This is a genomic window from Mesorhizobium tianshanense (assembly GCF_007830515.1).
In the GTDB taxonomy this organism is placed as follows: Bacteria; Pseudomonadota; Alphaproteobacteria; order Rhizobiales; family Rhizobiaceae; genus Mesorhizobium; species Mesorhizobium tianshanense.
In genome coordinates, this window is record NZ_VLKT01000002.1 from 173,043 (window position 1) to 228,580 (window position 55,538).

Annotated in this window: 58 protein-coding genes and 1 tRNA gene (2 of these 59 cut by a window edge); 47 read left to right on the forward strand and 12 right to left on the reverse strand. The window is 62.3% G+C overall.

Features of this window, described 5'->3' with window-relative positions:
• From IQ26_RS02270 to IQ26_RS02330, 13 genes are all read left to right on the forward strand, one after another.
• On the forward strand, positions 1-192 hold the final stretch of the coding sequence (locus IQ26_RS02270) for a transglutaminase family protein (RefSeq protein WP_145712599.1). The gene continues 603 nt to the left of window position 1, outside the view; the window shows 192 of its 795 coding nt (coding positions 604-795); its start codon lies beyond the left edge, outside the window; its stop codon occupies positions 190-192.
• 31 nt (positions 193-223) lie between these two features.
• Entirely contained in the window at positions 224-955 is a 732-nt protein-coding gene (locus IQ26_RS02275; RefSeq protein WP_145712604.1) for a proteasome-type protease, read from the forward strand.
• A 55-nt stretch (positions 956-1,010) separates the two neighbouring features.
• Positions 1,011-2,423, forward strand: a complete 1,413-nt coding sequence (locus IQ26_RS02280; RefSeq protein ID WP_145712607.1) for a pyridoxal phosphate-dependent decarboxylase family protein — start codon at positions 1,011-1,013, stop codon at positions 2,421-2,423.
• A 126-nt stretch (positions 2,424-2,549) separates the two neighbouring features.
• Positions 2,550-3,317, forward strand: a complete 768-nt coding sequence (locus tag IQ26_RS02285; RefSeq protein WP_145713006.1) for a DeoR/GlpR family DNA-binding transcription regulator — start codon at positions 2,550-2,552, stop codon at positions 3,315-3,317.
• Positions 3,318-3,443: 126 nt separating this feature from the next.
• Positions 3,444-4,973: a glycerol-3-phosphate dehydrogenase gene (glpD, locus tag IQ26_RS02290; RefSeq protein WP_145712610.1), complete on the forward strand. Its 1,530-nt coding sequence runs from the start codon at positions 3,444-3,446 to the stop codon at positions 4,971-4,973.
• A gap of 39 nt (positions 4,974-5,012) precedes the next feature.
• The gene (locus tag IQ26_RS02295) at positions 5,013-6,095 is read left to right on the forward strand and encodes an ABC transporter ATP-binding protein (protein ID WP_145712613.1); all 1,083 of its coding nucleotides are present in this window, start codon (positions 5,013-5,015) and stop codon (positions 6,093-6,095) included.
• A gap of 13 nt (positions 6,096-6,108) precedes the next feature.
• Positions 6,109-7,179, forward strand: coding sequence for an ABC transporter ATP-binding protein (locus IQ26_RS02300; protein WP_145712616.1), 1,071 nt, complete (start codon positions 6,109-6,111; stop codon positions 7,177-7,179).
• A 2-nt stretch (positions 7,180-7,181) separates the two neighbouring features.
• Positions 7,182-8,048 (forward strand): carbohydrate ABC transporter permease, encoded by an 867-nt coding sequence (locus IQ26_RS02305; protein WP_145712619.1) that lies wholly within the window; start codon positions 7,182-7,184, stop codon positions 8,046-8,048.
• A gap of 40 nt (positions 8,049-8,088) precedes the next feature.
• Entirely contained in the window at positions 8,089-8,970 is an 882-nt protein-coding gene (locus IQ26_RS02310; protein ID WP_240546972.1) for a carbohydrate ABC transporter permease, read from the forward strand.
• Positions 8,971-8,973: 3 nt separating this feature from the next.
• The gene (locus IQ26_RS02315; protein ID WP_145712625.1) at positions 8,974-9,255 is read left to right on the forward strand and encodes a DUF2160 domain-containing protein; all 282 of its coding nucleotides are present in this window, start codon (positions 8,974-8,976) and stop codon (positions 9,253-9,255) included.
• Positions 9,256-9,331: 76 nt separating this feature from the next.
• A complete protein-coding gene (locus IQ26_RS02320) occupies positions 9,332-11,056 on the forward strand; it encodes an ABC transporter substrate-binding protein (RefSeq protein ID WP_145712627.1) in 1,725 nt (574 codons plus the stop codon).
• 101 nt (positions 11,057-11,157) lie between these two features.
• Positions 11,158-12,651, forward strand: a complete 1,494-nt coding sequence (glpK, locus tag IQ26_RS02325) for a glycerol kinase GlpK (protein ID WP_145712630.1) — start codon at positions 11,158-11,160, stop codon at positions 12,649-12,651.
• Between the two features lie 18 nt (positions 12,652-12,669).
• Complete coding sequence (locus IQ26_RS02330) at positions 12,670-13,164, forward strand: DUF6882 domain-containing protein (protein ID WP_240546967.1); 495 nt, start codon at positions 12,670-12,672, stop codon at positions 13,162-13,164.
• A 125-nt stretch (positions 13,165-13,289) separates the two neighbouring features.
• On the opposite strand, the gene IQ26_RS02335 is transcribed toward IQ26_RS02330, so the two are convergent.
• Entirely contained in the window at positions 13,290-13,766 is a 477-nt protein-coding gene (locus IQ26_RS02335; protein WP_145712638.1) for a BA14K family protein, read from the reverse strand.
• Between the two features lie 307 nt (positions 13,767-14,073).
• On the opposite strand from IQ26_RS02335, the gene IQ26_RS02340 reads away from it, so the two are divergent.
• Positions 14,074-14,149: transfer RNA gene (locus IQ26_RS02340), tRNA-Lys, on the forward strand.
• A gap of 6 nt (positions 14,150-14,155) precedes the next feature.
• Here IQ26_RS02340 and IQ26_RS02345 read toward each other — a convergent pair.
• From IQ26_RS02345 to IQ26_RS02360, 4 genes are all read right to left on the reverse strand, one after another.
• Complete coding sequence (locus IQ26_RS02345; RefSeq protein WP_145712646.1) at positions 14,156-15,289, reverse strand: DNA-processing protein DprA; 1,134 nt, start codon at positions 15,287-15,289, stop codon at positions 14,156-14,158.
• The gene (gene plsY / locus IQ26_RS02350) at positions 15,286-15,873 is read right to left on the reverse strand and encodes a glycerol-3-phosphate 1-O-acyltransferase PlsY (RefSeq protein ID WP_145712654.1); all 588 of its coding nucleotides are present in this window, start codon (positions 15,871-15,873) and stop codon (positions 15,286-15,288) included. The genes IQ26_RS02345 and plsY overlap by 4 nt, the downstream gene beginning before the upstream one ends.
• Before the next feature lie 122 nt (positions 15,874-15,995).
• Positions 15,996-17,282 carry a dihydroorotase gene (locus IQ26_RS02355; protein ID WP_145712657.1) on the reverse strand — a complete coding sequence of 429 codons (1,287 nt, stop codon included), beginning with the start codon at positions 17,280-17,282 and terminating at the stop codon, positions 15,996-15,998.
• Positions 17,279-18,244, reverse strand: a complete 966-nt coding sequence (locus IQ26_RS02360) for an aspartate carbamoyltransferase catalytic subunit (RefSeq protein WP_145712660.1) — start codon at positions 18,242-18,244, stop codon at positions 17,279-17,281. The genes IQ26_RS02355 and IQ26_RS02360 overlap by 4 nt, the downstream gene beginning before the upstream one ends.
• 158 nt (positions 18,245-18,402) lie before the next feature.
• On the opposite strand from IQ26_RS02360, the gene IQ26_RS02365 reads away from it, so the two are divergent.
• The 3 genes from IQ26_RS02365 (at position 18,403) to IQ26_RS02375 (ending at position 21,027) form a co-directional block, all read left to right on the forward strand.
• Entirely contained in the window at positions 18,403-20,031 is a 1,629-nt protein-coding gene (locus IQ26_RS02365; RefSeq protein WP_145712665.1) for a DNA alkylation response protein, read from the forward strand.
• A gap of 130 nt (positions 20,032-20,161) precedes the next feature.
• A complete protein-coding gene (locus IQ26_RS02370; RefSeq protein ID WP_145712670.1) occupies positions 20,162-20,716 on the forward strand; it encodes a hypothetical protein in 555 nt (184 codons plus the stop codon).
• Positions 20,716-21,027: a DUF6105 family protein gene (locus IQ26_RS02375; RefSeq protein WP_145712675.1), complete on the forward strand. Its 312-nt coding sequence runs from the start codon at positions 20,716-20,718 to the stop codon at positions 21,025-21,027. The genes IQ26_RS02370 and IQ26_RS02375 overlap by 1 nt, the downstream gene beginning before the upstream one ends.
• Here the strand turns inward: IQ26_RS02375 and ruvX are convergent.
• Positions 20,994-21,479, reverse strand: coding sequence for a Holliday junction resolvase RuvX (ruvX, locus tag IQ26_RS02380; protein ID WP_145712679.1), 486 nt, complete (start codon positions 21,477-21,479; stop codon positions 20,994-20,996). The two genes, IQ26_RS02375 and ruvX, sit on opposite strands and share 34 nt — an antisense overlap.
• Positions 21,480-21,579: 100 nt before the next feature.
• Here ruvX and IQ26_RS02385 point away from each other — a divergent pair, with 100 nt between their 5' ends.
• The 6 genes from IQ26_RS02385 to IQ26_RS02410 all read left to right on the forward strand — a co-directional run bounded on the left by IQ26_RS02385 (position 21,580) and on the right by IQ26_RS02410 (position 25,986).
• On the forward strand, positions 21,580-22,287 hold the full coding sequence (locus tag IQ26_RS02385) for a metal-dependent hydrolase (protein WP_145712684.1): 708 nt from the start codon (positions 21,580-21,582) through the stop codon (positions 22,285-22,287).
• Positions 22,288-22,321: 34 nt separating this feature from the next.
• Positions 22,322-22,738: a hypothetical protein gene (locus IQ26_RS02390; RefSeq protein WP_145712689.1), complete on the forward strand. Its 417-nt coding sequence runs from the start codon at positions 22,322-22,324 to the stop codon at positions 22,736-22,738.
• A gap of 90 nt (positions 22,739-22,828) precedes the next feature.
• On the forward strand, positions 22,829-23,116 hold the full coding sequence (gene gatC / locus IQ26_RS02395; RefSeq protein ID WP_145712696.1) for an Asp-tRNA(Asn)/Glu-tRNA(Gln) amidotransferase subunit GatC: 288 nt from the start codon (positions 22,829-22,831) through the stop codon (positions 23,114-23,116).
• A 7-nt stretch (positions 23,117-23,123) separates the two neighbouring features.
• A complete protein-coding gene (locus IQ26_RS02400) occupies positions 23,124-23,582 on the forward strand; it encodes a GNAT family N-acetyltransferase (RefSeq protein ID WP_145712708.1) in 459 nt (152 codons plus the stop codon).
• The gene (locus IQ26_RS02405) at positions 23,582-25,147 is read left to right on the forward strand and encodes an amidase (protein WP_145712715.1); all 1,566 of its coding nucleotides are present in this window, start codon (positions 23,582-23,584) and stop codon (positions 25,145-25,147) included. Before IQ26_RS02400 ends, IQ26_RS02405 begins: the two co-directional genes overlap by 1 nt.
• A 29-nt stretch (positions 25,148-25,176) precedes the next feature.
• Positions 25,177-25,986: a YdcF family protein gene (locus IQ26_RS02410; RefSeq protein ID WP_145712718.1), complete on the forward strand. Its 810-nt coding sequence runs from the start codon at positions 25,177-25,179 to the stop codon at positions 25,984-25,986.
• Here IQ26_RS02410 and IQ26_RS02415 read toward each other — a convergent pair.
• A complete protein-coding gene (locus tag IQ26_RS02415; RefSeq protein WP_145712720.1) occupies positions 25,923-26,678 on the reverse strand; it encodes a DUF599 domain-containing protein in 756 nt (251 codons plus the stop codon). The genes IQ26_RS02410 and IQ26_RS02415 overlap by 64 nt on opposite strands.
• Positions 26,679-26,839: 161 nt before the next feature.
• Here IQ26_RS02415 and IQ26_RS02420 point away from each other — a divergent pair, with 161 nt between their 5' ends.
• From IQ26_RS02420 to IQ26_RS02435, 4 genes are all read left to right on the forward strand, one after another.
• Positions 26,840-28,243: an L-serine ammonia-lyase gene (locus IQ26_RS02420; protein ID WP_145712723.1), complete on the forward strand. Its 1,404-nt coding sequence runs from the start codon at positions 26,840-26,842 to the stop codon at positions 28,241-28,243.
• Positions 28,244-28,360: 117 nt separating this feature from the next.
• On the forward strand, positions 28,361-28,798 hold the full coding sequence (locus IQ26_RS02425; RefSeq protein WP_145712726.1) for a DUF1489 family protein: 438 nt from the start codon (positions 28,361-28,363) through the stop codon (positions 28,796-28,798).
• Positions 28,799-28,890: 92 nt separating this feature from the next.
• Positions 28,891-29,622, forward strand: a complete 732-nt coding sequence (locus IQ26_RS02430; RefSeq protein WP_162457845.1) for a VWA domain-containing protein — start codon at positions 28,891-28,893, stop codon at positions 29,620-29,622.
• Positions 29,622-30,320, forward strand: coding sequence for a DnaJ domain-containing protein (locus IQ26_RS02435; protein ID WP_145712732.1), 699 nt, complete (start codon positions 29,622-29,624; stop codon positions 30,318-30,320). Before IQ26_RS02430 ends, IQ26_RS02435 begins: the two co-directional genes overlap by 1 nt.
• A gap of 45 nt (positions 30,321-30,365) precedes the next feature.
• Here IQ26_RS02435 and IQ26_RS02440 read toward each other — a convergent pair whose 3' ends face one another.
• Positions 30,366-31,691 (reverse strand): D-alanyl-D-alanine carboxypeptidase, encoded by a 1,326-nt coding sequence (locus IQ26_RS02440; RefSeq protein WP_407660280.1) that lies wholly within the window; start codon positions 31,689-31,691, stop codon positions 30,366-30,368.
• Positions 31,692-32,079: 388 nt separating this feature from the next.
• On the opposite strand from IQ26_RS02440, the gene IQ26_RS02445 reads away from it, so the two are divergent.
• From IQ26_RS02445 to clpA, 3 genes are all read left to right on the forward strand, one after another.
• Entirely contained in the window at positions 32,080-32,409 is a 330-nt protein-coding gene (locus tag IQ26_RS02445) for a phasin family protein (RefSeq protein WP_126041985.1), read from the forward strand.
• Between the two features lie 277 nt (positions 32,410-32,686).
• The gene (gene clpS / locus IQ26_RS02450; RefSeq protein ID WP_036241697.1) at positions 32,687-33,013 is read left to right on the forward strand and encodes an ATP-dependent Clp protease adapter ClpS; all 327 of its coding nucleotides are present in this window, start codon (positions 32,687-32,689) and stop codon (positions 33,011-33,013) included.
• A 6-nt stretch (positions 33,014-33,019) separates the two neighbouring features.
• On the forward strand, positions 33,020-35,491 hold the full coding sequence (gene clpA, locus IQ26_RS02455) for an ATP-dependent Clp protease ATP-binding subunit ClpA (RefSeq protein WP_145712744.1): 2,472 nt from the start codon (positions 33,020-33,022) through the stop codon (positions 35,489-35,491).
• 87 nt (positions 35,492-35,578) lie between these two features.
• Here clpA and IQ26_RS02460 read toward each other — a convergent pair whose 3' ends face one another.
• The 4 genes from IQ26_RS02460 to IQ26_RS02475 form a co-directional block, all read right to left on the reverse strand.
• Positions 35,579-36,010 (reverse strand): HIT family protein, encoded by a 432-nt coding sequence (locus IQ26_RS02460; RefSeq protein WP_145712750.1) that lies wholly within the window; start codon positions 36,008-36,010, stop codon positions 35,579-35,581.
• Between the two features lie 129 nt (positions 36,011-36,139).
• The gene (locus IQ26_RS02465; RefSeq protein WP_145712758.1) at positions 36,140-37,357 is read right to left on the reverse strand and encodes a GNAT family N-acetyltransferase; all 1,218 of its coding nucleotides are present in this window, start codon (positions 37,355-37,357) and stop codon (positions 36,140-36,142) included.
• Positions 37,358-37,400: 43 nt separating this feature from the next.
• Positions 37,401-38,129 carry a glycerophosphodiester phosphodiesterase gene (locus IQ26_RS02470; protein WP_145712763.1) on the reverse strand — a complete coding sequence of 243 codons (729 nt, stop codon included), beginning with the start codon at positions 38,127-38,129 and terminating at the stop codon, positions 37,401-37,403.
• A 7-nt stretch (positions 38,130-38,136) separates the two neighbouring features.
• The gene (locus IQ26_RS02475; protein WP_145712770.1) at positions 38,137-38,601 is read right to left on the reverse strand and encodes a RidA family protein; all 465 of its coding nucleotides are present in this window, start codon (positions 38,599-38,601) and stop codon (positions 38,137-38,139) included.
• A gap of 138 nt (positions 38,602-38,739) precedes the next feature.
• Here IQ26_RS02475 and IQ26_RS02480 point away from each other — a divergent pair, with 138 nt between their 5' ends.
• The 17 genes from IQ26_RS02480 to lpxB form a co-directional block, all read left to right on the forward strand.
• Positions 38,740-39,567, forward strand: coding sequence for a cell envelope integrity EipB family protein (locus IQ26_RS02480; RefSeq protein WP_145712773.1), 828 nt, complete (start codon positions 38,740-38,742; stop codon positions 39,565-39,567).
• 121 nt (positions 39,568-39,688) lie between these two features.
• Entirely contained in the window at positions 39,689-40,993 is a 1,305-nt protein-coding gene (locus IQ26_RS02485; RefSeq protein ID WP_145712776.1) for a hypothetical protein, read from the forward strand.
• A gap of 60 nt (positions 40,994-41,053) precedes the next feature.
• Positions 41,054-41,332, forward strand: coding sequence for a DUF4031 domain-containing protein (locus tag IQ26_RS02490; RefSeq protein WP_145712779.1), 279 nt, complete (start codon positions 41,054-41,056; stop codon positions 41,330-41,332).
• Positions 41,329-41,940 carry a LysE family translocator gene (locus IQ26_RS02495; protein WP_145712781.1) on the forward strand — a complete coding sequence of 204 codons (612 nt, stop codon included), beginning with the start codon at positions 41,329-41,331 and terminating at the stop codon, positions 41,938-41,940. The genes IQ26_RS02490 and IQ26_RS02495 overlap by 4 nt, the downstream gene beginning before the upstream one ends.
• A gap of 178 nt (positions 41,941-42,118) precedes the next feature.
• Positions 42,119-42,916: a 30S ribosomal protein S2 gene (gene rpsB, locus IQ26_RS02500; RefSeq protein ID WP_145712784.1), complete on the forward strand. Its 798-nt coding sequence runs from the start codon at positions 42,119-42,121 to the stop codon at positions 42,914-42,916.
• Between the two features lie 117 nt (positions 42,917-43,033).
• A complete protein-coding gene (gene tsf, locus IQ26_RS02505; protein ID WP_145712787.1) occupies positions 43,034-43,957 on the forward strand; it encodes a translation elongation factor Ts in 924 nt (307 codons plus the stop codon).
• Positions 43,958-44,272: 315 nt separating this feature from the next.
• Positions 44,273-44,995 (forward strand): UMP kinase, encoded by a 723-nt coding sequence (gene pyrH / locus IQ26_RS02510; RefSeq protein ID WP_145712790.1) that lies wholly within the window; start codon positions 44,273-44,275, stop codon positions 44,993-44,995.
• Positions 44,996-45,104: 109 nt separating this feature from the next.
• Complete coding sequence (gene frr, locus IQ26_RS02515; RefSeq protein WP_145712794.1) at positions 45,105-45,659, forward strand: ribosome recycling factor; 555 nt, start codon at positions 45,105-45,107, stop codon at positions 45,657-45,659.
• Positions 45,640-46,419, forward strand: coding sequence for an isoprenyl transferase (locus IQ26_RS02520; protein WP_276316399.1), 780 nt, complete (start codon positions 45,640-45,642; stop codon positions 46,417-46,419). The genes frr and IQ26_RS02520 overlap by 20 nt, the downstream gene beginning before the upstream one ends.
• Positions 46,416-47,261, forward strand: coding sequence for a phosphatidate cytidylyltransferase (locus tag IQ26_RS02525; protein ID WP_145712799.1), 846 nt, complete (start codon positions 46,416-46,418; stop codon positions 47,259-47,261). Before IQ26_RS02520 ends, IQ26_RS02525 begins: the two co-directional genes overlap by 4 nt.
• Before the next feature lie 133 nt (positions 47,262-47,394).
• Positions 47,395-48,537 (forward strand): RIP metalloprotease RseP, encoded by a 1,143-nt coding sequence (gene rseP / locus IQ26_RS02530; RefSeq protein ID WP_145712802.1) that lies wholly within the window; start codon positions 47,395-47,397, stop codon positions 48,535-48,537.
• Between the two features lie 217 nt (positions 48,538-48,754).
• Positions 48,755-51,127 (forward strand): outer membrane protein assembly factor BamA, encoded by a 2,373-nt coding sequence (gene bamA, locus IQ26_RS02535; protein ID WP_145712805.1) that lies wholly within the window; start codon positions 48,755-48,757, stop codon positions 51,125-51,127.
• A 76-nt stretch (positions 51,128-51,203) separates the two neighbouring features.
• On the forward strand, positions 51,204-52,262 hold the full coding sequence (gene lpxD, locus IQ26_RS02540) for a UDP-3-O-(3-hydroxymyristoyl)glucosamine N-acyltransferase (protein ID WP_145712808.1): 1,059 nt from the start codon (positions 51,204-51,206) through the stop codon (positions 52,260-52,262).
• On the forward strand, positions 52,255-52,719 hold the full coding sequence (gene fabZ, locus IQ26_RS02545) for a 3-hydroxyacyl-ACP dehydratase FabZ (protein ID WP_145713012.1): 465 nt from the start codon (positions 52,255-52,257) through the stop codon (positions 52,717-52,719). Before lpxD ends, fabZ begins: the two co-directional genes overlap by 8 nt.
• A gap of 13 nt (positions 52,720-52,732) precedes the next feature.
• Complete coding sequence (gene lpxA, locus IQ26_RS02550; RefSeq protein WP_145712811.1) at positions 52,733-53,566, forward strand: acyl-ACP--UDP-N-acetylglucosamine O-acyltransferase; 834 nt, start codon at positions 52,733-52,735, stop codon at positions 53,564-53,566.
• A complete protein-coding gene (locus IQ26_RS02555) occupies positions 53,553-54,455 on the forward strand; it encodes an LpxI family protein (protein WP_145712814.1) in 903 nt (300 codons plus the stop codon). The genes lpxA and IQ26_RS02555 overlap by 14 nt, the downstream gene beginning before the upstream one ends.
• On the forward strand, positions 54,445-55,538 hold the 5' portion of the coding sequence (lpxB, locus tag IQ26_RS02560; RefSeq protein WP_145712817.1) for a lipid-A-disaccharide synthase. Its footprint extends 94 nt past the window's final position; 1,094 of the gene's 1,188 nt are visible here — the first part of the coding sequence; the start codon lies at positions 54,445-54,447; its stop codon lies off the right edge, out of view. The genes IQ26_RS02555 and lpxB overlap by 11 nt, the downstream gene beginning before the upstream one ends.

Sequence of the window (55,538 nt, forward strand, 5' to 3'; positions counted from 1 at the left end):
CATGCCTGGGCCGAGGCGCATGTTGCGGGCCTCGGCTGGGTCGCGTTCGACGTCGCCAACGGCATTTCGCCCGACGAACGCTATGTAAAGGTGGCAACCGGCCGTGATTACCGCGACGCCACGCCGGTGTCGGGAATTCGGCTGGGACAAGCGGAAGAACAGCTTGCGGTCACCGTCACGGTGGAGCAGTAATCCCCGGCAAGATTGCTGGCAAAGAGATTCGATGACCTATTGCGTCGGCCTGAAGATCGATCGCGGGCTCGTGTTCATGTCGGACACGCGCACCAATGCCGGTATGGATTCGATCTCGACCTTCAAGAAGATGCATGTCTGGGAGGAACCGGGCGAGCGCGTCATCGTGCTGATGTCGGCCGGCAATCTGGCGACGACGCAGGCCGTCGTCAGCTTGCTCGACGAGCGCACCAAGGCAATTGGCGATCGCCACGCGACACTGCTCGAAACGCCCTCGATGTACCAGACGGTGCGGATGGTCGGCGACACCGTCAAGGAAGTCATCGCCAGTTCGTCGCCGTCGGGCGACAAGGCGGATTCCTATTTCAATGCCTCCTTCATCCTTGGTGGACAGATCAAGGGCAGCGCGCCGCGGCTGTTCATGATCTATCCGGAAGGCAATTTCATCGAGTCGACCGACGACACGCCGTTTTTCCAGATTGGCGAGACCAAATACGGCAAGCCGATCATCATCCGCGCCTATGAAAAGACGATGAGTTTCGCCGAGACGGTGAAACTGCTGCTGGTGTCGTTCGATTCGACGCTGAAGTCGAACCTGTCGGTCGGCCTGCCACTCGACCTGCTGTTCTACGAAAAGGACGCCTTCAAGGTCAGCCTGAAGAAGCGGATAGCCCAGGACGATCAATACTACCGCACCATTTCGGACGGCTGGTCGAGCGCACTGAAGGCTGCCTTTGCGAGCCTGCCGGATTTTCCCGAATGAAAGTCTCCGTTTTTCGTGCTCTTTGATCGCTGGGCTCGATGCTACGGAGAGGAAGATGAATAGCAACGAATTCCGAGAATGGTCGCTGTACGCGGCCGAATGGGGTGCCGACTACAGGAGCACACTTCGCGAAAGGCTGGTGCGGCCGCTCGTCGAACCGGGCGAAATCTTCAAGAGCATCGATGTCTCGCCGCCGGAAGATGGCGAAACGATGCAAGCGATCTTCGCCGACTTCGAGCAAAGGATCCTGCCGGGCATGACGCACTGGCAACATCCGCGCTTCTTCGCCTATTTCCCGGCCAATGCCGCACCGGTCTCGGTGGTGGCCGAATATCTGGTCTCGGCGATGGCCGCGCAATGCATGCTCTGGCAGACCTCACCGGCAGCGACCGAACTCGAGACGCGGGTGGTCGACTGGATGCGGCAGGCGCTTGGTCTGCCGGAAGGGTTTTCCGGCGTCATGCAGGATTCGGCATCGTCGGCGACGCTTGCCGCCGTGCTGACCATGCGCGAGCGCGCGCTCGACTGGGAGGGGAACAAGAAGGGCCTGCAAGGCCAGCCGATATTGCGCGTCTATTCTTCCGATCAGGTCCATACCTCGATCGACCGGGCGATCTGGGTGTCGGGTATCGGCGAGGAGAATCTCGTGCGCATTCCGGTTGCCGGCCGCTTTCGCGCCATGGATGTCGCAGCCCTCGAAGCAGCAATCGCCGCCGACCGGGAAGCGGGCATGCTGCCGGCCGGCATCATCGCCTGTGTCGGCGGCACCAGCACCGGCGGCACGGATGATATAGCCGAAGTCGCCGCGGTGGCGAAACGGTACGGGCTCTATCTGCATGTCGACGCCGCATGGGCCGGGTCGGCGATGATCTGCCCGGAGTACCGGCATTTCTGGGCGGGCGTAGAGCACGCGGATTCCATCGTCTTCAACCCGCACAAATGGCTGGGCGCACAGTTCGACTGCTCGATGCAGTTCATCCGCCGGCCGGAAGATCTGGTGCGGACGCTCGCCGTCAAGCCAGATTACCTGAAGACGCATGGGCGCGACGGCATCATCAACTATTCCGAATGGTCGGTGCCGCTCGGGCGGCGCTTTCGCGCACTGAAACTGTGGTTCCTGCTGCGCGCCCACGGGCTGGAAAATCTGCGAACCATGATCCGCAACCATGTCGCCTGGAGCGAAGGCCTTGCCGCGCGTCTGGCCAGGGAACCGGATTTCGAGATCGTCACGGAACCGATGCTGTCGCTGTTTTCGTTCCGGCATCTGGCTTCGGTCGGCATCGATTCGGACGAACACAATCTAAGGCTGGTCAACGCGATCAATGACGATGGCCGCATCTACCTGACACAGACACGGGTGGACGGGCAGGTCGCGATCCGCTTTCAGGTCGGCCAGTTCGAGACGACGGCGGCGGATGTCGACACCGCTTTCGAGGTCGTCATCGAAATTGCCCGCGGCCTGGCTTGAATTGGTCAGCCAAGTTGCGCCGAGGTTTGTCTTTGCAGTCGCCCAAGTTTCATTAGCCGGCTTATGCCTTTTCATCGCTTTCGTTTTCCGATATAGACAAGAAAAGCGAAAATGGGAGCTTCCCTGATGTATCTGTCGCCGCGTCATTCCGAAATCATCCAGATGGCCAAAGACCATGGCCGCGTGCTGGTCGACGATCTGGCAACGCATTTCAACGTGACGCCGCAGACCATCCGCAAGGATCTCAACGATCTGTGCGACCAGCGACTGCTCTCCCGTATCCATGGCGGGGCGCTGTTTCCGTCCGGCATCGAGAACATGGAGTATGAGGCGCGGCGCAAGATCGCCGCCGAGGAGAAGGAGGCGATCGGTCGCGCAGCAGCCAGGCTGATCCCGGACAACGCGTCGCTGTTCATCAACATCGGCACCACGACGGAGTCGGTCAGCAAGGCACTTCTTGATCACGCCGGATTGATGGTCATCACCAATAACATCAATGTTGCCAACAGGATGCGCATATATCCTTCCATTGAGGTTGTTATTGCCGGCGGTGTCGTGCGCGGCTCGGACGGCGGCGTGGTCGGCGAAGCCGCGGTCGACTTCATCAGGCAGTTCAAGGTCGACTACGCGGTGATCGGCGCCTCGGCGATCGATCATGATGGCGCGTTGCTCGATTTCGATTTTCGCGAAGTGAAGGTAGCGCAGGCGATCATCGCCAATGCCCGGCATGTCATTCTCGTTTCCGACCAGACCAAGTTCGAGAGGACGGCGCCGGTTCGCATCGGCCATCTGTCGCAGGTCAACACCTTCATCACCGACCGCTGCGGCATTCCGTCGGTGCGCAAGATCTGCCAGGAGGCAGAGGTTCAACTGATTGAGACGTCGCTCTCCTAGGGGGTGCCCTAGCGGCACTTTTCGCCGTTTATATTTCGTTTGACATTCGTTCTGATTTCGAAATAATCCCGCCACGGTTTCGAAAAACCCTGAAAATGCTGCAATGCGAAATCGCGGGAGAATTTTGTGGGCGTATCATCCCCGATCCATGACATCTTCGTCATTGGTGGCGGAATCAACGGCTGCGGCATCGCCCGCGATGCGGTTGGGCGCGGCTTCTCGGTTTTCCTTGCCGAAATGAACGATCTGGCCAGCGGAACCTCTTCCGGCTCGACCAAATTGATCCATGGCGGCTTGCGCTATCTCGAGTTCTACGAATTTCGGCTGGTGCGCGAGGCGCTGATGGAGCGCGAGGTCCTCTGGAAGAACGCGCCGCACATCATCTGGCCGATGCGCTTCGTGCTGCCTTACGCCAAGGGCTTGCGACCGGCTTGGCTGATCAGGCTCGGGCTTTTCCTTTATGACCACATTGGCGGGCGCAAATTGCTGCCGGCGACCAAGACGCTGGACATGGCAAAGGACCCAGCCGGTAAACCGTTGAAGCCGTTGTTTCGAAAGGCTTTCGAATATTCCGATGGCTGGGTCAACGATGCGCGGCTGGTGGCGTTGAACGCCCGCGACGCCGCCGATCGCGGCGCAACGATCCGAACCCGAACGAAGGTCATCGGCGCACGCCGTGAGGGCGAGCTTTGGACGGTCAGGCTCGAAGACGCGCAGACCGGCGACACCGAGGAGGTCAAGGCGCGGCTTTTGGTCAACGCCGCCGGTCCGTGGGTCGACCGCGTGCTGTCCGCCTCGGTCGGCCTGAACGACGTGCACAATGTCCGGCTGGTACAGGGCAGCCATATCGTTATCAGCAAGAAGTTCGACGATCCGCGCGCCTATTTCTTCCAGAACAAGGATGGCCGCATCATCTTTGCCATCCCCTACGAGGAAGAGTTCACGCTGATCGGCACCACCGACCAGGACTATCCGGGCGATCCGCAGGACGTGAAGATCAGCGACGCCGAGATCGATTACCTGTGCGCGGCAGCGAGCGAATATTTCGCGCAAGCTGTCAAGCGTTCGGACATCGTCTGGACCTATTCGGCCGTGCGCCCGCTCTACGATGACGGCGCTTCGAAGGCGCAGGAAGCGACCCGCGATTATGTGCTGAAGACCGACGGCGGGGAGGGCACGGCACCGATCGTCAACGCCTTTGGCGGCAAGATCACCACTTACCGCCGGCTGGCTGAATCGATGCTCGAAAAGATCGAAGAGTTTCTCGGCAAGCGCGGCAAGCCGTGGACAGCAAACGCGCCGCTTCCGGGCGGCGATTTCGCGGCGAACGGCTTCGACGCCGAAGTGGCGAAACTGAAAACGGCCTATCCGTTCCTCGATGCGCGTCTGGCGCGCCGACTGACCCGGCTTTACGGGACGCGCGCAAGGATGCTTCTGGGCCTCGCCAGATCGAATGCCGACCTTGGCCGCAACTTTGGCGCCGACCTCTATGAGGTCGAGGTGCGCTACCTCGTTCAAAACGAATGGGCTGTCACCGCCGAAGATGTATTGTGGCGCAGGACCAAGCGCGGCTTGCATCTGAGCCACGAGCAGACGGCAGCGCTCGACGAATTCATGCGCGGGATAAGCCGGCGCCATGTCGCGGCTGCCGAATAATGGGGCCGGATTGATGCAGACGGCCTGGGAGGAGGCATCATGCTGGAACTGAGAAACGTGACGAAGACGGTCGGCGCGGCGGAGCATATACGCGACGTGTCGCTGACGCTTCAGCACGGCTCGCTCAACGTCCTTCTCGGGCCGACGCTTTCCGGCAAGACCAGCCTGATGCGGCTGATGGCCGGCCTCGACGTGCCGACATCCGGCTCGGTCTGGTTCGACGGCAAGGATGTCACCGGCGTGCCGGTGCAGAAGCGCAACGTCGCCATGGTCTATCAGCAGTTCATCAACTATCCGGCTATGACCGTCTACGAGAACATCGCTTCTCCGCTCCGGGTGGCTGGTGTCGAACAGGCAAAGGTCGACAGGGAGGTGCGCAATGCCGCCGCCCTTCTCAAGCTGACGCCTTTTCTCGACCGCACGCCGCTCAGCCTCTCCGGCGGCCAGCAGCAGCGGACGGCGCTGGCGCGTGCCATCGTCAAGAACGCCAGCCTCGTGCTGCTCGACGAGCCGCTCGCCAACCTCGACTACAAGCTGCGCGAGGAGCTGCGGGCGGAATTGCCCAGGATATTCGCGGCGACCGGTACCATCTTCGTCTACGCCACGACCGAGCCGCACGAAGCCTTGCTGCTCGGCGGCAATACGGCGACGCTTTCAGAAGGCCGCATCACTCAGTTCGGCCCGACGATCGAAGTCTTCCGCAGGCCGAACGACCTCGTCACGGCCAAGACGTTCGCAGATCCGCCGCTCAACACGATTGTGCTGAAGAAGAGCGGTTCAAGCTTCCTTCTTGATGGTGGGGTGAGCCTCCCGGTGCCGGCTGAACTCGCCGGTATTGCCGATACGAGTTACACGATCGGCTTCCAGCCCCACCATCTCTCTTTTACCCGGCCGAGCCCGTCGGCGGTTCCGGTGAGAGCCAAGGTGTCGGTCACCGAAATCACCGGTTCCGAAAGCTTTGTGCATCTCGACTTCGCCGATGTCCGCTGGGTGATGCTGGAGCACGGCATCCTGGCGTTCGAGCCGGACCAGACGATCGAGGTGTTCATCGATCCGCGGCACATCATGGTGTTCGACGCGAACGGCCGTTCGGCCGCGCCGCCACAGACGCTGGCGGCTTAAGGGAGGAGGGCACATGGCGCGCATCGATTGCAACCACATCCGCCACGCCTACGGTCCGCATCCGAAGTCGGACAAGGACTTTGCGCTGAAGGAGGTGCATCACGCCTTCGAGGACGGCGGGGCCTATGCGCTGCTGGGGCCGTCGGGCTGCGGCAAGACCACGCTGCTCAACATCATTTCCGGCCTGTTGTACCCGTCGCATGGCGAGCTTCTGTTCGACGGCAAGGACGTGACCAATTTGTCGACGCAGGAACGCAACATCGCGCAGGTATTCCAGTTCCCGGTCATCTACGACACCATGACCGTCTACGACAATCTGGCGTTCCCGCTGCGCAACCGCGGCGTGCCGGAACCCGACGTCGACCGCAAGGTGCGCGAAACACTGGAAATGACCGGGTTGGCCGATATGGCCAAGAAAAAGGCGAGGGGGCTGACCGCCGACCAGAAGCAGAAGATCTCGCTCGGACGCGGGCTGGTGCGCTCCGATGTCAACGCGATCCTGTTCGACGAGCCGCTGACCGTCATCGACCCGCATATGAAGTGGGTGCTGCGCTCGCAGTTGAAGCAGTTGCACAGGCGCTTCGGTTTCACCATGGTCTATGTCACGCACGACCAGACCGAGGCGCTCACCTTCGCCGAGAACGTCGTCGTCATGTATGAGGGCGAGATCGTGCAGATCGGCTCCCCCGCTGAACTGTTCGAGCGTCCCAAGCATACGTTCGTCGGCTATTTCATCGGCTCGCCGGGCATGAACGTCATGCCGGTCGAGGTCGAAGGCAGGAGCGCGCGGCTCGGCAGCCAGACGATCGAATTGCCGGGCGTGCCCAAGGCTGGAACCGCAGGCGCGATCGAACTCGGCATCCGCCCCGAATATGTCAGGCTTGGCGCTAGCGGCATGCCGGTTTCGATCCGGAAGGTCGAGGATATCGGCCGCCACAAGGTGGTGCGCGCCAGTTTCGAAGGCCGCGACATCGCGGCGATCGTTGGCGAGGACGAGGACATTCCCGCCGATCCGAGGATCGCTTTCGACCCGGCGGGAATCAACCTTTACGCCGATTCCTGGCGCGTCGAGATGGGAGGCTGAGCATGGACAGAACCTGGAACAACAAGGCCTGGTTCATGGTGCTGCCGGTGCTCCTGCTGGTGGCGTTCTCGGCGGTGATCCCGCTGATGACAGTCGTGAACTACTCGGTGCAGGACACGTTTGGAAACAACGTCTTCTTCTGGGCGGGCTCGGAGTGGTTCGAGGAAATTCTGCATTCCGACCGTTTTTGGGAAGCCATGGGCCGCAACTTGGTCTTTTCGGCCGTCATCCTCGTCATCGAGATTCCGCTCGGCATCTTCATTGCGCTCAACATGCCGAAAAAGGGCTGGGGCGTCCCGGTCTGCCTGGTGCTGATGGCGCTGCCGCTGCTCATCCCGTGGAACGTCGTCGGCACGATCTGGCAGGTGTTCGGTCGCGTCGACATCGGCCTGCTCGGATATTCGCTGCGGTCGCTCGGTTTCGACTACAACTATGTCAACGACCCGTTCGACGCCTGGGTCACCGTCATCGTCATGGACGTCTGGCACTGGACGAGCCTCGTCGTCCTGCTCTGCTACGCAGGATTGGTCTCGATCCCCGACGCCTATTACCAGGCGGCCAAGATCGACGGGGCTTCGCGCTGGGCGATCTTCCGCTACATCCAGCTGCCGAAGATGAACCGCGTGCTGCTGATCGCGGTTCTGCTGCGCTTCATGGACAGTTTCATGATCTACACCGAGCCGTTCGTCGTCACCGGCGGCGGGCCTGGCAACACCACCACTTTCCTGTCGATCGATCTGGTGAAGCTGGCCATCGGGGAGTTCAACCTCGGTGAGGCTGCAGCCATGTCGATCGTCTACTTCTTGATCATCATGCTCCTGTCCTGGGTGTTCTACACCGTCATGACAGCCTATGACGCGGAGCGGTGAGATGGCGCGCCTCGAAGAAACCACCGCAGACGGGCGAACGATGATGCGGCAAACTCCCGCTACCGCGGAGGCACAGACAGCGAACGCCACGCTGGCCCGCAAGATGCGGCGGCGGGGCGAGGAGTCCCGGCTCTGGTGGCTGGTGCCGACGATCTACATCATCTTCCTGATGCTGCCGATCTACTGGCTGGTTAATATGAGCTTCAAGACCAACCAGGAGATCCTGGGCGCCTTCTCGCTGTGGCCGAGAAACCCGACGATCGCCAACTACATGGTGATCTTCACCGACCCGTCCTGGTACAAAGGTTACATCAACTCGATCATCTATGTGGTTATGAACACGGTGATTTCCGTCGCCGTGGCGCTTCCGGCAGCCTATGCCTTCTCGCGCTACCGCTTCCTCGGCGACAAGCATCTGTTCTTCTGGCTCTTGACCAACCGGATGGCGCCGCCGGCGGTGTTCGCGCTGCCGTTCTTCCAGCTCTATTCGGCGTTTGGGCTGATCGACACGCACATCGCAGTGGCGCTGGCGCATTGCCTGTTCAACGTGCCGCTGGCGGTCTGGATTCTCGAAGGCTTCATGTCGGGCGTGCCGAAGGAAATCGACGAGACCGCCTATATCGACGGCTATTCCTTCCCGCGCTTCTTCCTCAGGATATTCATGCCGCTGATCGCCAGCGGTGTAGGCGTGGCCTGCTTCTTCTGCTTCATGTTCTCTTGGGTCGAGTTGCTGATCGCCCGCACGCTGACCACGACTGCCGCCAAGCCGATCGCCGCGATCATGACGCGCACGGTCTCGGCCTCGGGCCTCGACTGGGGCGTGCTGGCCGCGGCCGGCGTGCTGACCATCCTTCCGGGCGCGCTCGTGATCTGGTTCGTACGAAACTATATCGCCAAGGGCTTTGCCCTGGGGAGGGTGTGAACCATGAACCTTACCTGGATGGCATGGACGCTGCCGACGGCGGTGTTTTTCATCACGATCCTGGTGCTGCTCTGCGGCATGGCGGTCTGGGAGTACGTCTCGCCAGGCGGCAATCCCCGGATTGGCTTGCTGCGCTTCGAGACGACGCGCGGCGACCGTCTCTTCCTATCGCTGCTTGGCAGCGCCTTTATCCATCTCGCTTGGCTGGGTCTTGTCGGACCCAACCTGTGGTGGGCACTCGCTCTCTCCGTGGTCTACGCTATCGGCGTGTTCCGCTACGTATAGAGGGGGGAACCGTTGGAGCGGCCGCGTGCCGGCGGCTGCTCCGGTCGAACTTAAAACTGAACAGTGGAGGAAACACATGAGACGGCAATTTTTGACATCAACGACAGCGCTTGTCCTGTTGCTCGGGGCAGGCAACGCCTATGCCGGAATGGACGAGGCTAAAGCTTTCCTAGACAGCGAGATCGGCGACATGTCGACGCTCGATCGGGCCGCCCAGGAAGCCGAGATGCAATGGTTTATCGATGCCGCAAAACCCTTTGCTGGCATGGACATCAAGGTCGTCTCGGAAACCATCACGACGCACGAGTATGAGTCGAAGACGCTGGCCAAGGCGTTCGCTGACATTACGGGCATCAAGATCACCCACGACCTGATCGGCGAAGGCGATGTCGTCGAAAAGCTGCAGACGCAGATGCAGTCGGGCGAAAACATCTACGACGCCTATGTCAACGACTCCGATCTGATCGGCACCCATTGGCGCTACCAGCAGGCGCGCAGCCTGACCGACTGGATGGCCAACGAGGGCAAGGACGTCACCAATCCGAACCTCGACCTCGCCGACTTCATCGGCACCAAGTTCACGACGGCTCCGGACGGCGATCTCTACCAGTTGCCCGACCAGCAGTTCGCGAACCTCTACTGGTTCCGCTACGACTGGTTCAACGACGAAAAGAACAAGGCGGACTTCAAAGCGAAGTACGGCTACGACCTCGGCGTGCCGGTCAACTGGTCGGCTTATGAGGACATCGCCGAATTCTTCACCGGCCGCGAGATCGACGGCAAGAAGGTCTACGGCCATATGGACTACGGCAAGAAGGACCCGTCGCTCGGCTGGCGCTTCACCGATGCCTGGCTTTCGATGGCCGGCAATGGCGATAAAGGGCTGCCGAACGGTCTTCCGGTCGATGAATGGGGCATCAAGGTCGACGAGAAGTCGCGGCCCGTCGGCTCGTGCGTGGCTCGGGGCGGCGACACCAATGGTCCGGCGGCGGTCTACTCCATCCAGAAATATCTCGACTGGATGAAGGCTTATGCTCCGGCAGCGGCCCAGGGCATGACCTTCTCGGAGTCCGGGCCGGTTCCGGCTCAGGGCGAAATTGCCCAGCAGATGTTCATGTACACGGCCTTCACCGCCGACATGGTGAAGGACGGCCTTCCGGTCGTGAACGAGGACGGTACGCCGAAATGGCGCTTCGCTCCGTCGCCGCATGGCGTCTACTGGAAGGACGGCATGAAGCTCGGTTACCAGGACGTGGGTTCGTGGACACTCCTCAAGTCGACGCCTGACGACCGCGCCAAGGCAGCCTGGCTCTACGCGCAGTTCGTCACTTCGAAGACGGTCGACGTGAAGAAAAGCCACGTCGGCCTGACGTTGATCCGCGAGAGCACGATCCAGCACAAGAGCTTCACGGACCGCGCACCGAAGCTCGGCGGGCTGATCGAGTTCTACCGTTCGCCGGCCCGCGTTCAGTGGTCGCCGACGGGTACCAACGTTCCTGACTATCCGAAGCTGGCACAGCTTTGGTGGCAGGCGATCGGCGATGCCTCGTCGGGTGCCAAAACCCCGCAGGAGGCGATGGACTCGCTCTGCGCCGAGCAGGAAAAGGTGCTCGAGCGCCTCGAGCGCGCCGGCGTGCAGGGCGACATCGGCCCCAAGATGGCCGAGGAAAAGACCCTCGAAGAGTGGAACGCCGATGCCGTCGCCAAGGGCAATCTTGCGCCGCAGCTGAAGATCGAGCCGGAGAAGGACAAGGCGCAGACCATCAACTACGACGAGTTGGTCAAGAGCTGGAGCAATTAAGCATCGGTCCGGGCGTCCGCGCCCGCATCACATCAATCGGGGGAGGCGGCATCTTGCCGTCTCCCCTGTTTGCGCCAAGGGAGTGGGGCCGAGGGAGCGGAATGAGCAGCTTTATCCTTGCAATCGACCAGGGGACGACATCGAGCCGGGCGCTCCTGTTCGACCGTGAAATGAAGGTCGTGGGTAGCGGGCAGAAGGAATTCACCCAGCATTATCCGGCCTCCGGCTGGGTCGAGCATGATCCGGAAGAGATCTGGTCGAGCGTCGTGGCGACGGTGAAGGCTGCGCTGAAGGCGGCTGGCCGCGACGCATCGGATGTCGCGGCGATCGGCATCACCAACCAGCGCGAGACCGTCATCATCTGGGACCGAGCGACCGGCAAGCCGATTCACAACGCGATTGTCTGGCAGGACCGGCGGACCGCGCCGCTGTGCCAGAAATTGAAGAAGCAGGGGCTGGAGAAGAAATTCACCAGAAAGACCGGCCTGCTGCTCGATCCTTATTTCTCCGGCACCAAGATCGCCTGGATGCTGGACAAGGTGAAGGGCGCCAGAAAGCGCGCGGAGAAGGGCGAGTTGCTGGCCGGCACCATCGACAGCTTTTTGATCTGGCGGCTGACCGGCGGCAAGGTTCATGCCACCGACGCAACCAATGCCTCGCGCACGCTGGTCTACAACATCGAAAAGAGTGCCTGGGACGACGAGCTGCTGGCGATCCTGAACATACCGGCAAGAATGCTGCCGCAAGTGAAGGATTGCGCTGACGATTATGGAATCACAGAAAAAAACCTGTTTGGCTCGGAGATAAGAATCCTTGGCGTAGCCGGCGATCAGCACGCGGCGACCATCGGCCAGGCCTGTTTCGAGCCGGGCATGATGAAGTCCACCTATGGCACCGGCTGCTTTGCGCTGCTCAACACCGGCAGCGATCTGGTGCGTTCGAAGAACCGGCTGTTGACGACCATCGCCTACAGGCTGAACGGCAAGACCACCTATGCGCTGGAAGGGTCGATCTTCATCGCGGGTGCTGCCGTGCAGTGGCTGCGCGACGGCATCAAGGTGATCGGCAAGGCGGAGCAGAGCGGCGTGCTGGCGGCGAGCGCCGACCCGACTCAAGACGTCTATCTGGTGCCGGCTTTCGTCGGGCTTGGCGCGCCGCACTGGGACGCCGAGGCGCGGGGCGCCATCTTCGGGCTGACCCGCAATTCGGGCCCGGCGGAATTTGCGCGCGCAGCACTCGAATCCGTGGCTTTCCAGACGCGCGACCTGCTCGACGCCATGCGCAAGGACTGGAAGGGCGCGTCAGTGAAGACCGTGCTTCGGGTCGATGGCGGCATGGTGGCGTCGGACTGGACTATGCAGCGGCTGGCCGACATCCTCGATGCGCCGGTCGACCGCCCAACAATCCTCGAGACGACCGCGCTCGGCGCGGCTTGGCTGGCTGGCTCGAAAGCGGGCGTCTGGCCGAAGGCAAGGGACTTCGCCAAGAGCTGGGCGCTCGAGCGGCGGTTTAAGCCGGATATGAACGCTTCGGTACGTTCCGCCAAGCTGGCGGGTTGGCGCGATGCTGTGCGCAGGACGTTGAGTATGCAATAAGCGGGCAACGGGAAGATCATGCTGGGGCGAAGGGGATTGAATCCAGACTGGTATGCCGCTTGGCGCGAGGAGGCTTCCGAACAGCTGAACGCCAAGAATGCGCGCTTGCAGAATGATTTCCGCCTCGGTAGCTGGCCCCGTTATGACTACGACCTGAAGGCTGGAAAGCTTCTGTTCTCAGAGGAGGGGGTCGTCAAGGTCGTCACCGAGATCCAGATTGCGGGCAGTACGAGCGCCAAGGCCGGCAATTGGCTGTGGGCCTGGGCAAATTCGAACTTGCCTGAAGAGCTCCTCAGCGACGCAAAGCTGGTTCGATCCTTCGGAGAGGAGAACGGCATTGACGAACTAGCTCAACCTTATGTGACGGATATGAGCAATGATCTGGAAGCGCTCGGTTGGGAACTGGCTGGGGCAATGGTTCAAATTTGCAACGCCCTTGGCGCCTATCGCTCGCCGCGTGGCGAAGGCGGAGGCCTATATCTGATCTTCAAAAACATCAGTTGGGCAAACTGAACCCAATGCCCGCCTTCCTGCGGGCACCATGGCGGCGATACTGACTTTCGTCGCCCGGAAGAAAAACCCGCCCCGTTGCCGGCGCGGGCTCTTCAACAACCCTTAATCAACTCTGCCGGGCTTTATCAATAGGGCGAATAGCACTGCCGACGCGGGCCGTTGTAAGGCTGGTACGTATTGTCATAGGCCCGGTAGGATCTGTACCGATTGTAGCACCACTCCGTGTGGGCGTCGCCTCGATAGACGCGGTTCTGGTTGTTGACGATCGCGCCGGTGATCAGAGCGCCGGTGGCGAAGGCAGCCAGCGGGAACCAGTAATCGCCGTGACGGCGATAGCCGCGACGGTAGCTGCGATAGCCGCGATGGCCGCGCCAATACCTGCCGTCGTCACGCGAGAAACTACGACGAAAATCGCGGCGGGAAAAATCGCGATCGCGGTTGAAACTACGCCTCCACCGCCTGTGGTCGACAGTCTGGACATCCGACGAGACGCTCTGACCTAACGGCACGTAGGTGGGCTGGGCGTTGACGGGCACGATTTCCGCAACAGCGAATGACGCTGACAACGCGGTCGCCAGCAAGCCCGACATGATCCTGTTCATGATCTTCTCCTTGAAAAGGGTTGTCCCTTGTAGCAACAAAAACGGGCAGGCGGTGCAATTGTTCCGCGAAAAATAGCAACCCGCTGATTTATAATGTTTCTCTTAAATGATCTCCCGCCCGGCCTCGACGAAAAGCTGGCGTTGGGCTTGTCTGTCAAAGACCGTTCCGCCTTTTGCCGAAGCAGCGTGCGAGGCGCTGCGAGGGCGTGGAAAAGCCCGGCTTGCGGGCCCTCTTTTTCCGGTTGACCGGTCGAGGCACTCTCCCTATGTTCCGCGCAATTTCGAGGGCGGCACTTTGAGCCCGCGGGAGCGCGTAGCTCAGCCGGTAGAGCAACTGACTTTTAATCAGTAGGTCCAGGGTTCGAATCCCTGCGCGCTCACCAAAAATTTCAAGAAACCCCAAAAACCAGCGAGACATTGCCGCCCGCATGGCGCTCCAGCCGGCCGGCGAGATCGAGTTCCAGCAGCACCATGAAAACCTGGGCGGGATGCAGGCCGGTGTGGCGGATGATCTCGTCGACCGCCACCGGCGTCGGGCCAAGGGCTTCGACGACGCGGGCGCGGTCGTCCTCGCCGGGCGGTGGCGTTGCCGAAAAGTCGGGCGGCTCCCCAAGCGGTGTCGTCCTTGGTGCCAGGGCCCCGACCAAAGGCGCGATCGCGCCGGTAATGTCCGACACCTCGGTGACCAGGATTGCGCCGTCCTTGAGCAAGGCATTGGTGCCGGCGGCGCGCGGATCGAGCGGCGAGCCGGGGACGGCGAAGACCAGTCGGCCCATTTCGCCGGCAAGCCTGGCGCTGATCAGCGAGCCGGAGCGTTGCGCGGCTTCGACCACGACCAGCCCCAGTGCTGCACCGGCGACGAGGCGGTTGCGGCGCGGAAAATCCTGGGCGCGCGGCTGCCAGCCGAACGGCATTTCCGAAATGATGGCGCCGCCGCGCTCGGCAATCTCCTCGCACAGGCCGGCATTTTCGGGCGGGTAGGGCAGATCGAGGCCGCCGGCCAGCACACCGGTCGTGCCTGACGCAATGCTGCCCTGATGCGCGGCCGTGTCGTCGCGCGCCAGGCCGGAGACGATGCCGTAGCCTTCGCGGCCAAGTTCGGCGGCGAGCGTCCGCGCCATCTTGATGCCGGCCAGCGAGGCGTTGCGGGCGCCGACAATGGCAACCGCCGGCAGCCGGAACACCGCGCCTTCGCCCTTGACCGCGAGCAGCGGCGGCGGATGGTCCATGCTTTTCATCAATGATGGATAGTCGACCTCGCCGATGCCGACGAAGCGGGCGCCGGCGCGCCGGGCTGTCTCCACTTCCGCCTCGGCCTCGGCAATCGACGGGATGCGGACGATCTTCCTGGCGCCGCCCGAAATCATCAGCTCGGGCAGCATCTCGAGCGCCGTCTCGGCCGAGCCGAAGCGGTTGATCAGGTCGCGAAAGGTGGCCGGGCCGACATTCGGGGTGCGGATCAAACGGAGCCAGCTCAACCGCTGCCGGTCGCTGAGGCGCGGCCCGGCGGCACGCTGGCTCACTCCTTGGCTCCGATCTTGCCCTCGGTGCCGGCCAACAGCCGCGCAATGTTGGCCCGGTGTTTTATGATGACGATCGGGCTCATCAGCGCGAACAGCCCGGCAATCTGCGGCGTGCTTAGGACATAGAGCGCGATCGGTACCACCACCGCAGCCGTCAGCGCCGCCAGTGAGGAGTAGCGGAACAGGAAAGCAACGGCCAGCCAGACGACGGCGAAGATCAGCGCCACCTGCCAGGCAAGGCCGATCAGCACGCCGAGATAGGTGGCGACCCCTTTGCCGCCCTTGAAGCCGAGCCAGACCGGAAAGAGATGACCGAAAAAGGCGCCGAGGCCGGCCCAAGGCCCGAGCTCCGGTGCGAAGCGACCGGCGATCAGCACGGCCGCCGTGCCTTTTAGCGCGTCGAGCAGCAGCGTGGCGGCGGCCAGACCCTTGTTGCCGGTGCGCAGCACGTTGGTGGCGCCGATATTGCCGGAGCCGATGTTGCGGACGTCGCCAAGGCCGGCGGCGCGGGTGATCAGGAGCCCGAACGGGATCGAGCCGAGCAGATAGCCGAACACCAGCGCCAAGACGATGCCGTAAGCCATTGTTCCCCCGGATATGCCCCTAGAGCGGGATGCGTTCAAATTGAACCGGGCATCCCGCTCCATCTATTCGTTTTAGCCGCGTTTTTGCGACGCCAAGTGATTCCACTTCGCTGCAAAATGCTCTAGGCCGAAAACACTGTGCGGCCCGCCACCATCGTTTGCAAGACCTTGCCCTGCAGCCGCGCGCCTTCGAAACAGGTGTTTTTCGAGCGCGAACGGATGCCGCTTTCGCTGACGATCCATGGCTCGTCCAGATCGACCAGCGCAAGATCGGCGACAGCGCCAGGTTTCAGCGTCCCGCCGGGCAGACCGAACAGCCTTGCCGGTGCGGTGGACAACGTCTCGATCAACCTGAGTAGGGTCACATCGCCATTGTGATAGAGCCGCAGTGCCGCGCCCAGCAGCGTCTCCAGCCCGATGGCCCCGGCCGCCGCGTCGGCGAAGGGCAGCCGCTTGGTGTCGACGTCCTGCGGGTCGTGCGAGGAGACGATGATGTCGATTGTGCCGTCCTTGACCGCCTCGATCATCGCCAGCCGATCCTCCTCGGCGCGCAGCGGCGGCGTCAGGCGGAAGAAGGTGCGGTATTCGCCGACATCGTTCTCGTTGAGCGACAGATTGTGGATCGACACGCCTGACGTGACATTGGCGCCGTCGCCTTTTGCCCGCGTCACCGCGCTTGCCGCCATCGCCGTCGAGATTTTGGCCGCGTGATAGGCGCCGCCGGTCAGCCGCGCCAGCGCCAGATCGCGCTCCAGCGGAATGGACTCGGCCTCGCGCGGAATGCCGGCAAGGCCGAGCCAGCTTGCATAGAGGCCTTCGTTCATGACGCCGGACGAAGCGAGGTCGGCGTCTTGGGTTTCATGCGCGATCACGCCGCCGAAATCGCGCGCATAGATCAGCGCGCGGCGCATCACCAGTGCGCTTGATATGGTGTGCCGCCCGTCGGTGAAGGCGACCGCGCCGGCCTCGCGCAGCAGGCCGAATTCAGTCATTTCGCGGCCTTCGAGGCCCTTGGTGATCGCCGCCGCCGGAAAGATGTTGACGATGGCCGTATCCTTGGCGGTGCGCAGCACGAACTCGACCAGCGCGACATTGTCGATCACCGGGTCGGTGTCGGGCATCATGACGATCGAGGTGACGCCGCCGGCAGCCGCCGCCACGCTGGCCGAAGCGATGGTTTCGCGGTGTTCGCCGCCGGGCTCGCCGATGAAGACGCGCGCATCGATCAAGCCGGGGATAACAGCCTTGCCGACGCAGTCGATGATCGTGGCACCTTCCGGAGCGCCCTGGTTCAAGGCCGCCTTGCCGGAAGCGACGATCTTGCGTCCCTCGACGATGACCGTGCCGACCTCGTCGATGCCGCGCGACGGGTCGACGATCCGGGCCTGGCTGAAGACCGTCGTGCTCATGCGCCGCGGCCCTCATGGTTGCGGCGGGGATCGAGCAGCGCTTCCATCACCGCCATGCGCACGGCGACACCCATCTCCACCTGCTCCTGGATCACGCTCTGCGGACCGTCGGCGATTTCCGAGGCGATCTCGACGCCGCGGTTCATCGGGCCGGGATGCATGACCAGGGCGTCGTCCTTGGCCGCCTTCAGCTTCTCGGCATCGAGGCCGAAATACCGGAAATACTCGCGCACCGAAGGCACGAAGGCGCCTTCCATCCGCTCGCGCTGCAGGCGCAGCATCATCACCACATCCGCGTCCTTGAGGCCCTCGGCCATCGAGCGGGTAACGATCACGCCCATTTTCTCGATGCCGGCGGGCAGAAGCGTCGACGGCGCCACGACACGGACCTGGGCGCCGAGCGCGTTGAGCAGCATGATGTTGGAGCGCGCCACGCGCGAATGCAGAATGTCGCCGCAGATCGCCACGATCAGCTTCGACAGTGGGCCCCTGGCTCGGCGGATGGTCAGCGCGTCGAGCAGTGCCTGCGTCGGGTGCTCATGGGCGCCGTCGCCGGCATTGATCACCGAGCAGCCGACCTTTTGCGCCAGCAGTGCCGCAGCACCCGCCGACTGGTGGCGGATAATCAGGATGTCTGGGCGCATGGCGTTCAGCGTCATCGCCGTGTCGATCAACGTCTCGCCCTTCTTCACCGAGGAGCTTGCAACCGACATGTTCATGACGTCGGCGCCGAGCCGCTTTCCGGCAAGCTCGAACGACGACTGCGTGCGGGTCGAGGCTTCGTAGAAGAGGTTGATCTGGGTGCGGCCGCGCAGCGTCGAGGTCTTCTTCTCCGACTGCCGCGAGATGGCGACCGCCCGGTCGGCCCTGTCCAGCAAAAGCTCGATGTCGGCGGGGGAAAGATCGCGGATGCCCAGAAGATGGCTGTGGGGATACAGTGGCAGGGACGAAGCGTCGGTCATCTCAAGGCGCTGCTATAGGGTGGAGGACCTTTGGCTGCAAGCACCAGCTTTGGATTGCGGCCTTTCTCCCCGGTATTTTCGTCGCGCGCGCAGCAACGCTTGGGTTATAAACCGCCGATGGCTTCGGATTCGTGGCCTTGTGATGATAAGGACAATGCGTGACCGACGACGTGACGAACCAGCCGCCGCCGCTGGCAGGCGGCAACGCCTGGCGGGGCGATCCGTTGCTGATCCAGCTTGCCGAACGCTTTTCCGATCCCGTGCGCAAGGATCTCGATGGGCTTGGCCGTTTCGTGCTGACGCAGGAGGCGCAGGAACTGGCCCGCCTCGCCAATGTCGAGACGCCAAAGCTCAGGACTCATGACCGCCAGGGCCGGCGCATCGATCTGGTCGAGTTCCACCCTGCCTATCATGCGCTGATGCGCCGCTCGATGGCGAACGGGCTGCATTCGTCGGTGTGGGAAAATGGCGACGCCGAGATCGGCCGCCGTCATCAGGTCCGCGCCGCCCGTTTCTATCTAACGGCCGAGCTCGAAACCGGACATCTCTGTCCCATCACCATGACCAGCGCGTCGCTGGCAGCGCTGATGGCGAACCCAAAACTGTTTCGCGAATGGGCGCCGCGTGTGACGACACGCAAATACGACCAGAGCCAGAAGCCGCCGGTCGAAAAGGCCGGGCTGACGCTCGGCATGGGCATGACCGAGAAGCAGGGCGGCACCGACGTCCGTGCCAACGTCACCAAGGCCGAGCGCGTCGGCAGCGGCTTCTATCGCCTGACCGGCCACAAATGGTTCATGTCGGCGCCGATGTCGGACGCGTTCCTGGTGCTTGGACAGGCGCCGGAAGGGCTTTCGTGCTTTCTCGTTCCCCGCATTCTCGGCGATGGGTCGGGCAACGGCTTCCGCTTCCAGCGGCTGAAGGACAAGCTCGGCAACCGCTCCAACGCTTCGTCCGAAGTGGAGTTCGTCAACGCCATCGGCGAGATGGTCGGCGATCCGGGGGCGGGCGTGAAGACGATCATGGACATGGTGACGCTGACCCGGCTCGACTGCGCGATCGCCTCGTCGGCGATCATGCGTGCCGGGCTGGCCGAGGCCGTCCACCACACCCGACATAGGCAGGTGTTCGGTACCAATCTGGTCGAGCAGCCGCTGATGCAGCGCGTGCTGGCCGACATGGCGCTCGACGTCGCCGCCGCCACCGCGCTGTCGTTCCGGCTGGCGCGCTCCTTCGACGAGGCGGCCAGCGACCGTGGCGAGGCGGCCTTCGCTCGCGCCATGACGCCGGTCGTCAAATACTGGGTCTGCAAGATCGCGCCGCCGCTGCTCTACGAAGCGATGGAGTGTCTCGGCGGCAACGGCTATGTCGAGGAGGCGCCGATCGCGCGCTACTATCGCGAAGCTCCGGTCAACGCGATCTGGGAGGGATCCGGCAACGTCATGGCGCTCGACGTGTTGCGCGTGCTGGGGCGTGCGCCCGGCCTGTTCGAGGAGGTGCTGGCTGGAATCGATCGCGATCTCGGCGACGGTGGGCGCGGCACCGTCGGCGTGCTCAAGGCGGCAATGCAGGTCGCGGCGACCGACGAGGGCTCGGCCCGTCTGCTCACCGAGCAACTGGCACTGTCGGCGGCGGCGGCGGAACTGCGCAGGCTGGGGGCAGGGCGGATCGCCGAGGCCTTTGTCGAGACGCGCCTCGCCGGCCAGTGGCGCAACACCTACGGCATGCTCGATTCGCGCCATGACGCGCGCATGATCATCGACACGCTCTACCCGCCGGTCACCTGAGAAGGTTCTTCGGGAAGATCCTTGCGTCGTCTATCGCTTCGCTGTGGATGACCGTTAACCTTAACAAATGGTTTCCATTGCGGTGCCGGGTCGTAAAGCCCACTGTCCTGTCTACCGAAGCAGGAAAGCCATGCGGTATATATTGAGCTCCTTTCTGGCCTTGCACTGGGCGGTCGTTTTCGCCCTGCTGGCGTTCATCTGCATCGACGGAAATCGTGGCATTGCGGCGGCGCTTGGCGTGCTCGGCGTCGCAGTCCAGAACACCCGCTTCGTCGACCTCGAAAACGCGGTCGTCGTGGCTCCGCTTGCCGTAGCGCTGCTTGTCGTCGCGGTGCTGTTCTGCTGGGCCTTAATCGAAACGCTTATCAACGACGCGACAAATCCTGACGATAGCGTCACGCGGATCGCCTTCATCTGCGCCTCCGGCGTGCTGTCGCTGATCGTGGTCGGCGGCGCCGCGCAAGGCGTCAACGGTCTGTTCATGGCTGTCGCCGTGCAATTGGCGGCACTGCTGGCTTCCTATGTCGCCATGCTCGCGGAGCGGCGGTCGGCCTTTGCCGCAGCGGTTCCGGGCACGGGCGAAATCCGTGACGCCGCGCATGTGATGGCGAAGGCGGCGGCGCCCAACTCGTCGCTCTCGCGCATTTCCGGCCGGCCGGACACGAACTTGAGGGATGGCCGCTGATGCGCACCTTGTTCGCACTGTGGGCTGCCCCGCTCGCCATATTCTGGGGCTGGTTCTTCCTGTCGCTCAACGACATCAATTTCGGCTATGTCATGCTGAGCCGTCAATTGCATGACCTCGTCTTCCAACTCTATGGGGACATGCTTGGCATTGATCCAGCGCTCATTCCCGGCATGGTGGCAAAGGCCTGCTTCGTCGACAGTCTGCTGCTCCTGGCGTTTTGGGCGTTTCGCCGCCGTCGGGTGATCGGCAGCTGGATCAGGATAGTGCGCGACCGCTATTTCGACCAGGCATCGACGCCGAGCGCCTGAAGCCGGTCGAGAACGCCCTGCAAAATAAAGGCCGCCGCGGCCGAATCGATCTTGCCGGCGCGTTTGCGGCGCGAAAAATCCATCTCGATCAACGTCCGTTCGGCCGCCACCGTCGACAGCCGCTCGTCCCACAAAACGAAGGGCAGGTCGGTCAAGCCAGCCATGTTGCGGGCGAAAGCGCGGGATTTCTGGGCGCGCGGGCCTTCCGACCCGTCCATGTTGACCGGCAGGCCGAGCACGACGGCGCCGGCATTTTCCTTCTGCAGCAAGGCGAGCAGCGCCGCGGCGTCCAGCGAGAATTTCCTGCGCATGATGACCAGGCGGGGGTGGGCGAAGGCAAAGCCCCGGTCGGAAACCGCGACTCCAATCGTCTTGTCGCCAAGGTCGAGCCCGGCCAGCGTCTTGCCGCCGCCGAGCCGCGCCGGCAACTCTTCGATGGTGATGATGCTCAAGCGGCTTTCCTTCGACTGCACCCGCAAAGGACGCTGTGGCACTTTAATTTTGCTGCTGGCGTTCTATCCTTTGCCGAAGCAAAAATCGAGGAAGGCATTCATGAAACTGACCTGGTACGGACATTCCGCATTCCGCATCGAAACCGCTGACGCAAAAATCCTCATCGATCCCTATCTGGTAGGCAACCCGTCGTGGACGGGGGGCTGGGAAGGACCAGCGGAAGGGATCACGCATGTCCTTTTAACCCACGGCCATAGCGATCACATCAGCGGTGCGCTCGAAGTCCTTGGGAAAAGCGGGGCCATGCTGGTCGCCAATTTCGAGGTCTGCATGTACCTGGTCGGCAAGGGCGCCAGCGACAAGAAGATCAATCCCGGCAATATCGGCGGCACGGTCGATTGCGGCGGTTTCACCACCACCTTCGTCCAGGCGCTGCATTCATCGTCGTTCCCGGGTGACAATGGTCAGAACACCTATCTCGGCAATCCGGGCGGGCTCGTCCTGCATTTTCCGGAAGACAAGACGCTCTATCATATGGGCGACACCGACATCTTTTCCGACATGGCGCTGATCAACGAGTTGCACGAGCCGAAGATCGGCATCGTGCCGGTCGGTGACCGCTTCACCATGGGTGGCGCGGTGGCAGCCCTCGCCTGCCGGCGCTTCTTTCAATTCGAGACCGTCATCCCCAGTCACTTCGGCACGTTCCCGATCATCGATCAGACCGCCGACAAGTTCGTGGGGGGCTTGGAGGGTTCCGGCGTGAACGTGGCATTGCCGAAGATCGGCGAGACGATTAGCTTGTAGAGACGCCAGGCAGACGCCAGAATGGAATGAGAGCATGATTTTGAGGGGCCTTCTTTGCATTTCCGTTCTAGCTATGGCCTCCCCGGCGCCCGCCGCGGAGGACTTCATCGAAGGCGTCTATCTCGAGTCAGAGGACCTCTGTGCGCAGGCCAAGAAAGACACGCTGGACACGGTGATCGAAGCCGGCAACACCGTGCTCACGGCGCGTGGCCTGCAAAGCGTCGAATACGATTGCGAGTTCCTTCAAATCACCAAGGCGACGCTCTCGCCGAGCTGGGCGGTGACGGCCATATGTCAGGAGCCGGGCCACGTCTTTCCGGACGTCCTCTCCGTAACGCAATTGAGCCCGAAGCAGATCGATCTGGTTTCGGTTCGGCCCGCGGACGATGAAAGCGAGGCGAACGGCAACGGCGGCAGCTATTTCCTTTGCGACGGCGTGGCCCTGCCATAGACCTTCTGGCCCGGTTCTTGGCATGATGCATGTTGCGCGGCACACGCCGCGCCGCTATAGCGCGGACTAGTTTTCCCGAGGCACAAAAATATGTCCGTTGATCTTCATACTGTGAAGCGCGTCGCGCGTCTCGCCCGTATCGCGGTGAGCGAGGAGGATGCCGAGCGCATGACTGGCGAGTTGAACGCCATTCTTGGCTTTGTCGAGCAGTTGAACGAGGTCGATGTTTCCGGCGTAGAGCCGATGACCTCGGTGATACCGATGGAGATGAAGAAGCGCCAGGACGTCGTCACCGACGGCAGCAAGGCCGCCGACATTGTCGCCAATGCGCCGGCCACCGAAGAGAATTTCTTCCTCGTTCCGAAGGTCGTGGAGTAGCCGGCCGATGGCAATCGAGATCGCCATCGAGACGCCGCTGCAGGATGATGTGCGCGGGCTGGTCGAGGAGCTCAACGACGCGCTGCTCGAGTTGACGCCGCCGGAGCACTGCTACCACATGACCGTCGAGCAGATGGCTGACAAGGAAACGACTGTCTTCATCGCTCGCGACAACGGCCTTGCCATAGGCTGCGGCGCGCTGAAGCGTCACGATGGCGCCATTGGCGAGGTCAAGCGCATGTACACGCGGCCCTCGCATCGCGGCCGCAAGATCGGCGCGACGATCGTCGAGCGGGTCGAGGCGCTGGCGCGCAGCGAAGGGCTGAAACGCCTGGTGCTGGAGACGGGCGACCGCCATCCGGCTGCGTGGACCGTTTATGAACGCGCCGGATTTTCGCGCTGTGGCCCGGTGCTAGACTATCCCGATTCCGAGTGGTCGGTGTTTTACGAAAAGAGCCTTATCTGATGAGCGACCTGACCCACCTGACGATTTCGCATGCCCGCGCCAAGCTGCGCGCCAAGGAAATCACGGCAACCGAGATCACCGAAGCCTATCTGTCGGCGATCGAGCGGGCCAATCCGGCGCTCAACGCCTATGTCGTCGTCACCGACGACAAGGCGCGCGACATGGCCAAGGCCTCGGACGTGAAGTTGGCGAAGGGCGAGGGCGGGTCGCTCGAAGGTATTCCGCTCGGTATCAAGGACCTGTTCGGCACCGAAGGCGTCCACACCCAGGCCTGCAGCCATGTGCTGGATGGATTCAAGCCGCATTACGAATCGACCGTCACCACCAATCTATGGGCCGACGGCGCCGTCATGCTCGGCAAGCTCAACATGGACGAGTTCGCCATGGGCTCGTCCAATGAGACCTCCTACTACGGCCCCGTCGTCAATCCGTGGCGGCGTTCGCGTCTCGACACGGTGGTGATGCCGACCACGCATCAGGGCGATGGCGGTTTCGTCTCGGCTGGCGGCGCCAGGACCGCGCGCACGCTGGACAACGCCCAGCTTGTGCCGGGCGGTTCGTCGGGCGGCTCGGCCTCCGCCGTCTCCGCCTTTCTCTGTGCCGGCGCTACCGCCACCGACACCGGCGGCTCGATCCGCCAGCCCGCCGCCTTCACCGGCACGGTCGGCATCAAGCCGACCTACGGCCGCTGCTCGCGCTGGGGCATCGTCGCCTTCGCTTCGTCGCTTGACCAGGCCGGACCGATCGCACGCGATGTGCGTGATGCCGCGATCCTCTTGAAATCCATGGCGTCGGTCGATCCGAAAGACACCACCTCGGTCGACCGGCCGGTGCCGGACTACGAGGCGGCGATCGGCAAGTCGATCAAAGGCATGAAGGTCGGCATCCCCAGGGAATATCGCGTCGACGGCATGCCCGAGGAGATCGAGGCGCTGTGGCACAAGGGCATTGCCTGGCTCAGAGATGCCGGTGCCGAGATCGTCGACATTTCGCTTCCGCATACCAAGTATGCGCTGCCGGCCTATTACATCGTGGCGCCCGCCGAAGCTTCGTCGAACCTCGCCCGCTATGACGGCATCCGCTACGGATTGCGCGTGCCGGGCAAGGACATCGTCGACATGTACGAGAAGACCCGCGCCGCCGGTTTCGGCCGCGAGGTCAAGCGCCGCATCATGATCGGCACCTACGTGCTCTCCGCCGGCTACTACGATGCCTACTATCTGCAGGCGCAAAAGGTTCGCAATCTCATCAAGCGGGATTTCGAAAATGCATTCGCGGCGGGCGTCGACGTCATCCTGACACCGGCGACACCGTCGGCGGCCTTCGGCATCGCTGACGAGGATATGGCCGCCGACCCGGTCAAGATGTACCTCAATGACATCTTCACGGTGACCGTGAACATGGCCGGGCTGCCAGGCATCGCCGTGCCTGCGGGACTTGACGCCAGGGGCCTGCCGCTCGGCCTGCAGCTCATCGGCCGGCCCTTCGACGAGGAAACCTTGTTCCAGACCGCCCATGTCATCGAACAGGCGGCGGGGACGTTCCAGCCGGAAAAGTGGTGGTAGTGTCGTCTCCCATCTGAAGGGGTGAGGGAGTGTTCTACTATCTTTCCAAGATATTTTGGCTCCTCGTCCAGCCTCTGAATTTATCGATTATCCTGCTGTTGGCCGGGCTGCTTGCGGCAATGGTTGGCCGGCGGCGGCTGGCGGCCACCGGCAGTTTGCTCGCCTTCCTGATCCTCGGGCTGTCGGCCTGGACCCCGCTTGGCGCAATGATGCTCAATCCGTTGGAAGAGCGCTTTCCGCGCCCGCCGCTGCCGGAAAAGGTTGACGGAATCGTCGTGCTCGGCGGTGGCCTGGAGGGCGCCGTCAATCTGGCGCGCGGCGGCTATGAGCTGAACGGAAGCGGCGATCGTTTCGTCGAAGCCGCGATCCTCGCGCGGCGCTTTCCAATGGCGAAGCTGGTCGTCTCCGGCGGCCCTAGCGGGCTGATGCTGGACGACGAGGGTGACGGGACGACGGCGCCGCGCTTGCTCATTGCCCTAGGCGTGACAGCCGACCGGCTGACACTCGAGAGCAAATCCCGCAACACCCACGAGAACGCCGTCTTCACCCGGGAATTGGTCACCACGAAACCGGGCGAGATTTGGCTGCTGGTGACCTCGGCCTTTCACATGCCGCGCGCCAAGGGGCTGTTCGACAAGGCCGGCTTTCCAACCGTTCCGTGGCCGGTAGACTACCGAACCCCAGGCAAGGAGCGCATCGGCCTATTCCGCGACGATCCTGTCGCTTCACTGCAGACCACCACCATGGCGGTTCGTGAATGGATCGGGCTCGTCGCCTACTGGCTGTCGGGCCGCATCGACCGGCCTTTCCCCGGACCGGGTGTTGGTTCGGGCGGCTGACCGATCACGGCCTGCCGCGCTGCCGAGAAGAACTGGCGACGCACCAGAACCGCCAGCAACAGCAGCGTCGACAGCACGAACACCTTTGGGTCGACGAACCAGCCGAGATAACCGATCGAGAAGAACACGCCGCGCAGGCCCGAATTGAAATGCTTTCCGGCCAGCATGTTCATGCGCGCCGCACGCCATACTGCCGTTTCGCTTACCGGGTTGCGTGAAGCCTCGCCATGCGGGATCGGGACCGCGCCGATCAGGATCGAGCAATAGTTGAACAGCCGATAGGCCCAGCCGAACTTGAAGAAGGAATAAGCAAGGATCAGCACCAATCCGAACACCTTCATCTGAAAGGCGGAGCGGGATGATGTCGCGCCGAGAGGCAGGTCGCTCAGCACCGAAAGAACCTGATCGGAGGCGCCGAGCAGGGCAAAACAGCCGCCGATCGCAATCAGCGAGCTGGAGGCGAAGAAGGCGGTTCCCTGTTGAAGACCTGCCATAATGGCGGTGTCGACGATGCGGATCTCGCGTTCGGCCATGGTCCGCATCCAGGCTTCACGCTGGGCGTTCATCGCCGTCGTCAGCGACATGCGGCTGACCAGCTTTCCGTCGGAGGCGAGCGTATGCAGCACCCATACGAAGAGGAAGAAGGCCAGCGCCGCGAGGTCTGCCGTCGACAAATGGAAGGAATCGCCCATACCACCCTTTTACCACAAGCCGTGGCGCCGCTTCGACGGCAGAACGCAACGATGTCGCTGCCGGAGCAAACAAGGTCGGCAGGTGCAGCGCCGCGATCTTCGAAAGAGCGGAAACATCACAAGAATTCCTATATGTAAATTCCAATAGGAGAGAACGGCGCGTGTTCCTTTCGGTTTTCGACCTGTTCAAGATCGGCATCGGACCATCGAGTTCGCACACAATGGGACCGATGACGGCTGCGCGGCGTTTTCTCGACGAGATCGCGGGAGATGACTGGCCGCGCCCGGTCGGCGCCAAAGTCGACCGCATCGCCGCCAGCCTGCACGGCTCGCTGGCCTATACCGGCATCGGCCATGGCAGCGACCGCGCCGTGGTGCTCGGCCTTGCCGGCCAGATGCCGCAAACGGTCGACCCCGATCAGGCCGATGGAATCTGCGCCCGCATCGCTGCCGACAAGCGGGTTTCACCGCCCGGCCATCCCTCCTACCGCTTCGACCCGGCGACGGATCTGGTACTGGATCGCAAGACGCCGCTTTCCGGCCACGCCAACGGCATGACTTTCTCCGCCTATGATGCCGACGACCGCCTGCTGCTCAGGCGCATCTACTATTCGATCGGCGGCGGCTTCGTGGTTTCCGAGGAAGAGCTACAGCGGATGAAGGCCAAGGGCTCGGTGACGACCGAAGCCAAGAGGGTTCCATACCCCTTCAAGAACGCTGTCGAGATGCTGTCGATGGCGGCAAAAAGCGGTCTTTCGATAGCCGACATGAAGCGCGTCAACGAAGAGACGCAGATGCCGCGCGAGGAGCTCGACGCCGGCCTTGACGGCATCTGGAGCGCCATGAAGAGCTGCATCGAGCGCGGCCTGTCGCAGGACGGCATCATGCCGGGTGGGTTGAAGGTGCGCCGCCGCGCGCGGCAATTGCATGACAAGCTGCAGGAACAATGGCAACAGAACCGGCCTAACCCGCTGCTCGCCAATGACTGGCTGTCGATCTATGCCATGGCGGTGAACGAGGAAAACGCCGCCGGCGGGCGCGTTGTCACCGCGCCGACCAATGGTGCCGCGGGTACGCTGCCCGCAGTGCTGCGCTATTGGCTGCATTTCCATCCCGAGGCCGACCAGCCAAGCATACGCGATTTCCTGCTGACCGCGGCGGCGATAGGCGGCATCATCAAGACTAACGCCTCGATCTCGGGCGCCGAAGTTGGCTGCCAGGGCGAGGTCGGTTCGGCCTCGGCGATGGCGGCGGCGGGATTGTGCGCCGTCATGGGCGGCACGCCCGAGCAGGTCGAGAACGCCGCCGAGATCGCGCTCGAGCATCATCTCGGCATGACCTGCGATCCGGTCGGCGGGTTGGTGCAGGTGCCTTGCATCGAACGCAATGCGCTCGGCGCCGTCAAGGCGGTGACTGCCGCTTCGCTGGCCATCAAGGGCGACGGCGTTCATTTCGTGCCGCTCGACGCCGCGATCGAGACCATGCGCCAGACCGGCCTCGACATGAACGAGAAATACAAGGAAACCAGCCTCGGCGGACTGGCCGTCAACATCGTCGAGTGCTGAGCCAAACCTTGCACCGCGGAGATTGGCGCTGTGGAGACTGGCGCTGTGGAGGCTGGCACTGTGGAGAAAGTCGACCAGGCCGTTGACGCCTTCGCGTGCCGGACTAAACCTTAATCCATGTCTCTCAATCTCATAAAGCTCTGTGTCGGCTGCGACAGCGTCGAGGATCTCGAAGAGTGGATCGGCTTCCGCCTCGAAGAACGACGGCGTGCCGGTGAGCCGGCCGAGCATTATCACACCACACGCATGGTGCCGACGCGCGGCGCCGAAGTCACCGACGGCGGTTCCCTCTACTGGGTGATCAAGGGCAATGTGCAGTGCCGCCAGTTGATCACCGAAATCCGCCCTTTCACCGACAGTGAGGGCATCGGCCGTTGTCACCTGATCCTCGCCCCCGAGGTCGTGCGCACCGACTGGCAGCCGCGCCGCGCCTTTCAGGGCTGGCGCTACCTGAAACCGTCGGACGCGCCGGCCGACCTCGGCAAGGGCAAAGCGGGGCTGGTCGAGATGCCGCCGAAACTCAGGCGCGAGCTTGCCGACCTCGGCCTTCTCTGAGAGGGCGTGAATTCAAAGCTGCCGCGATCGCTGCTCCAAGCCGCCTTATGGCGGGCTTGCAAGCTGGACGACAACGCCACATCTTCAATCTCATGAGCGACAAGAAACAGCCCGTGCCTGCGAAGGCCAATCCCGCTCCGGTCGAGTCCCAATCGAGCGCCGGCGAGATCGACGCCTTTATCCGTCAGGCAAGGACGCTCGCTGCGTCCGCGACCGGTTCTGGCAGGCTGATTCTCTCGCTCGACGCTACAATGAGCCGCCAGCCGACCTGGGACCTCGCCTGTGCGCTGCAGGGCGAGATGTTCGACGCCGTCGGCAAGGCTGGAGCGCTCAGCGTCCAACTGGTCTATTTTCGCGGCCTTGGTGAATGCCGTTCGTCCGGCTTCGTTACCGACACGAATGCCTTGAAGCAGTTGATGACGCGGATCGAATGCCGCAGCGGCCACACCCAGATCGGCAAGGTGCTCGCCCATGCGCTGAAACAGACGGCGGCGGCCAAGGTCAACGCGCTGGTCTATATCGGCGATGCGATGGAGGAAAATATCGACGACCTGGCCGAAAAGGCCGGCAGCCTCGGCCTGCACGGCGTTCCTGTCTTCGTCTTTCAGGAAGGCCATGATTCCGGTGCAGAAAAGGCGTTCAAGGAAATTGCGCGGCTGTCCAAAGGGGCTTGGTTCCGATTTGACCGGCGGGCTGCCGCAACGTTGGCCAGCTTGCTTTCGGCGGTCGCCGTGTTTGCGACGGGCGGGCTGAAGGCACTGGAGGCCCGTGGCAGGCCGGAAGACCAGCTGATGATCGAGCATCTGCGGGGCGGCAGGAAATAATGGGTGCGCTTCTCCTATTCGTGGCGTTGCTTCTGGTGCTGCTCGGCGCGGCCATGGTTTTCCTCCGCGCCGACCCCGCAAAACTTGCAAGCGCGATGAGAACGGTGGGGCCGGTCCTGCTGGCGCTGATCGGCGTCGCCGTGCTCCTGGTCGGACGCGGAGGCATTGGCGGCCTGATCCTGTCGGTGGCGCTCGCCTGGTATGGCTCCATGCGGATGAAGCGGCCGACAGCGAAACTGGAGCCGGGCAAGCATTCGACGGTGCGCACCGCGGCACTCGAAATGGAGCTTGATCACGATACCGGCAGTCTGGAAGGGCTCGTGCTCGCCGGCCGCCATGAAGGCAAGATGCTTGGCACGATGGGCCTTGCGGAATTGCAGCAGCTTTATCGCGAACTCCCCGGCGACCCGGAGAGCCGCCAGTTGCTAGAGACGTATCTTGACGGCAGATTTCCCATCTGGCGCAAAGACGCTGAGGCGGATAGTGGCGAAGGGCTGGGTGTTTCGCCAGGTTCGGGCGCCATGACTAAGGAGGAGGCTTACAAGATCCTTGGTCTTGAAGCGGGGGCCGCCGCGGCGGATGTCCGCAAGGCGCACCGCCGCCTGATGCAGCGCCTGCACCCCGATATCGGCGGCACGTCTTTCCTGGCGGCGCGGATCAACGAAGCCAAGGACGTCTTGCTCTCCAATCACCATTAGTCTCCTTCGACGCAGAATTTTCCGGGAGGTGTCTTCCACGCTGCCCTACTGCTGGACGGCGTAGCATTCGATCTTCTTTTTCTTCAGGGCGTTGCAGGCTTTCCAGGCGGCGGTCTTCGAGCCAAAGCCGAACCGGGCGCGGTAGTAGGTGACGCCGTCCTTTTCGAAGGCGACGGTGAAGCCCGCGGCATCGGCCAGCACCGAAGGCGCCTGCTTGCTCGTCTTGTCGAGGAGGGCCTGGGCTTCGGACTGTTTTGGCGAAGAGGCGACCTGTACCGCCCAGCCGGATGGCACCGACGCCGTTTTGACGGGATCGACGTCCGCCGGCTCGGCGTAGGCTGCCATGACCCGTGCGGTCGCCACGTCGTCCGCGGTGGCCGCGGCCACTGCCTTGACCTTCCCGGTCTGAACGGCCGGGGCGGTTTCTTCAACGACAGGCTCGGTTTCCTCAACAAGAGAGGCAATGGCATCGTCGTCCGGCCTGCTGTCCGGTGTCGGCGCGTCGTCCTTGGGCAGGAACACTTTTGCCAGCGCGGTGATCGGGTTGCCGCCGCTGGCCTTGGCCACCAGCATGCCGCTGCCGCGCGACGAGGCCTTCGGCATATGGGTGTTGATCAATCCGGCCATCTGGTTGTCGCGGCTGCCGCCGGATTTCCCGCCTATGACCACTGCGACGATGCGGCGGTCGCCGTCGGAGACCGAGGAGACGAGATTGTAGCCGGAGGCGCGGGTATAGCCCGTCTTGATGCCGTCGACGCCCTTGATGCGGCCAAGCAGGCGATTATGGCCGTTGATGCGTTTGCGGCCATAGAGAAAGGAACGCTGCGAGAAATAGCCGTAATATTGGGGAAAATGCTCCCGCAGCGCGATGCCGAGCACCGCCATGTCGCGCGCGGTGGTGAACTGGCCGGGGTTTGGCAAGCCGTGGGCGTTGCGGAAAACGGTTCCCTTCATGCCCAATGCTCGCGCCTTGGCCGTCATCATGTGAGCGAAATTGGCTTCATTGCCGCCGAGAAGTTCACCAAGTGCCGTTGCCGAGTCGTTTGCCGACTTGGTCACCATCGACAGGATCGCGGTCTCGACCGTGATCGCGCCGCCCGGCCTGACACCGAGTTTCGTCGGCGGCTCGGCAGCAGCGTTGGCCGAGAAGACGACCCGGGAATTCTTGCTGATCTTGCCTTTCGCCATGGCCTCAAAGGTCAGGTAAAGCGTCATCATCTTGGTGAGCGAGGCGGGATAGCGCCGGCCGTCGGCATTCGAAGAATAGAGCACCTTGCCGGTCTTTGCGTCCATGACGATGGCCGCCGACTTGGCCGCCATGGACGGAGCAGCGTCGGCAACGACGAATGTCATCGCCAAAGCGAGGATCATGATCGTTTTCAGAGAGGACGCGGATTTGGAGAGAATGCCCGACAACGCCTGACGCACCGATGGTTCCTTTGAATTTTTTGTTGCGCTGGAAGCTGGCAAAGGGATCCCGCCTCACTTCCGGCCAAGCTACGCGGCCAGCGTTACCAATCCGTTTATGGTAACCACCGCGTTCACCATTTTCTTCGGGCTTGAGCTTTTCTTTACTCGAATTTTAGCCGTTGCCAGTGCTGGGCCGGTGTGCTGGCTGATGTGATGGGTCGGCGGGGCCGTCGTCGCATTCGGCGGGACATTGACTTTTTGTGCATTGCACAATATATTACTTGCATTGCACAACGTGGCCCGGACAGGGCGCGTCCACCCTCAGGCAACCGTCAAGGGAATGCGTGAAATGACCCAGACCTATGAAGATTTCAGCAAATACGGCAAGGAGTTTGCCGACTCCGGATTGAAGAGCTTCGCATCCCTTTCCAAGGGTGCGCAGGCAATCGCCACCGAGGCGAGCGAGTATACCAAGAAGAGCTTCGAAGCCGGCAGCGCAGCAGCAGAGAAACTTTTGTCGGCCAAGTCGCTGGAGAAGGCGTTCGAGATCCAGTCCGACTTTGCCAAGCAGTCCTACGAATCCTTCGTCACCGAAGCCACCAAGATCGGCGATCTCTATGCCGAACTCGCCAAAGAAGCCTACAAGCCGTTCGAATCAATCGTCGCAAAAGCGAAATAATCTCGCTTTAGCATGTGAAGGATGGCCCTCGGGCCTGCATGGCAGACCCGGTCGCGCACGCGCGGCCGGGTTTTTTCATGGCAATTTGAAATCAGGGGCTCTTGCTGCCTTCACGATTTCAAAAATCGGCCAAGTTTGGCCACCTAGCCATATTGTCAGCTAAACAGAAGGGCTTAAAATCGTCCATCGAACACCTACATGTCGAACTCGCTTGGGGATTCGAAAAAGGCAGGACTACGTGACTACAGGTTTGACTGCCACAAGAGATGTGGTGCGTATGCAAAACGGCAGCGACGGCAACGAGGCCGGTCGCGGCACGGCCGTCATCACGCGCACTAAAACCAAGACCAAGAAGCCTAGCCTTTATCGGGTCCTCATTCTCAACGACGACTACACGCCCATGGAATTCGTGGTTCACGTGCTGGAGCGTTTTTTCCAGAAGGACCGTGAAGCCGCCACACGCATCATGCTTCATGTTCACAATCATGGAGTGGGCGAGTGCGGGGTCTATACATTTGAGGTGGCCGAGACCAAAGTGTCCCAGGTCATGGATTTCGCCCGACAAAATCAGCATCCGCTGCAATGCGTGATGGAGAAGAAGTGAGGTAACATGCCGGCTTTCTCCCAAGGCCTGGAAAAGGCGCTTCACCAGGCGCTGACGTTCGCCAACGAGCGGCACCACGAATATGCAACCCTTGAACATCTGCTGCTCGCCCTCATCGACGACACCGAGGCGGCCGCGGTCATGCGCGCCTGCAACGTCGATCTCGACGAGCTGAAGCATACGGTTCTCACCTATATCGACACCGAGCTCGACAATCTCGTCACCGGCTACGACGAGGATTCCAAGCCGACGGCCGGTTTCCAGCGCGTCATCCAGCGCGCGGTGATCCATGTGCAGTCGTCCGGCCGCGAGGAAGTCTCCGGCGCCAACGTGCTCGTTGCCATCTTCGCCGAGCGCGAGAGCCATGCAGCCTATTTCCTGCAAGAACAGCAGATGACGCGCTACGACGCGGTCAACTACATCTCGCATGGCATCGCCAAGCGCCCCGGCGCATCCGAGACGCGGTCGCCGCGCGGCGCCGACGATGAGCAGGGCGGCCAGAACGGCGCCGAGCCACAAGAGGAAGGCGGCAAGAAAAAGCAGCAGCAGGACGCGCTGACCGCCTATTGCGTCAATCTGAACAACAAGGCCAAGGCCGGCAAGATCGATCCGCTGATCGGCCGCGAGTCCGAGATCAACCGCACCATCCAGGTGCTGTGCCGCCGCTCCAAGAACAATCCGCTCTATGTCGGCGACCCTGGTGTCGGCAAGACGGCGATCGCCGAAGGTCTTGCCAAGCGCATCGTCGAGGGCGACGTGCCGGAAGTGCTGCACAACGCCACCGTCTTCGCGCTCGACATGGGAACGTTGCTGGCCGGCACCCGCTATCGCGGCGATTTCGAGGAGCGGCTGAAGCAGGTCGTCAAGGAACTCGAGGATTATCCGGGCGCGGTGCTGTTCATCGATGAGATCCACACCGTGATCGGGGCAGGGGCGACGTCGGGCGGAGCCATGGATGCGTCGAACCTGTTGAAGCCGGCGCTGTCGTCCGGAACGATCCGCTGCATCGGCTCGACCACCTACAAGGAGTTCCGCCAGTTCTTCGAGAAGGACCGCGCTTTGGTGCGGCGTTTCCAGAAGATCGACGTCAACGAGCCGACCATCGAGGACGCCATCGAGATCATGAAGGGCCTGAAGCCGTATTTCGAGGAGTTCCACAAGGTTCGCTACACGGCTGAGGCAATCAAGGCTTCGGTCGAACTGTCGGCGCGCTACATCAACGACCGCAAGCTGCCGGACAAGGCGATCGACGTGATCGACGAGACCGGCGCCTCGCAGATGCTGTTGCCGGAGGCCAAGCGCAAGAAGACCATCGGCATCAAGGAGATCGAAGCGACGATCGCCACCATCGCCCGCATTCCGCCGAAGACGGTTTCCGCCGACGACGAGAAGGTGCTGGCCGGTCTCGACGTCGAGTTGAAGCGCGTCGTCTACGGTCAGGACACCGCGATCACGGCGTTGACCTCGGCGATTAAGCTGGCGAGGGCCGGCCTGCGCGAACCGGAGAAGCCGATCGGCTCCTATCTGTTCTCGGGCCCGACCGGCGTCGGCAAGACCGAAGTGGCAAAACAGCTCGCCGCCTCGCTCGGTGTCGAGCTGATCCGCTTCGACATGTCGGAATATATGGAACGCCACACCGTCTCGCGTCTGATCGGCGCGCCTCCCGGCTATGTCGGTTTCGACCAAGGCGGCCTGTTGACCGACGGCGTCGACCAACATCCGCATTGCGTACTGTTGCTGGACGAGGTCGAGAAGGCGCATCCGGATCTGTTCAACATCCTGTTGCAGGTCATGGACCACGGCAAGCTGACCGACCACAACGGCAAGCAGATCGATTTCCGCAACGTCATCCTGATCATGACCACCAATGCGGGCGCCTCGGATGCGCAGCGCGCGGCGATCGGTTTCGGCTCGACCAAGCGTGAAGGCGACGATGTCGAAGCGATCAACCGGCTGTTCACGCCGGAATTCCGCAACCGTCTCGATGCGATCATCCCGTTCGGCTCGCTGCCGGTTCCGGTCATCCACCAGGTGGTGCAGAAGTTCGTCATGCAGCTCGAGGCCCAGCTTTCCGAGCGCGGCGTCACTTTCGACCTGTCGCAGGATGCGATCGCCTGGCTGGCCGAAAAGGGCTATGATGAACGCATGGGCGCGCGGCCGCTCGGCCGCGTCATCCAGGAGCACATCAAGAAGCCGCTGGCCGACGAGGTGCTGTTCGGTAAGCTCAAGAAGGGCGGCACGGTGCGTGTCACCGTCGAGAAGAAGGGGACCGGCGAAACCGGCCTGAAGCTCGAATCGCTCGCCGACGAGGCGCCGGTCAAGCCGAAGAAGGAAGAACCGGACGACGCGCCGAAGCCCAGGAAAGCTGCCGTCAAGAAGCCCGTCGCGAAAAAGGCGATCGCGCAAAAGGCGGAGCCCAAGGGCAAGGATGGCGGCGGCAAGCGCAGCCTGGTGCCGCAACTACCCCGCAAGGGGTGATGGCCTGAAAAGCCAAAAAAGCCCCGGAGACGGGGCTTTTTTCATTGGATGAAGAGGCAGTGGATGGCCGAAGCCGGGATACCCGGCTCAGTTTTCCAGCGCGCCCCGTATCTTGCCAGCGTTCTCAGTCAGCACCTTAGGCTTCTCCATCTGCCCGCTATGCGACTTCAACGGAATGCCTTCGAAGCGCGGAATGACATGGACGTGGAGATGGTAGACGGTCTGGCCCGAGGCGGGCTCGTTGAACTGCAGGATGGTGACACCATCGGCGCCGAAGGCTTTCTTCACCGCCAGCGCCACCTTCTGAACAATTGCGAAGAGTGGACCGAACGTTGCCGGATCCGCGTCTAGCAGGTTGCGCGACGGCGCCTTTGGCACAACCAGCGTATGCCCTTGCCCTTGTGGCATCACATCCATGAAGGCGACAACCGCGTCATCTTCATAGACGCGATGCGATGGGATTTCACCGCGCAGGATTTTCGCGAAGATATTGGTGCTGTCGTAGGTGGTTTCGGCCATGGCGTGCGCTCCGGATTGTGCCTTGTTCTACCGCATCGACCCAAAATCGGAATCGATTTTCGGAAAGTACGATGCGTAGATTCAAAGTGTTAGAGCGTACTTTTTGCGTCCCATTGGACGCACGTCGCTCTAATCGTCCGCCAGATCCTTGCGGAATGGAGTGTGCCCTTCGAGATAGTCGCCCATCCGCTCGACTTCGCGCCGCTCGCGGTTGAGGTAGTCGGCGACCGCATTGCGCAAGCCGGGATGCGCGATGTAGTGCGCCGAATGCATGGTCACCGGCCTATAGCCGCGCGCCAGCTTGTGCTCACCTTGCGCGCCTGCTTCGACCACTTTCAGCTTGCGGTCGATCGCGAAGTCGATCGCCTGGTGATAGCAGACCTCGAAATGCAGGAAAGGATGGTCCTCGATGCAGCCCCAGTTGCGCCCGTAGAGTGCATCGGAACCGATGAAATTAATGGCGCCGGCAATGTGGCGTCCATTGCGCCTGGCCATCACCAGCAGGATGTCGTCGGCCATGCGTTCGCCGATCATCGAGAAAAACTCGCGGTTGAGGTAGGGCCGGCCCCATTTCCTGCTGCCGGTATCCATGTAGAAGGCAAAGAAGTCGTCCCAGGCTCTTTCGGTCAGGTCCTTGCCGGTCAGCCAGTCGATCGAGATGCCGTGAGCGAGCGCCTCCCGCCGCTCCTTCTTCATCGCCTTGCGCTTGCGCGAGGCCAGCGTGGCGAGAAAGTCGTCGTAGGTCGAAAACCCTTCATTGAAGAAGTGGAACTGCTGGTCGGTGCGGTGCAGGAAGCCCGCCGCTTCCAGCGCCGCGACATCTTTCCGCTGCGCGAAGGTCACATGTGCGGAAGACATGCCGAGCTTTTCCGTCACCGCCTTCAGACCTGCTGCCAAGCCGGCCTTTACGGCCCAATTGTCCTCGCCCTTGTGGACCAGCAGGCGAGGGCCGGTGACGGGTGTGAACGGCACCGCGCATTGCAGTTTTGGATAGTACCGTCCGCCGGCGCGCTCGAACGCATCCGACCAGCCGTGATCGAAGACATATTCGCCCTGGCTGTGCGATTTCAGGTAGCAGGGAACGGCCCCGAGGAACTTGCCTTGCGTCGTCTCAAGCCTGAGGTGATGGCCCTGCCAGCCGGTGCGCCGCACGGCGCAGCCGGAATCCTCGAGTGCGCTCAGAAAAGCGAATGAAACGAGAGGGTTGTATCCGTTTTCTGTATCGCCACGCGTAGTGCCGCCGAGCCCATCCCACTCCGCGCAGGTGAAGGCGCCGATGCCGGCTGCGACGCGGATCGAGTACTCCGCATTCGCCGTTTGCCCGTCACCGTCATCGCCTTGATCCATGAGGCTTATGTAGACTCCATCAGGGCTTGTGCAAGCTCGGTTTTCAAGCGACCTGTACCAGATCGGGTTCGAATCCTTCGAACGTCATCTGGTCGGCATATTTGAAGGTCAGGTCAATCGCCGGCTGGTCGAGCACGGTCCAGGTGATGACAGGCATTTTGAGCTTTTCACGCACGAAACTGACAAACCGGTTCGGCAGGTCACCGGCGGCGTAGGAGGTGAAAGCGATGTCGTGCGCCAGCATGGCGAAATGCGCCTCGATCAGCTTGACGTCCTTGCCATAGGCGGTCAGTCCCCCCGGAATGCCGGGTGCGTGTTTGGGGAAATCACGGATCAGCCAGTGATCGAACGACATGATCGCCGCCTTGCCCTCGTAGCGCTTGAGCATCTTGCCGACGCTTGCGACCAGGCCTTCGTCGTGGCCGGGAACCCCTTTCAGCTCGACGATCATCGGCACGCGGCCGTCGACCAGGTCAAGCGCCTGCTGCAGCGTGGGCAGATGGTCCGATGTGCCACCGATCTTGAGCGCCGTCATCTCCGCCGCCGTGCGCTGCCAGACGAAACCGTCCTGGCCGGTCAGCCGCTTCAGATCGCCGTCGTGGATAACGACCGGGATGCGGTCAGACGACAAATGCACGTCGCATTCGATCGCATAGCCGCGCTCGGCTGCCGCGGCGAAGGCCGAAAGCGTGTTCTCCCAGCGCGTCTTGTTCATGTCGTGAAGGCCGCGATGGGCAACGGGCCGGGCGGTCAGCCAGGAAAGGTCGGTCATGTCAGGCTCATTCGACTTCGAAGACGGCTTCGATTTCCACTGCGGCATTAAGCGGCAGCGAGGCACTCCCGACAGCGGAGCGGGCGTGTTTGCCGCGATCGCCGAGCACCGCGACCAGAAAATCGGAGGCGCCGTTGGCAATCAGGTGCTGCTCGACGAAATCCGGCGCCGAGGCGACGAAGACGGTGATCTTCACCAGCCGGCGGATTTTCTCGAGGCTGCCAAGCGCCGCCTTGGCTTGCGCCAATATGTTGATCGCGCAGTATTTTGCCGCCTCCTTGCCGCTTGCGGTATCTACATCGCGGCCGAGCAGTCCGCTGGCCTGCAGCTTGCCGTCCTTGAGCGGCAACTGCCCGGCGGTGAACAGCAGATCGCCTGATCTGCAATAGGGCACGTAGTTGGCGGCGGGCGCGGCGGCGATCGGAAGCGTCACGCCGAGATCGCTTAGCCGCTTTTCGATTGTTTCACTCATGGTATTTCCTTATTGCTTGAAGACGCCGCGCCGGCCGGGCCGAAATTGCTATTTTTGCCTCGCTTCCGCCACGACTTTTTTTAAGCTGGACCATCTTTCCCTGCGGCCTGCCATTAGCCGCTATGATCGGAGCCACTCATGAGCGCGACGCGCCTCGCATTCCACGCTGTCCTGCTGCCAGCGCTTTTCGCGCCGGCTCCTGCTTTCGCCGTGCCGACTCTGCAGGCGCATCGCGCCGTCTATGACCTCAGCCTGGACAAGGCCTCCGATCGCTCCGGCATCGCCGGCATCACCGGCCGTATGGTCTATGAGTTCAACGGCTCGCCTTGCGAAGGCTACACGGTGAAGTTCCGCTTCGTCACCCAGATCGTCACCAACGACAATACAAGGCTGACCGATCAGCAAACGACCACTTTCGAGGATGCCGAAGGCAAGACCTTCTCGTTCGTGACAAAATCCTTCGTCGACCAGAACCTCGAAAAGGAGGTCAAGGGCATCGCGACGAAGGAGGCGAAGGGCCTCAAGGTCGATATCGACAAGCCGGAGAAGAGCAGCCTCGAATTGGCGGCCACCCAGTTTCCGACCCAGCATCTGGTCGAATTGATCGACAAGGCCGAAAAGGGCGAAAATTTCTATGAAACCAACCTGTTCGACGGCTCGGAAGATGCCAACAAGGTGATGACCACCACCGTCGTCGTCGGCAAGAAGACCGATGCCGACAAGACCGACCCGGAAGCATCGGCACTGGCGAAACTCGCCACCGACCAATATTGGCCGGTCGACATCGCCTACTTCGACGACACCGACAAGTCAGGCGAGGAGGTGCCGGAATACCGGATCAGCTTCAAGCTGCATGAGAACGGCCTCACGCGTGACCTCGTCATGGACTACAACGACTTTTCGATGACCGGCAAGCTGGTCAATCTGTCGTTGTTCGATCAGCCGAAAACCTGTCCGTCGAAATAGGGTTTCGGCTGCCGCCAAGCTCTGCGTGAGTTAACCACACGCTGCAGGGCGGCAAACGACTTGAACACGCCGCAATTGCGTCTCACCTTTTCGGCCGGCGTCAGTCCAGCGGGGGAGCAGGGTGAGCAGAATCGATGTGTTCGTGGCGCCGAAGCCCAACCCGGCGCTGATCAGAATCATGACGATCGTCAACCGGGTTGTCATGCTGCACGGCGTTCCCGGGTTTCGCGACCTGTTGCCGTTCAACCGCCTCGCCGGATTGCGCGGCGTCGCCAATGTCCGCCATATCGACTTTCCCGTCGACGACCGGCAGCGGCTGAAGGCCTGTTGCGGCGCAGGCAAGGCGACGTTCATCGCGCCCAACCATCCGGAGTTCTTTACCGACTGGATGATCGACAAGGAGATCGTTTCGAGGGCAAGCCCGCTTGCGGCATCCTGGGCCACGCATGGCGTCGTCAATGGCCTCGGCCGGATCATGCAGAAATTCTGGCTGGCAAACAATCTGATCGCCCAGATTCCCGGCAACAGCGCTGCGGCCAAGGAACACTCGGTCGCCTGGGCGCTGAAAGGGCATGGTGTGCTCCTCCATCCCGAAGGCGGCGTCGGCTGGCATGCCAATGTCGTCGGTCCGCTTCTTCCGGGGGCGGTCGAGATGGGGTTCGAGGCGCTCAAGCGTGGTCGCGCCACGGATCAGGACTTCAAGGCGTGGATCGCGCCGGTTGTCTGGAAGCTCGCTTTCACCAAAAATGTCGGGCCGGCGCTGGCGCAGGAATGCGCCTATGTCGAGAAAAGCCTGAAGATCGAATGCCGTGCCGCCGATACCCTGCCGGAGCGCGTTCACCACATCTACGCAACGCTGCTGTCGCGCGATGAGGTTGCCTGCGGCATGGCGCCCGACAAGCAGGCTTCGTATGCCGCGCGTCAGGAGTTGCTGCTGCTCGAGCTGAGCCGGCGCCTCGGGGAGCGTATTTCGATCGATCCCGGCGCCAATGAGATCGCGGAGCTTTTGCGCCAGTCGCGCCGCTGGCTGCGGGACAATACGGGCAACGCCGAAGGACAAAAGCAGGTTCGCGCGCTGGCGGACATGATCCAGCGTCTCCAACGTGTCGGGCCGTGGGCCTCGGCCAACCCGCGCATCACGCAGGAGGAGATCGCCGAGCATCTGAAGCGCATTCGCAACGACTATTGCAAGGGCACGCTGCGCGACACGATCAACCGCTTCGTGCCGCAACCGGCCGGGCAGCGCCGCGCCCACATCCGGGTGCCGGAGCCGTTGGGATTGCACGCCTATCGCGGCTCGATCGAAGATGCGCTTGCGAAATTGCATCGCCGCATGCAGGACACCATCACCGCAATCGTCGCCGACGTCGAGGCCGGCGGCGGCTTCATTTTCTATCCGAATCCCTTCTATCATCGCGACGCCTGATCAAAGCAGCCCGGTTCGGCGCAAGATGTCGGCGCAAGATGAAGGAGTACGGCAAGCCCCATGGCGGTCTATGTCGACGCGGCGATCTGGAAATGGGTCGGCCACCGCTGGTGCCATCTGCTGGCCGACGATACCGAAGAGCTGCACCGTTTTGCAGCACAGCTCGGCGTCAAGCGCTCGTCCTATCAGGGGCCGCCGAAGACATCGGCGCCGCACTATGACATAACCGGCTTCGAGCGCGACCGCGCGGTGCGGCTAGGCGCCGTCGAATGCAGCCGCGAGGAAATCGTTGCTGTTTTCCGACGCGTCCGCGTGCCGAAAGGGAAGATACGGCCATGACGTTGACGGCATTTCTGGCTTACTGCGCCGCGATCACATTTGCCGCCGCCACGCCTGGCCCCGCGATGTTCACCGTCATAGCCAACGGCGTCTCGCGCGGATTCGTCCGCGCTTTCCTGGCTGGTATCGGCATCGCCGCGGGCGACGCGGTGCTGGTGACTTTGGCGCTGCTTGGTCTCGCGGCACTGGCACAGACCTTCGAATGGGTTTTTCTCATCCTGAAATATGCGGGTGCTGCCTATCTGATGGTTCTCGGCATCAGGATGTGGCGATCGGCTTCCGCGCGATCGAATGGACTGCAGGCAACGCAGGCAAGACTGTCTCGGTCGTTTTTCCTTGGGATTTCCATCGCACTGGGCAACCCCAAGGCGATCCTGTTCCACGCCTCCATCATGCCGCTGATCCTCGATCTCAACACGATGACCATCGCTGAGGGGCTGCTCGTGGTTGCAGTCGTGATCGGTGTCAACATTGTCACCATGGGCGTCTATGCAGCACTTGCCGGGCGGGCTTCGAGCTGGTTCAAGACGCCGGGGCGGATGCGGTTGATGAACCGGTTTGCCGGCGGCGCCATGATCGGTACCGGTGCGCTGATCGCCGCACGCTGAGCCGCAAGACGCCGCGGCGCTTGCGTTTGTCGCGCATCCCCTCTATATGCGCGCTCATTCCACACACGGACTTTGGTGTCTGCCCGGGAGAAATCCGGCTGAAACCTCCGGTGGCATTCGAGGACATCCGTCCAGAAATGCCTGTGTCCGTGGAGGCTAACCGGAAAGGAACTTGAGAATGGCTCTGCCTGATTTCAGCATGCGCCAGCTTTTGGAAGCTGGCATTCACTTCGGCCACCAGACCCACCGCTGGAACCCGAAGATGGCGCCCTACATCTATGGCGCCCGCAACAACATCCACATCATAGACCTCTCGCAGACGGTGCCGCTGCTGCACCAGGCGTTGAAGCAGGTTTCCGACACTGTCGCCAAGGGTGGCCGCGTGCTGTTCGTCGGCACCAAGCGCCAGGCGTCCGACATCGTCGCCGACGCCGCGCAGCGCTCGGCCCAGTACTATGTCAACTCCCGCTGGCTCGGCGGCATGCTGACCAACTGGAAGACGATCTCGAATTCCATCCAGCGCCTGCGCAAGCTCGACGAGATGCTGGCCGGCGAGGCCATGGGCCTCACCAAGAAGGAGCGTCTCAACCTCGATCGCGAGCGCGAGAAGCTCGACAAGGCGCTCGGCGGCATCAAGGATATGGGCTCGACACCCGACCTGATGTTCGTGATCGACACCAACAAGGAAGCGATCGCCATCCTCGAGGCCAAGCGCCTCGGCATCCCGGTCGTGGCCATCATCGATTCCAACTGCGACCCGGACAAGATCGACTTCCCAATCCCCGGCAATGACGATGCGGCCCGCGCCATCCAGCTCTATTGCGATCTGATAGCCAAGGCTGCAATCGATGGCATCGCCCGCCAGCAGGGCGCACTCGGCGTCGACGTCGGCGCTTTGGCCGAGGCCCCGGTCGAGCCGGCGCTCGATACGACCCCGGCCGTCGAGACACCGGCTGCCGAGACACCGGAAGCGTAACGGCGAAGGCCAGTTTCGGCCTTCATCTTTCTCATATTTTGGCGCGCTAAGCGCTGGCGCCAGGCGCATCATCGAAGACCGGTGGTGCGTTGGTGCATTTTAAACGAAGAGGCGACAATGAGCATTTCGGCTGCACAGGTCAAAGAACTCCGCGACTTGACCGGCGCGGGCATGATGGACTGCAAGGCGGCGTTGAACGAGACCAACGGCAACATGGAAGAGGCCGTCGACTGGCTGCGCAAGAAGGGCATTTCCAAGGCCGACAAGAAGGCCGGCCGTACCGCGGCCGAGGGTCTCATCGGCGTTGACTCCGGTGTCCGTGAGGCAGCGATCGTCGAGGTCAATTCCGAGACGGACTTCGTTGCCCGCAACGCTGCCTTTCAGGAGATTGTCGCCAACGTCGCTAAGGTCGCGCTCGCTTATGGCGGCAAGACCGAGGCCGTCGCAGCCGCTCCGTATCCGGGTTCGGACAAGTCGGTCACCGACACCATCAAGGACGCTGTCGGCACGATCGGCGAGAATCTTGGCTTCCGCCGTTCGGCCAAGCTCGCTGTCGAGCATGGCGCCGTCGCAACCTACGTCCACAACGCGGTTGCCGACGGCCTTGGCAAGCTCGGCGTGCTGGTCGCCATCGAGACGTCGGGCAACGCGCAGGCCGCCAACGCCTTCGCCCGTCAGGTCGCCATGCATGTCGCCGCCACCAACCCGATGGCACTGACGACGGAACAACTCGATCCGGCAGCGGTCGAGCGCGAGAAGGCGATTTTCGCCGACCAGGCGCGCCAGTCCGGCAAGCCAGAAGCGATCATCGAGAAGATGGTCGAGGGCCGTCTGCGCAAGTTCTATGAAGAGGTCGTGCTGCTCAAGCAGGCTTTCGTGCTCAATCCCGACATCACCGTCGAGAAAGCACTGAAGGATGCCGAGACGGAAATCGGCGCACCGGCCAAGATCACGGCCTATCTGCGCTTCGCGCTCGGCGAGGGCATCGAGAAGGAAGAGACCGATTTCGCAGCGGAAGTCGCGGCGGCGGTCAAGAAGTAAGCTGCCAGCACGGCAGCTTACAGCTCTCCATTACCGTAAGATTTAACGGCCGGGCGTCCGCGAGGGCGCCCGGCTGATTTCTTGCCGTATCGATGAAAGGCCAGGCAGGCGACGACAAGCCGTCTGGCTCGCTGCCGGATCTGCTAATGCAAGGTGCTTTTGCCGGCGTAGGCTAAGGACTGGAAGAGTGTTTTACGGCTCGGGCGCCGCGTGACATCGAGGCGCCCTTCGTGTATCGGAACGCCAATGTCTTGGGGCAGCGCCTGGGCGAGGGCAGCCACCCCGAACGCTCATACGCTTAACGATGAGGACCAGATGACGGTGAAGCCCCTCTACCGACGTGTCTTGCTGAAAGCGTCGGGCGAAGCGCTGATGGGTGAACAGCATTTCGGCATCGACGTGTCGGTCGTCGATCGCATCGCCGCCGACATCGCCGAGGCCCGCGCCATGGGCATTGAGGTCGGGGTCGTCATCGGCGGCGGCAACATCTTTCGCGGCGTCGCCGTTGCATCGAAGGGCGGAGACCGTGTCACCGGCGACCACATGGGCATGCTCGCCACGATCATCAACTCGCTGGCGCTGCGCACCTCGCTGAACAAGATAGGCGTTGACGCGGTGGTGCTGTCGGCAATTGCCATGCCTGAGCTTTGCGAGAGCTTTTCGCAGCGCCAGGCGACCGCCTATATGAACCAGGGCAAGGTCGTCATCTTCGCCGGCGGCACCGGCAATCCGTTCTTCACCACCGATTCGGCGGCAGCGCTTCGCGCGGCGGAAATCGGCGCCGATGCGCTGTTCAAGGGCACCCAGGTCGACGGCGTCTATTCGGCCGATCCCAAGAAGGAGCCGAACGCGACTCGCTTCGAACGCATCAGCCATGCCGAAGTCATAGAACGCGGCCTTTCGATCATGGACACGGCTGCGATTGCACTTGCGCGGGAAAACAACATTCCGATAATCGTCTATTCGATCCACGAGAGCGGCGGGTTCGGCGATATTCTGAGGGGCGGCGGCCGTTGCACGGTCGTCGCGGACGATTGATCGGGAGCCCGATCCCGAAAAGCGGGAGCCGGTTTTCTGGATTGAGGGCTCGAACACGGGATTTACCCCCGAAACAGTGAACCCGGGCCAACGGGTCGAGGAGATGACGATGAGTAGCGAATACGATGATCTCAAGCGGCGCATGGACGGGGCGATAGCCGCGTTCAAGCACGATCTGGCTTCGCTGCGGACTGGCCGTGCCTCGAGCAACCTGCTCGACGCGATCCAGGTGCAAGCTTATGGCACCACCATGCCGATCAACCAGGTGGCAAACGTGTCGGTGCCGGAGCCGCGCATGATTTCGGTTTCGGTCTGGGACAAGTCGATGGTCGGCGCGGTCGATCGCGCCATCCGTGAATCCAATCTCGGCTTCAATCCGATCGTCGACGGCACCAATCTCAGAATTCCGCTGCCAGAGCTCAACGAACAGCGCCGCAAGGAGCTGGTCAAGATCTCGCATGGTTATGCCGAGAACGCGCGTGTCGCGGTGCGCCACGTGCGCCGGGATGGCATGGACTTTCTCAAAAAAGCGGAAAAGGACGGCGATATCAGCGAGGACGATCATCGCAAGCGGTCCGACCAGGTACAGAAGCTCACCGACGAGATGATCGGCACCATCGACCATCTGCTTTCTGATAAGGAAGCTGAAATCATGCAGGTTTAGGGTCGGTGTTCGATCCGAAAGCGAAACTATGACAAGCCCTGCGCATGTCGCGATCATCATGGACGGAAACGGACGCTGGGCCAAGGCGCGCGGCCTGCCGCGGCTTGCCGGCCATCGTGCCGGCGTCGAGGCGCTGCGCAACACGGTGCGCGCCGCGCCTGGCCTCGGCATCTCTTTCCTGACCGTCTATGCCTTCTCGTCGGAAAACTGGTCGCGGCCGAAGTCCGAAGTCAGCGACCTGATGGGGCTGTTGAAACTCTTTATCCGCCGCGATCTCGCCGAACTGCACCAGAACGGCGTACGGGTCAGGATCATCGGCGACAGGGCAGGGCTGCAGCCTGACATCAGGACCCTGCTCGAAGAGGCCGAAGCGCTGACCGTTCGCAACGAGGCGCTGACTCTGGTCATCGCTTTCAACTATGGCGGACGCGACGAGATCGTGCGCACGGCGCGCAAGCTCGCCTCGGCCGTGGCGCGCGGCGAGCTCGACAGCGAGGCGATCACGGCCGAGTCCTTCGCCGGCGCTCTCGATACCCAGGGCATTCCGGATCCGGAACTGGTCATCCGCACCAGCGGTGAGCTCCGGCTGTCGAATTTCCTTCTGTGGCAGGCGGCCTATAGCGAGCTTGTCTTCCTGCCTTGCTACTGGCCCGATTTCAGCCGCGAGCATTTGGCCGACGCATTGCGCGATTTCGCCAGCCGCGAGCGCCGTTTCGGCGGACTTGGCGCTCAAGATGTCGCCGTGACGGCCAAGGGATGAGCAACCTCCAGCTTCGCGTCATTTCTGCCGTGGTGCTTGCTGTCTTCACGCTTGGCCTGACCTGGCTCGGCGGACTGCCCTTCCGGTTGCTTTGCGCCGCCATGACGATCCTGATCTTCTACGAATGGACGCGAATGTGCCGCCCGGTCCCCGCCACGGGCCTTGGTTTTCTACCGGAAGCGCTGCTTCTAGTCTTCGTCGGCGCCTTGATCGCCGGCCTGCCGGCGCCCTGGCTGCTGCTGCTTGTGGCAGTGCTGGTCGTTGTCACGGTGGTGGCGACTTCGATGCGCCAGAGCTCGATCCGCCAGACCTCGATGCGCCAGACGGGGCAATGGGACGCGTCCGGCCTTGCCTATGCCGCCGTTTCCGGCCTGTCACTTGCTCTTTTGCGCGACGGCGACCATCCCGGCCTCGTCGCCATTCTCTTCCTGTTCGCCGTGGTCTGGGCGACCGACATATCGGCCTATTTCGTCGGCCGCGCTGTCGGCGGTCCGAAACTGGCGCCGTCGATCTCGCCCGGCAAGACGCAGAGCGGAGCACTGGGCGGCGCTGTCGGCGGCGTGGTCGCCGGGCTGCTTTTGGCCGCCGCGGCCGGAGCAGGCAATCTCGCAGTGCTCGGCGTCGTTGCTCTTGTGCTTTCGATCGTCGCTCAGGCCGGCGACCTTTTCGAATCATGGGTGAAGCGCCGCCACGACCGCAAGGATTCGGGCACGCTGATACCTGGCCATGGCGGCGTCATGGACCGGGTCGACGGGCTTGTCGCGGCGGCTTTCGCCCTGTACGTCATCGGCTGGATTTCGGCGAGCGCCGACCATCCGGCACAGGGGCTGTTTCCAGCTTGATCGGCATTGTTTCTTGGGCTGGCGCACCATGCGTCATGGATTCGCCTGGATTGATGTCACAGTCGCGGCACAATCATTGCTGCGGAAGGCTGGTTGCGAAAGAACATGCTGCGAATGAATTTGAGGGCATGAATTGAACGGGATTCTTCAATCGGTTTTCAGCACTGAGGGCTTTTTGCTCGGCACCCTGGTGCCTTTCCTATTCGTGCTGACCGTGGTGGTGTTCGTCCACGAGATGGGCCATTACCTCGTCGGCCGCTGGTGCGGCATCGGCGTGAAAGTCTTTTCGATCGGCTTCGGGCCGGAACTCTTCGGCTTCAATGACAGCCACGGCACGCGCTGGAAACTCTGCGCCATACCGCTCGGCGGTTATGTCAAATTCGTTGGCGACATGAACGCCACCTCGAGCCAGCCCAACCCGGAGGAGATCGAGAAGCTGACCGATGCCGAGCGCAAGGTTGCTTTTCACACGCAGCCGGTCTGGAAGCGCGCGGCGACCGTGGTGGCCGGCCCACTGTTCAACTTCCTGCTGACGATCGCCGTCTTTGCGGTGCTGTTTTCAGCCTACGGCCGGCCCGTCCTGGAGCCAATGGTGGCTGAAGTCACCGCCGGCAGCCCTGCGGCCAGGGCCGGCATCCTGCCCGGCGACCGATTCGTCAGCGTCGACGGCAGCAAGATCCAGACCTTCTCCGACGTCCAACGCCTGGTTTCGGGCCGCGGTGGGGATACCATCACTTTTGTCATGCTGCGCGACGGCAAGGAGGTCACCGTTACGGCAACGCCGGAACTGATGGAGCAGCAAGATGGGCTGGGCAACAAGGTCAAGGTGGCCGTAATCGGCGTCGTCAACAACCAGGAATTCGGTCAGCCCAGGCTGATCACCTACAGCCCGGTCGGAGCGGTAGGGGCGGCGGTCGAGGAGACGGGATACATCATTCAGCGCACCGGTCAGTTCCTGCAGCGTTTCGTCGTCGGTCGCGAAGACAAATGCCAGCTGGGCGGCCCAATCAAGATCGCAAAGATGTCGGGGCAGGCGGCAAAGCTGGGCTTCGAGTGGCTTGTGCAGCTCGTTGCCTTGCTGTCGGTCGGGATCGGTATTCTCAACCTTTTGCCGATTCCCCCCCTCGACGGCGGCCATCTCCTGTTCTACGGCGTGGAGGCCGTCATCCGGCGACCAGTGTCGGAACGGATGATGGAAATGGGCTATAGAGCCGGCCTGCTTCTCGTCTTGGGCTTCATGGGGTTTGTTTTCTGGAACGATCTGTTTGGGTGCTGAAATCATGAAGAAATTTGGCTTCGAAACACCCAACGTTGAGACGCCGTTTACCATGCGCGGGGATATGCGTGACGCGAAAGCCACGCAACAGAGTTAAGTAAATACAAATTAACCAGGAGCCTTGCGTGTAGGGAAAATCCGGTTAATACGGTAGGGGAAATTACCGCACGTCCGGTTTTCTCGCCGTGGGGACTTCGAGAAAAGGTACAAAAGCCCGATGAAGGCAACATCCAAGTTTCTGAGCGCCGCGTCCGCGGTGGCCCTGTCCGCCACCCTGGTCGTGTCAGGCGCGCTCGCAGTACAATTCGTTGCCACATCGGCGGCCGAGGCCGCTGTTGTTTCAAGAGTTGAAGTCAGCGGCAATCAGCGTGTCGACGCCGACACGATCCGCAACTATGTCACGATCAAGCCCGGCAAGGCATTTTCCAGCTCCGATGTCGACGATGCGGTCAAGGCACTGTTCGGCACCGGACTGTTCTCGGACGTCCAGATCAACCAGGTCGGTTCGACGCTGGTCATCAAGGTTTCCGAGTATCAGGTCGTGAACCAGGTGCTGTTCCAGGGCAACAAGAAGCTCAAGGACAACGCCCTGGCGGCTGCGGTCCAGTTGAAGCCGCGTGGAACGTTTTCGCAGCAGGCGCTCGATGCCGATGTCGAGGCGGTCAAGGCCGCCTACAGGCGTATCGGCCGCGACGACGCCGCCGTGACCACCCAGATCATGGATCTCGGCGACAACCGCGTGAACGTGGTCTTCAACATCAACGAAGGTGGCCGCACTCAGATCGCCGCAGTCAATTTCGTCGGCAACAGCGCCTATTCGAGCCGTCGTCTGTCCGACGTCATCTCCACCAAGCGCTCGTCCGTCCTTTCGTTCGTGCTGCGTGACGACGTCTATGACGAAGACAAGCTGCGCGCTGACCAGGAACTGCTGCGCCGTTTCTACTACAATCACGGCTATGCCGACTTCCAGGTGATTTCCGCAGTCGGCGAACTCGACGAAACCACCAACAAATACACAGTGACCATCACCGTGCAGGAGGGCGACCGCTACACATTCGGCGACGTCAGCGTGGAGAGCACGATTCCCGAGGTCGACGGCGCGTCGCTGCAGTCGGTGGTCGAGACCCACAAGGGCGATGTCTACAACGCCAAGAACGTCGAGGACACCATCATCGCGCTGACCGAGAGGGTCGCCGGTTCCGGGTATGCCTTCGCCCAGGTGACGCCGCGCGGCGACCGCAATTTCGAGAACCACACCATTTCGGTTGTCTATACGATCGACCAGGGCACCAAGGCCTATGTCGAGCGCATCGAGATTCGCGGCAACGATCGGACACGCGACTATGTCATTCGCCGCGAATTCGACGTGAGTGAGGGTGATGCCTTCAACCAGGTGCTCATCCAGCGCGCGAAGAAGCGGCTGGAAGCGCTCGATTATTTTGAAAAAGTCGAGGTTTCCACCGTGCCCGGCTCCGAACCGGACCAGGTGGTGCTCGTGGTCGATGTGGTCGAGAAATCGACCGGCGAGTTCTCCGTCGGCGCCGGCTATTCGACCGGCGGCGACACGGCGGGCCCGTCCGTCGAAGGGTCGATCACCGAGCGCAACTTCCTCGGGCGCGGCCAGTTCATCAGGATATCGGCGGGCGGCGGCAAGAACTCGCGCGACTACAATTTCTCATTCACCGAGCCCTATTTCCTCGGGCGCCGTATTGCCGCCGGCTTCGACGTCTTCCACAGGACCAGGCAATACGACGAATACGAGAGCGAGACGACAGGCGCGACGGTGCGCTTCGGCCTGCCGATCACCGACAACATCTCGACGCAGCTGGCGTATAATATCTCGCAGGAGAAGTACAAGCTCGACGATGATTGCGACGATGACAATGATGGCATCCCCGACGCCGACTGCGACATCTCTCGGGCAATCGTTCAGGGTATTGACGAGAGCCCTTGGCTCAAGTCTTCGGTCAGTCTCGGACTGGTCTACAACACCATCGACGACATGAAGAACCCGCATGAAGGCATCTACGCTAATGTCACCACGGAAGTTGCCGGCCTCGGCGGCGACGCCAAGTTCTTCAAGGTGACAGCGCGTACCAGCGTCTACCAGACCCTGTCGGAACAGCTCGATCTCGTGGGCCTGATTTCGGGCGGTGCGGGCCATGTCCAAGGCTATGGCAGCGAAGACCTGCGCATCTTCGATCATTTCCAGAGCAGCGACCGTATGATCCGCGGCTTTGCCTATGGCGGCATCGGTCCCGTCGACAGCGACGACGCTGGCGACCATCTCGGCGGCACTACTTATTTCCATGCCTCGGCGGAAGCCCAGTTCCCAATGCCGGTCATTCCGGAGAGCTTCGGTCTGCGCGGCGCGGTCTTCGCCGATGCGGCAACGCTCTATGGCAGCAAGGTTCAGAACGATTTTGTTGATCAGTCGACGGTAGACATGCAATGGCGCGCTTCGGTCGGTGTCGGTCTGATGTGGGCGTCGCCCTTCGGTCCGATCCGCATCGACTATGCGGTACCGGTCAAGAAGGAAGACACCGACGACGTGCAGGAATTCAACTTCGGCATATCGACCCGCTTCTGATTGGCGGACATCGATGCTTCCGGGCCGTTGGGGTCCGGAAGAGAGTGATCCGACCTAGCTGGATATAGCTTCTGGAATGACCGATCCGGTGTTCTTCGCGCCATCACGCCGGTATACGGCAGGCGAAGTCGCGAATCTGACCGGCTCGGTGCTCGTCGATTCCGGCCAGTCCGATATATCGATCGAAGCCTTGGCGCCAGCAAGCGAAGGCGGCGAGCATGCGCTTGTCTTCGTTGATGGCAGACGTAACTTCGCGCTGATGCAATCGCTGCGGGCAGCGGCGGTTCTCTGCCCCGCCGAGTTTGCCGGCAAGGCCCCGGCGGGCATTGCCGTTCTGGTCCATCCGCGCCCGCAACAGGCTTTCGCGATGGTCGGACGCCTTCTTTTCCCGGCGGCTGCGACACCGGCGCCGCTGACCGGTGAAACCGGCGTCTCGCCGCATGCGCATATCGATCCATCGGCGCATATCGAGCCCGGCGCGATCGTGGAGGCCGGCGCGGTCATCGGTCCCCGCGCTTCTGTCGGCAGCGGAACCGTCATTGCTCCTCATGCCGTTATCGGTCCTTCCTGCCAGTTCGGCCGTGACGGTTATGTCGGTCCGGGCGCCAGCATCCAGTACGCGCTGATCGGCAACCGCGTCATCATCCATGGCGGCGCTCGTATCGGTCAGGACGGTTTTGGCTTCGTCGCCGGCGCCAAGGGTCCGGAACGCGTTCCGCAAATCGGCCGGGTCATTATCCAGGACGATGTCGAGATCGGCTCGAACACCACCGTCGATCGTGGCGCCATGTCCGACACGATAATCGGTCAAGGCACCAAGATCGACAATCTGGTACAGATCGCTCATAACGTCCGCATCGGCCGCAATTGCATAATCGCCGGCCTTTCGGGTATTTCCGGTTCCGTAACGGTGGGCGACAACGTCACTATGGGTGGCGGTGTCGGCCTTGCCGATCATCTGACCATCGGGACAGGGGCCAAGCTTGCCGCAAGAAGTGGGTTCATGAGCAACGTCCCCGCGGGCGAAATTTGGGGAGGGTATCCGGCACAGCCGATGGCGGAAGCCATGCGGGAGATTGCGGCTTTGCGAAGACTGGCCAGGGCGCGGAAATCGAGCAACGGGGGAAATAGCTGAGATGGCGGCGACAACGCTCGAAGCGGTCGACATATTGGGGCTGATGAAGCTCCTGCCGCATCGCTACCCGTTCCTGATGATCGACCGCATCATCGATATCGATGGCGACGAGTCCGCTATCGGCATCAAGAACGTGACCATAAACGAGCCGCATTTTCAGGGTCATTTCCCGGATCAGCCGGTCATGCCCGGCGTGCTGATCGTCGAGGCGATGGCGCAGACGGCCGGCGCCATCTGCATCCGCAGCCTTGGCACCGAAAAACCATCGCTGGTCTATTTCCTGACCATCGACAACGCCAAATTCCGTAAACCGGTCGTTCCGGGCGACCAGTTGAAAATCCATGTCAAGAAAATCAAGAAACGCGGCAACCTTCTCAAATTCGCCTGCGAGGCTCTGGTCGACGGCGTCAAAGCCGCGGAAGCGGATATCTCGGCGATGATGGTGGCGAGCGCCTGACGATCGAATGCTCATGAAAATCCAGACAGTCATCCATCCATCGTCGGTCATCGAGGCAGGCGCCAAAATCGGCGCAGGCGTCCGCATCGGGCCGTTGTGCCACATCAGTGCCGACGCGGTGATCGGCGACCGCGTCGAAATGGTCAGCCATGTCTCGGTGCTGGGCGCGACCACCATCGGTGCGTCGACCAAGGTCTATCCGATGGCGACACTGGGCGGGCCGCCACAGAACACCAAGCACAAGGGCGGCCGCACCACACTGGTCATCGGCGAGAACTGCACGATCCGCGAAGGCGTGACCATGCATCTCGGCACAGATTCCAGCCGCGGCGAGACGACGATCGGCGATAACGGCAACTTCCTTGCCTACGCCCACATCGCCCATGACTGCGTCGTCGGCAAGAACGCCACCTTCGCCAATCAGGCGACGCTGGGCGGCCATTGCGAGATCGGCGACAACGTCTATATCGGAGGCCTCAGTGCTGTTCATCAATTTGTCCGCGTCGGCGACAACGCCTTTCTCGGTGGTTGCTCGGCAATCGTCGGCGATGTCATTCCCTACGCCATCGCGGTCGGCAATCGCGCCAGCCTTCGCGGCCTCAACATCATCGGCCTGAAGCGCGCGGGGCTGCCGCGCTCCGAGATCCATATGCTGCGCAAGGCCTACAGGACGATATTCGATCGCTCCCGAACCGTCGGCGAGAACATCGAGTTCGCCAAGGCGGAATTCGCCTCGTCGCCGACCGCCATGAAAATCATCGATTTCATCGCCAGTCGCGGCAAGCGGCACTACGCCGTCCCGTCGCTCAAGGCTGGCGACGGCGACGATGCAGATGACGAGGACTGAGGCCACCCGGACAGGCCTTGATCTCGCGCCAGACGCCAAGGTCGGCATTATTGCCGGCGGCGGCAGTCTGCCGGTCGAAATTGCCAGGGCGCTTGCTGGGCAAGGCAAGTCTCCCTTCGTCGTAATGGCGGCGGGCGAGGTCGACCGCATATCCGACTTTGACGACTATGAGCAGGTGACCTTGAGGCTGGAGGATGTCGGCTCACTGCTGCCGACGCTCAAAAATCACCATGTCACCCATCTGGTGACTGCGGGTCATATCACACGCCGCCCCAGGCTGAGCGCCATGCGCCTTAATCTCGGCCTGCTCGCCTGGGTGCCCAGCCTTCTTGTCGGTGCAACCCAAGGCGACGACACCGTGCTGAAACTGTTCGTGCGCAGGGTCGAGCGCAGCGGCATCAAGGTCGTCGGCGCCCATGAGATCGTGCCGGAACTGGTCGCCGCCGAAGGGGCGCTGACCAAGGCGGCGCCGCGAAAATCGGACTGGCGCGACATCGAAGCGGCGCATGCGGCGGCAAAGGCCATCGGCGCGCTGGATATCGGCCAGGCGGCTGTTGCGGTCGGTGGCCGCGCCATCGCTCTGGAAGGCGTCGAGGGGACCGACGGATTGCTTGAGCGAACAAGGCAATTGCGCGGTCATGGCAGGTTGGCGGGCAGAACGCGCGGCGTTCTGGTCAAATGCGCCAAGCCCGGCCAGGAGCTGCGCGCCGATCTGCCTTCCATCGGGCCGCAGACGGTAGAGGCGGCGCATGCCGCCGGACTTGCCGGCATTGCCGTCGAAGCCGGCCGCTCGCTAATTCTGGAAGGCCCCGCCGTTGTCGCCCGCGCAAATGCGCTCGGCCTGTTCGTATTCGGACTGCCTGCTGCGGAGCCCGCGCATGGCAAATGAGAAGCCGCTGAAGATCGCCATCGTCGCCGGCGAGGAGTCCGGCGACCTGCTTGGCGCCGACATCGTAGAGGCGCTCAAGCGCGCGACCGGACGCGAGATCCGGCTCGTCGGCATCGGCGGCCGCCATTTGCAGGCGCTCGGCCTCACTCCGCTCTTCGACGGCGGCGAGATCGCGCTGATGGGACTGAGCGCCATTCTGCGCGATCTGCCGCGCCTAATGCGGCGGATCAGCCAGACGGCCAGTGCGGTCGCCGGTGAAAGGCCCGACTGTCTCATCACCATCGACAGCCCGGATTTTTCGCTGCGCGTGGCGAAAAAGGTTCGCGCCGCCGATCCCGCAATCCCGATCGTTCACTATGTCTGCCCGAGCGTCTGGGCATGGCGGCCGGGCAGGGCGGTGGCGATGAAGCCATATGTCGACCATATCCTTTGCATCCTGCCTTTCGAGGTGAAGGAGCTCGCTCGCCTCGATGGTCCGCCCGGCACCTATGTCGGCCATCGCCTCACGCATGATCCGGGCGTGCTCGGCGCGGCCAAGGCGCAAAGCTCGCCGCGCGACCTGTCGGATGATCGCGTAAAGACACTGCTTGTGCTGCCCGGCTCCCGCCGCGGCGAGGTGCGACGGCTGGTCGGCCCGTTTGGCAAGACGATCTCGATCCTGCGCGCGCGGGGGCATCGCTTGCGCCTGCTGTTGCCGACGGTGCCGCATGTTGCCGACCTGGTCAGGGCTTCGGTGGCAAGCTGGGACGAGAAGCCAGAGATCATCCTTGATCCCGAACGCAAATGGCAGGCTTTCGGCAAGGCCGATGCAGCGCTGATCGCGTCGGGAACGGTGTCGCTGGAACTGGCGCTGTCGGGTGTGCCGATGGTCTCCTGCTACCGCTTCGATCCGGTCATGCGGATGGCTCAGAGCCTGATCACCGTATGGAGCGCCGCCTTGCCCAATCTTATCGCCGACCGCCCGGTCGTGCCGGAAAGCTACAACGAATATGTGCGGCCGCACTATCTGGCGCGGCAGTTGGAGGCGCTGTTTTCCGATACCCCCTATCGTGCATGGCAGAAGGACGGTTTTGCCGAGGTGGC

What these genes read in the sequence shown, in the direction of transcription:
- IQ26_RS02275 (WP_145712604.1), top strand. Translation starts at nt 224, where the DNA reads ATGACCTATTGCGTCGGCCTGAAGATCGATCGCGGGCTCGTGTTCATG.
- IQ26_RS02280 (WP_145712607.1), top strand. Translation starts at nt 1,011, where the DNA reads ATGAATAGCAACGAATTCCGAGAATGGTCGCTGTACGCGGCCGAATGG.
- IQ26_RS02285 (WP_145713006.1), top strand. Translation starts at nt 2,550, where the DNA reads ATGTATCTGTCGCCGCGTCATTCCGAAATCATCCAGATGGCCAAAGAC.
- IQ26_RS02295 (WP_145712613.1), top strand. Translation starts at nt 5,013, where the DNA reads ATGCTGGAACTGAGAAACGTGACGAAGACGGTCGGCGCGGCGGAGCAT.
- IQ26_RS02300 (WP_145712616.1), top strand. Translation starts at nt 6,109, where the DNA reads ATGGCGCGCATCGATTGCAACCACATCCGCCACGCCTACGGTCCGCAT.
- IQ26_RS02305 (WP_145712619.1), top strand. Translation starts at nt 7,182, where the DNA reads ATGGACAGAACCTGGAACAACAAGGCCTGGTTCATGGTGCTGCCGGTG.
- IQ26_RS02310 (WP_240546972.1), top strand. Translation starts at nt 8,089, where the DNA reads ATGATGCGGCAAACTCCCGCTACCGCGGAGGCACAGACAGCGAACGCC.
- IQ26_RS02315 (WP_145712625.1), top strand. Translation starts at nt 8,974, where the DNA reads ATGAACCTTACCTGGATGGCATGGACGCTGCCGACGGCGGTGTTTTTC.
- IQ26_RS02320 (WP_145712627.1), top strand. Translation starts at nt 9,332, where the DNA reads ATGAGACGGCAATTTTTGACATCAACGACAGCGCTTGTCCTGTTGCTC.
- glpK (WP_145712630.1), top strand. Translation starts at nt 11,158, where the DNA reads ATGAGCAGCTTTATCCTTGCAATCGACCAGGGGACGACATCGAGCCGG.
- IQ26_RS02330 (WP_240546967.1), top strand. Translation starts at nt 12,670, where the DNA reads ATGCTGGGGCGAAGGGGATTGAATCCAGACTGGTATGCCGCTTGGCGC.
- IQ26_RS02335 (WP_145712638.1), bottom strand. Translation starts at nt 13,766, where the DNA reads ATGAACAGGATCATGTCGGGCTTGCTGGCGACCGCGTTGTCAGCGTCA.
- plsY (WP_145712654.1), bottom strand. Translation starts at nt 15,873, where the DNA reads ATGGCTTACGGCATCGTCTTGGCGCTGGTGTTCGGCTATCTGCTCGGC.
- IQ26_RS02355 (WP_145712657.1), bottom strand. Translation starts at nt 17,282, where the DNA reads ATGAGCACGACGGTCTTCAGCCAGGCCCGGATCGTCGACCCGTCGCGC.
- IQ26_RS02360 (WP_145712660.1), bottom strand. Translation starts at nt 18,244, where the DNA reads ATGACCGACGCTTCGTCCCTGCCACTGTATCCCCACAGCCATCTTCTG.
- IQ26_RS02370 (WP_145712670.1), top strand. Translation starts at nt 20,162, where the DNA reads ATGCGGTATATATTGAGCTCCTTTCTGGCCTTGCACTGGGCGGTCGTT.
- IQ26_RS02375 (WP_145712675.1), top strand. Translation starts at nt 20,716, where the DNA reads ATGCGCACCTTGTTCGCACTGTGGGCTGCCCCGCTCGCCATATTCTGG.
- IQ26_RS02385 (WP_145712684.1), top strand. Translation starts at nt 21,580, where the DNA reads ATGAAACTGACCTGGTACGGACATTCCGCATTCCGCATCGAAACCGCT.
- IQ26_RS02390 (WP_145712689.1), top strand. Translation starts at nt 22,322, where the DNA reads ATGATTTTGAGGGGCCTTCTTTGCATTTCCGTTCTAGCTATGGCCTCC.
- gatC (WP_145712696.1), top strand. Translation starts at nt 22,829, where the DNA reads ATGTCCGTTGATCTTCATACTGTGAAGCGCGTCGCGCGTCTCGCCCGT.
- IQ26_RS02400 (WP_145712708.1), top strand. Translation starts at nt 23,124, where the DNA reads ATGGCAATCGAGATCGCCATCGAGACGCCGCTGCAGGATGATGTGCGC.
- IQ26_RS02405 (WP_145712715.1), top strand. Translation starts at nt 23,582, where the DNA reads ATGAGCGACCTGACCCACCTGACGATTTCGCATGCCCGCGCCAAGCTG.
- IQ26_RS02415 (WP_145712720.1), bottom strand. Translation starts at nt 26,678, where the DNA reads ATGGGCGATTCCTTCCATTTGTCGACGGCAGACCTCGCGGCGCTGGCC.
- IQ26_RS02425 (WP_145712726.1), top strand. Translation starts at nt 28,361, where the DNA reads ATGTCTCTCAATCTCATAAAGCTCTGTGTCGGCTGCGACAGCGTCGAG.
- IQ26_RS02430 (WP_162457845.1), top strand. Translation starts at nt 28,891, where the DNA reads ATGAGCGACAAGAAACAGCCCGTGCCTGCGAAGGCCAATCCCGCTCCG.
- IQ26_RS02435 (WP_145712732.1), top strand. Translation starts at nt 29,622, where the DNA reads ATGGGTGCGCTTCTCCTATTCGTGGCGTTGCTTCTGGTGCTGCTCGGC.
- IQ26_RS02440 (WP_407660280.1), bottom strand. Translation starts at nt 31,691, where the DNA reads ATGATCCTCGCTTTGGCGATGACATTCGTCGTTGCCGACGCTGCTCCG.
- IQ26_RS02445 (WP_126041985.1), top strand. Translation starts at nt 32,080, where the DNA reads ATGACCCAGACCTATGAAGATTTCAGCAAATACGGCAAGGAGTTTGCC.
- clpS (WP_036241697.1), top strand. Translation starts at nt 32,687, where the DNA reads ATGCAAAACGGCAGCGACGGCAACGAGGCCGGTCGCGGCACGGCCGTC.
- clpA (WP_145712744.1), top strand. Translation starts at nt 33,020, where the DNA reads ATGCCGGCTTTCTCCCAAGGCCTGGAAAAGGCGCTTCACCAGGCGCTG.
- IQ26_RS02460 (WP_145712750.1), bottom strand. Translation starts at nt 36,010, where the DNA reads ATGGCCGAAACCACCTACGACAGCACCAATATCTTCGCGAAAATCCTG.
- IQ26_RS02465 (WP_145712758.1), bottom strand. Translation starts at nt 37,357, where the DNA reads ATGGATCAAGGCGATGACGGTGACGGGCAAACGGCGAATGCGGAGTAC.
- IQ26_RS02470 (WP_145712763.1), bottom strand. Translation starts at nt 38,129, where the DNA reads ATGACCGACCTTTCCTGGCTGACCGCCCGGCCCGTTGCCCATCGCGGC.
- IQ26_RS02475 (WP_145712770.1), bottom strand. Translation starts at nt 38,601, where the DNA reads ATGAGTGAAACAATCGAAAAGCGGCTAAGCGATCTCGGCGTGACGCTT.
- IQ26_RS02480 (WP_145712773.1), top strand. Translation starts at nt 38,740, where the DNA reads ATGAGCGCGACGCGCCTCGCATTCCACGCTGTCCTGCTGCCAGCGCTT.
- IQ26_RS02490 (WP_145712779.1), top strand. Translation starts at nt 41,054, where the DNA reads ATGGCGGTCTATGTCGACGCGGCGATCTGGAAATGGGTCGGCCACCGC.
- IQ26_RS02495 (WP_145712781.1), top strand. Translation starts at nt 41,329, where the DNA reads ATGACGTTGACGGCATTTCTGGCTTACTGCGCCGCGATCACATTTGCC.
- rpsB (WP_145712784.1), top strand. Translation starts at nt 42,119, where the DNA reads ATGGCTCTGCCTGATTTCAGCATGCGCCAGCTTTTGGAAGCTGGCATT.
- tsf (WP_145712787.1), top strand. Translation starts at nt 43,034, where the DNA reads ATGAGCATTTCGGCTGCACAGGTCAAAGAACTCCGCGACTTGACCGGC.
- pyrH (WP_145712790.1), top strand. Translation starts at nt 44,273, where the DNA reads ATGACGGTGAAGCCCCTCTACCGACGTGTCTTGCTGAAAGCGTCGGGC.
- frr (WP_145712794.1), top strand. Translation starts at nt 45,105, where the DNA reads ATGAGTAGCGAATACGATGATCTCAAGCGGCGCATGGACGGGGCGATA.
- IQ26_RS02525 (WP_145712799.1), top strand. Translation starts at nt 46,416, where the DNA reads ATGAGCAACCTCCAGCTTCGCGTCATTTCTGCCGTGGTGCTTGCTGTC.
- bamA (WP_145712805.1), top strand. Translation starts at nt 48,755, where the DNA reads ATGAAGGCAACATCCAAGTTTCTGAGCGCCGCGTCCGCGGTGGCCCTG.
- lpxD (WP_145712808.1), top strand. Translation starts at nt 51,204, where the DNA reads ATGACCGATCCGGTGTTCTTCGCGCCATCACGCCGGTATACGGCAGGC.
- lpxA (WP_145712811.1), top strand. Translation starts at nt 52,733, where the DNA reads ATGAAAATCCAGACAGTCATCCATCCATCGTCGGTCATCGAGGCAGGC.
- IQ26_RS02555 (WP_145712814.1), top strand. Translation starts at nt 53,553, where the DNA reads ATGACGAGGACTGAGGCCACCCGGACAGGCCTTGATCTCGCGCCAGAC.